Annotated in this window: 53 protein-coding genes (2 of these 53 cut by a window edge); 26 read left to right on the forward strand and 27 right to left on the reverse strand. The window is 70.0% G+C overall.

The window, feature by feature from the left end:
• The 9 genes from OK345_RS00235 to prmB form a co-directional block, all read right to left on the reverse strand.
• Positions 1-207 carry the 5' end (the start) of an OB-fold-containig protein gene (locus tag OK345_RS00235; protein ID WP_265125139.1) on the reverse strand. The gene continues 489 nt to the left of window position 1, outside the view, so only the first 207 of its 696 coding nucleotides appear in the window; the start codon lies at positions 205-207; the stop codon falls past the left edge of the window.
• Positions 208-464: 257 nt separating this feature from the next.
• Complete coding sequence (locus OK345_RS00240; protein ID WP_265125141.1) at positions 465-1,121, reverse strand: phosphoribosylanthranilate isomerase; 657 nt, start codon at positions 1,119-1,121, stop codon at positions 465-467.
• On the reverse strand, positions 1,118-1,891 hold the full coding sequence (gene truA, locus OK345_RS00245) for a tRNA pseudouridine(38-40) synthase TruA (RefSeq protein WP_265125143.1): 774 nt from the start codon (positions 1,889-1,891) through the stop codon (positions 1,118-1,120). Before truA ends, OK345_RS00240 begins: the two co-directional genes overlap by 4 nt.
• A 41-nt stretch (positions 1,892-1,932) precedes the next feature.
• The gene (locus tag OK345_RS00250) at positions 1,933-2,289 is read right to left on the reverse strand and encodes a VOC family protein (protein ID WP_265125145.1); all 357 of its coding nucleotides are present in this window, start codon (positions 2,287-2,289) and stop codon (positions 1,933-1,935) included.
• Between the two features lie 20 nt (positions 2,290-2,309).
• Positions 2,310-4,076 (reverse strand): type IV pilus assembly protein FimV, encoded by a 1,767-nt coding sequence (locus tag OK345_RS00255; RefSeq protein ID WP_265125147.1) that lies wholly within the window; start codon positions 4,074-4,076, stop codon positions 2,310-2,312.
• Between the two features lie 101 nt (positions 4,077-4,177).
• Positions 4,178-5,203 (reverse strand): aspartate-semialdehyde dehydrogenase, encoded by a 1,026-nt coding sequence (locus OK345_RS00260; protein ID WP_265125149.1) that lies wholly within the window; start codon positions 5,201-5,203, stop codon positions 4,178-4,180.
• Positions 5,204-5,287: 84 nt separating this feature from the next.
• Positions 5,288-6,343, reverse strand: coding sequence for a 2-hydroxyacid dehydrogenase (locus OK345_RS00265; protein WP_265125151.1), 1,056 nt, complete (start codon positions 6,341-6,343; stop codon positions 5,288-5,290).
• Positions 6,336-7,439 (reverse strand): chorismate synthase, encoded by a 1,104-nt coding sequence (gene aroC, locus OK345_RS00270; protein ID WP_265125153.1) that lies wholly within the window; start codon positions 7,437-7,439, stop codon positions 6,336-6,338. The genes OK345_RS00265 and aroC overlap by 8 nt, the downstream gene beginning before the upstream one ends.
• A gap of 139 nt (positions 7,440-7,578) precedes the next feature.
• Positions 7,579-8,505: a 50S ribosomal protein L3 N(5)-glutamine methyltransferase gene (gene prmB / locus OK345_RS00275; RefSeq protein ID WP_265125155.1), complete on the reverse strand. Its 927-nt coding sequence runs from the start codon at positions 8,503-8,505 to the stop codon at positions 7,579-7,581.
• A 260-nt stretch (positions 8,506-8,765) separates the two neighbouring features.
• On the opposite strand from prmB, the gene OK345_RS00280 reads away from it, so the two are divergent.
• The 3 genes from OK345_RS00280 to OK345_RS00290 all read left to right on the forward strand — a co-directional run bounded on the left by OK345_RS00280 (position 8,766) and on the right by OK345_RS00290 (position 11,495).
• Entirely contained in the window at positions 8,766-9,410 is a 645-nt protein-coding gene (locus OK345_RS00280) for an SCO family protein (RefSeq protein ID WP_265125157.1), read from the forward strand.
• A complete protein-coding gene (asd, locus tag OK345_RS00285; protein WP_265125159.1) occupies positions 9,407-10,249 on the forward strand; it encodes an archaetidylserine decarboxylase in 843 nt (280 codons plus the stop codon). The genes OK345_RS00280 and asd overlap by 4 nt, the downstream gene beginning before the upstream one ends.
• 295 nt (positions 10,250-10,544) lie before the next feature.
• On the forward strand, positions 10,545-11,495 hold the full coding sequence (locus tag OK345_RS00290; protein WP_265125161.1) for a hypothetical protein: 951 nt from the start codon (positions 10,545-10,547) through the stop codon (positions 11,493-11,495).
• A gap of 81 nt (positions 11,496-11,576) precedes the next feature.
• On the opposite strand, the gene OK345_RS00295 is transcribed toward OK345_RS00290, so the two are convergent.
• Positions 11,577-13,154 (reverse strand): transglycosylase SLT domain-containing protein, encoded by a 1,578-nt coding sequence (locus tag OK345_RS00295; RefSeq protein WP_265125163.1) that lies wholly within the window; start codon positions 13,152-13,154, stop codon positions 11,577-11,579.
• Between the two features lie 121 nt (positions 13,155-13,275).
• Here OK345_RS00295 and OK345_RS00300 point away from each other — a divergent pair, with 121 nt between their 5' ends.
• Together OK345_RS00300 and OK345_RS00305 are read left to right on the forward strand one after the other, a co-directional pair.
• Positions 13,276-14,781 (forward strand): helicase HerA-like domain-containing protein, encoded by a 1,506-nt coding sequence (locus OK345_RS00300; protein WP_265125165.1) that lies wholly within the window; start codon positions 13,276-13,278, stop codon positions 14,779-14,781.
• A 269-nt stretch (positions 14,782-15,050) separates the two neighbouring features.
• Positions 15,051-16,322: a tetratricopeptide repeat protein gene (locus OK345_RS00305; RefSeq protein WP_265125167.1), complete on the forward strand. Its 1,272-nt coding sequence runs from the start codon at positions 15,051-15,053 to the stop codon at positions 16,320-16,322.
• Positions 16,323-16,335: 13 nt separating this feature from the next.
• On the opposite strand, the gene OK345_RS00310 is transcribed toward OK345_RS00305, so the two are convergent.
• Positions 16,336-17,793, reverse strand: coding sequence for a rhomboid family intramembrane serine protease (locus tag OK345_RS00310; RefSeq protein ID WP_265125169.1), 1,458 nt, complete (start codon positions 17,791-17,793; stop codon positions 16,336-16,338).
• A 104-nt stretch (positions 17,794-17,897) separates the two neighbouring features.
• Here OK345_RS00310 and greB point away from each other — a divergent pair, with 104 nt between their 5' ends.
• Positions 17,898-18,401 (forward strand): transcription elongation factor GreB, encoded by a 504-nt coding sequence (greB, locus tag OK345_RS00315; RefSeq protein ID WP_265125171.1) that lies wholly within the window; start codon positions 17,898-17,900, stop codon positions 18,399-18,401.
• Here greB and OK345_RS00320 read toward each other — a convergent pair whose 3' ends face one another.
• Both OK345_RS00320 and rimO read right to left on the reverse strand, forming a co-directional pair.
• Positions 18,402-19,238 carry a DUF3025 domain-containing protein gene (locus tag OK345_RS00320; RefSeq protein ID WP_265125173.1) on the reverse strand — a complete coding sequence of 279 codons (837 nt, stop codon included), beginning with the start codon at positions 19,236-19,238 and terminating at the stop codon, positions 18,402-18,404. It lies immediately after the preceding gene.
• The gene (gene rimO, locus OK345_RS00325; RefSeq protein ID WP_265125175.1) at positions 19,235-20,596 is read right to left on the reverse strand and encodes a 30S ribosomal protein S12 methylthiotransferase RimO; all 1,362 of its coding nucleotides are present in this window, start codon (positions 20,594-20,596) and stop codon (positions 19,235-19,237) included. The genes OK345_RS00320 and rimO overlap by 4 nt, the downstream gene beginning before the upstream one ends.
• Positions 20,597-20,746: 150 nt before the next feature.
• Between rimO and OK345_RS00330 the strand changes: the two genes are divergently transcribed.
• Genes OK345_RS00330 through OK345_RS00340 form a run of 3 tightly spaced genes read left to right on the forward strand, consistent with a single transcriptional unit; the run spans position 20,747 to position 22,026 of the window.
• The gene (locus OK345_RS00330) at positions 20,747-21,406 is read left to right on the forward strand and encodes a dienelactone hydrolase family protein (RefSeq protein ID WP_265125177.1); all 660 of its coding nucleotides are present in this window, start codon (positions 20,747-20,749) and stop codon (positions 21,404-21,406) included.
• Positions 21,403-21,828 (forward strand): HIT family protein, encoded by a 426-nt coding sequence (locus OK345_RS00335; RefSeq protein WP_265125179.1) that lies wholly within the window; start codon positions 21,403-21,405, stop codon positions 21,826-21,828. The genes OK345_RS00330 and OK345_RS00335 overlap by 4 nt, the downstream gene beginning before the upstream one ends.
• 30 nt (positions 21,829-21,858) lie before the next feature.
• A complete protein-coding gene (locus OK345_RS00340; protein ID WP_265125181.1) occupies positions 21,859-22,026 on the forward strand; it encodes a LiaI-LiaF-like domain-containing protein in 168 nt (55 codons plus the stop codon).
• Positions 22,027-22,095: 69 nt separating this feature from the next.
• Here the strand turns inward: OK345_RS00340 and dcd are convergent, their stop codons facing one another.
• From dcd to OK345_RS00355, 3 genes are all read right to left on the reverse strand, one after another.
• A complete protein-coding gene (gene dcd, locus OK345_RS00345) occupies positions 22,096-22,668 on the reverse strand; it encodes a dCTP deaminase (protein WP_265125182.1) in 573 nt (190 codons plus the stop codon).
• A 243-nt stretch (positions 22,669-22,911) separates the two neighbouring features.
• Complete coding sequence (gene apbC / locus OK345_RS00350; RefSeq protein WP_265125184.1) at positions 22,912-23,757, reverse strand: iron-sulfur cluster carrier protein ApbC; 846 nt, start codon at positions 23,755-23,757, stop codon at positions 22,912-22,914.
• A 118-nt stretch (positions 23,758-23,875) separates the two neighbouring features.
• Positions 23,876-25,480: a phytoene desaturase family protein gene (locus OK345_RS00355; RefSeq protein WP_265125186.1), complete on the reverse strand. Its 1,605-nt coding sequence runs from the start codon at positions 25,478-25,480 to the stop codon at positions 23,876-23,878.
• A 158-nt stretch (positions 25,481-25,638) separates the two neighbouring features.
• Between OK345_RS00355 and OK345_RS00360 the strand changes: the two genes are divergently transcribed.
• A complete protein-coding gene (locus OK345_RS00360; protein ID WP_265126234.1) occupies positions 25,639-27,735 on the forward strand; it encodes a M13 family metallopeptidase in 2,097 nt (698 codons plus the stop codon).
• A 221-nt stretch (positions 27,736-27,956) separates the two neighbouring features.
• A complete protein-coding gene (locus tag OK345_RS00365; protein WP_265125188.1) occupies positions 27,957-29,960 on the forward strand; it encodes a M13 family metallopeptidase in 2,004 nt (667 codons plus the stop codon).
• 251 nt (positions 29,961-30,211) lie between these two features.
• Here the strand turns inward: OK345_RS00365 and OK345_RS00370 are convergent, their stop codons facing one another.
• The 7 genes from OK345_RS00370 to OK345_RS00400 form a co-directional block, all read right to left on the reverse strand.
• Positions 30,212-30,886, reverse strand: coding sequence for a rhomboid family intramembrane serine protease (locus tag OK345_RS00370; RefSeq protein WP_265125190.1), 675 nt, complete (start codon positions 30,884-30,886; stop codon positions 30,212-30,214).
• Between the two features lie 41 nt (positions 30,887-30,927).
• Positions 30,928-31,371, reverse strand: coding sequence for an MGMT family protein (locus OK345_RS00375; protein ID WP_425510928.1), 444 nt, complete (start codon positions 31,369-31,371; stop codon positions 30,928-30,930).
• Positions 31,269-32,177: a DMT family transporter gene (locus OK345_RS00380; protein WP_265126235.1), complete on the reverse strand. Its 909-nt coding sequence runs from the start codon at positions 32,175-32,177 to the stop codon at positions 31,269-31,271. The genes OK345_RS00375 and OK345_RS00380 overlap by 103 nt, the downstream gene beginning before the upstream one ends.
• A 519-nt stretch (positions 32,178-32,696) precedes the next feature.
• Positions 32,697-33,635: a DUF1684 domain-containing protein gene (locus OK345_RS00385; RefSeq protein ID WP_425510939.1), complete on the reverse strand. Its 939-nt coding sequence runs from the start codon at positions 33,633-33,635 to the stop codon at positions 32,697-32,699.
• Between the two features lie 98 nt (positions 33,636-33,733).
• Positions 33,734-34,642 carry a sulfurtransferase gene (locus OK345_RS00390; RefSeq protein ID WP_265125194.1) on the reverse strand — a complete coding sequence of 303 codons (909 nt, stop codon included), beginning with the start codon at positions 34,640-34,642 and terminating at the stop codon, positions 33,734-33,736.
• Entirely contained in the window at positions 34,639-35,442 is an 804-nt protein-coding gene (locus tag OK345_RS00395; RefSeq protein WP_265125196.1) for a CoA pyrophosphatase, read from the reverse strand. The genes OK345_RS00390 and OK345_RS00395 overlap by 4 nt, the downstream gene beginning before the upstream one ends.
• A gap of 300 nt (positions 35,443-35,742) precedes the next feature.
• Positions 35,743-36,444, reverse strand: a complete 702-nt coding sequence (locus OK345_RS00400) for an FKBP-type peptidyl-prolyl cis-trans isomerase (RefSeq protein ID WP_265125198.1) — start codon at positions 36,442-36,444, stop codon at positions 35,743-35,745.
• A gap of 167 nt (positions 36,445-36,611) precedes the next feature.
• Here OK345_RS00400 and OK345_RS00405 point away from each other — a divergent pair, with 167 nt between their 5' ends.
• The 4 genes from OK345_RS00405 to OK345_RS00420 are packed head-to-tail and all read left to right on the forward strand — an operon-like array spanning position 36,612 to position 38,595.
• A complete protein-coding gene (locus OK345_RS00405; RefSeq protein WP_265125199.1) occupies positions 36,612-37,394 on the forward strand; it encodes an enoyl-CoA hydratase/isomerase family protein in 783 nt (260 codons plus the stop codon).
• Between the two features lie 14 nt (positions 37,395-37,408).
• On the forward strand, positions 37,409-37,783 hold the full coding sequence (locus OK345_RS00410; RefSeq protein WP_265125201.1) for a hypothetical protein: 375 nt from the start codon (positions 37,409-37,411) through the stop codon (positions 37,781-37,783).
• On the forward strand, positions 37,780-38,457 hold the full coding sequence (nth, locus tag OK345_RS00415; RefSeq protein WP_265125203.1) for an endonuclease III: 678 nt from the start codon (positions 37,780-37,782) through the stop codon (positions 38,455-38,457). Before OK345_RS00410 ends, nth begins: the two co-directional genes overlap by 4 nt.
• Before the next feature lie 39 nt (positions 38,458-38,496).
• Entirely contained in the window at positions 38,497-38,595 is a 99-nt protein-coding gene (locus tag OK345_RS00420; protein ID WP_425510929.1) for an iron-sulfur binding domain-containing protein, read from the forward strand.
• A gap of 312 nt (positions 38,596-38,907) precedes the next feature.
• On the opposite strand, the gene OK345_RS00425 is transcribed toward OK345_RS00420, so the two are convergent.
• Complete coding sequence (locus OK345_RS00425; RefSeq protein ID WP_265125205.1) at positions 38,908-40,203, reverse strand: OprO/OprP family phosphate-selective porin; 1,296 nt, start codon at positions 40,201-40,203, stop codon at positions 38,908-38,910.
• 997 nt (positions 40,204-41,200) lie between these two features.
• On the opposite strand from OK345_RS00425, the gene OK345_RS00430 reads away from it, so the two are divergent.
• The 11 genes from OK345_RS00430 to rnt all read left to right on the forward strand — a co-directional run bounded on the left by OK345_RS00430 (position 41,201) and on the right by rnt (position 51,213).
• The gene (locus OK345_RS00430; protein ID WP_265125206.1) at positions 41,201-41,545 is read left to right on the forward strand and encodes a hypothetical protein; all 345 of its coding nucleotides are present in this window, start codon (positions 41,201-41,203) and stop codon (positions 41,543-41,545) included.
• An 86-nt stretch (positions 41,546-41,631) separates the two neighbouring features.
• Positions 41,632-42,651 carry a phosphate ABC transporter substrate-binding protein PstS gene (gene pstS / locus OK345_RS00435; RefSeq protein WP_265125208.1) on the forward strand — a complete coding sequence of 340 codons (1,020 nt, stop codon included), beginning with the start codon at positions 41,632-41,634 and terminating at the stop codon, positions 42,649-42,651.
• A gap of 276 nt (positions 42,652-42,927) precedes the next feature.
• A complete protein-coding gene (gene pstS / locus OK345_RS00440; RefSeq protein WP_265125210.1) occupies positions 42,928-44,007 on the forward strand; it encodes a phosphate ABC transporter substrate-binding protein PstS in 1,080 nt (359 codons plus the stop codon).
• Positions 44,008-44,229: 222 nt separating this feature from the next.
• The gene (gene pstC / locus OK345_RS00445) at positions 44,230-45,198 is read left to right on the forward strand and encodes a phosphate ABC transporter permease subunit PstC (protein WP_265125212.1); all 969 of its coding nucleotides are present in this window, start codon (positions 44,230-44,232) and stop codon (positions 45,196-45,198) included.
• A complete protein-coding gene (gene pstA, locus OK345_RS00450; RefSeq protein ID WP_265154743.1) occupies positions 45,198-46,064 on the forward strand; it encodes a phosphate ABC transporter permease PstA in 867 nt (288 codons plus the stop codon). Before pstC ends, pstA begins: the two co-directional genes overlap by 1 nt.
• A gap of 19 nt (positions 46,065-46,083) precedes the next feature.
• Complete coding sequence (pstB, locus tag OK345_RS00455) at positions 46,084-46,914, forward strand: phosphate ABC transporter ATP-binding protein PstB (protein ID WP_265126237.1); 831 nt, start codon at positions 46,084-46,086, stop codon at positions 46,912-46,914.
• Positions 46,915-47,036: 122 nt separating this feature from the next.
• Positions 47,037-47,744, forward strand: a complete 708-nt coding sequence (gene phoU / locus OK345_RS00460; RefSeq protein WP_265125214.1) for a phosphate signaling complex protein PhoU — start codon at positions 47,037-47,039, stop codon at positions 47,742-47,744.
• A gap of 485 nt (positions 47,745-48,229) precedes the next feature.
• Positions 48,230-48,643, forward strand: a complete 414-nt coding sequence (locus tag OK345_RS00465) for an HvfA family oxazolone/thioamide-modified RiPP metallophore (protein ID WP_265125216.1) — start codon at positions 48,230-48,232, stop codon at positions 48,641-48,643.
• Between the two features lie 87 nt (positions 48,644-48,730).
• Positions 48,731-49,582, forward strand: a complete 852-nt coding sequence (locus OK345_RS00470; protein ID WP_265125218.1) for an HvfB family MNIO-type RiPP peptide maturase — start codon at positions 48,731-48,733, stop codon at positions 49,580-49,582.
• Positions 49,575-50,366 carry an HvfC family RiPP maturation protein gene (locus OK345_RS00475; RefSeq protein ID WP_265125220.1) on the forward strand — a complete coding sequence of 264 codons (792 nt, stop codon included), beginning with the start codon at positions 49,575-49,577 and terminating at the stop codon, positions 50,364-50,366. Before OK345_RS00470 ends, OK345_RS00475 begins: the two co-directional genes overlap by 8 nt.
• A 178-nt stretch (positions 50,367-50,544) precedes the next feature.
• Positions 50,545-51,213, forward strand: coding sequence for a ribonuclease T (rnt, locus tag OK345_RS00480; protein WP_265125223.1), 669 nt, complete (start codon positions 50,545-50,547; stop codon positions 51,211-51,213).
• 415 nt (positions 51,214-51,628) lie between these two features.
• Here rnt and OK345_RS00485 read toward each other — a convergent pair whose 3' ends face one another.
• The 3 genes from OK345_RS00485 to OK345_RS00495 all read right to left on the reverse strand — a co-directional run.
• Positions 51,629-54,577, reverse strand: coding sequence for a two-component regulator propeller domain-containing protein (locus OK345_RS00485; protein WP_425510940.1), 2,949 nt, complete (start codon positions 54,575-54,577; stop codon positions 51,629-51,631).
• Between the two features lie 194 nt (positions 54,578-54,771).
• A complete protein-coding gene (locus OK345_RS00490; RefSeq protein WP_265125227.1) occupies positions 54,772-56,175 on the reverse strand; it encodes an ATP-binding protein in 1,404 nt (467 codons plus the stop codon).
• Positions 56,172-56,507, reverse strand: the 3' portion of a protein-coding gene (locus tag OK345_RS00495) for a response regulator (protein ID WP_265126238.1). It continues 366 nt past the right edge of the window; only the last 336 of its 702 coding nucleotides appear in the window; the start codon falls outside the window, past its right edge; its stop codon occupies positions 56,172-56,174. Before OK345_RS00495 ends, OK345_RS00490 begins: the two co-directional genes overlap by 4 nt.

Consider the following 56,507-nt stretch of genomic DNA (forward strand, 5'->3'; position numbering starts at 1 on the left):
GCCCAGCCGCGAGAACATGCCGGAAATGCCGTGCATGCCATGCTCGCCGCTGGCGAAATCGCCGCCGTCGCCGAGACCGCCGTCGCTCAGGCCGCCGTCATCGACGATGCCGGTCGCCGCCAGCATCCAGTAGATCGCGGAGAAGGCCAGCACGATGCTGTACGGCAACGTGGGCCAGGTCAGCACGACATTCAGAAATTCCGCCATCCACTCCTTCCCTGTGACCATCGTCGCCGGCGCATCGTGCGCGGCCATGGCCCGTCGCAGTTCCCCCGGAAGCGGCGCGGCGCCCGCGGCCGCCGGATCCGCTGCATCCCGCCTGAAAATCCTGCCCCATCATAAGGGAATCGGCCCGCCGCCCGACAACCCTTTCGCGCCCGGCCGTGACCCGGTCGACACACCGCCATGACCATTTCATGCGCGGGCACTCCCGGGATCGCCCGCCGCTTCGGCCGGATCGTCGTTCAGGAAAGCTCGTGGCAGTCGGCGCGGCGCACTTCCTCGACGAACTTGCGCATCCTGTAGCCGTCCTTGATGCCCGGCTCGGACTCGATGCCGCTGGACACGTCCACCCCCCACGGCAAGGTGGCGGTGATGGCGTCGAACACGTTCTCCGGCTTGATGCCGCCGGCCAGCAGGAACGGACGGTGCAGGCCGGTCGGCAGCTGCGACCAGTCGAACGCCACGCCGGTGCCGCCGCCACCGCCCGGGGCATGGCTGTCGAACAGGAAGCCGGCGGCGTTGGGATACGCCATCTGCAGCCCGCGCGCATTCACCTCGTCCCTGCCGCCCATCGCCACCGCCTTCAGGTACGGCAGGTTGAAGCTGCGGCAGAACGCCTCGTCCTCCTCGCCATGGAACTGCAGCAGGGTCGGCCGCACCGTGCGCAGCACTTCGCGCACCTCTTCCTTGGGGTTGTTGCGGAACAGCGCCACCACGTCGACCATCGGCGCGGTGGCCTGGCGCATCGCCCGCGCCTCGGCCGGCGCCACCCGCCGCGGGCTGCCCTTGGCGAAGATGAAGCCCACCGCATCCACCCCCAGTTCGCCGGCCAGGCGGATGTCGCCGGCGCGGGTCATGCCGCAGAACTTGATGCGCGTGCGGTACAGCGTTCGAGTCATAGCGTGACCTCGTCAGGCAGCTGCCAGTCGTCCGGATACAGCGGGCCGACGAACACCAGTCCTTGCGGCGGCGCGGTCGGCCCGGCCAGGGTGCGATCGCGTGCGGCCAGCAGTTCGCCGATCCACGCGACCGGCTGCTCGCCGGCCCCCACCAGGATCAGCGAACCCACGATATTGCGGACCATGTGATGAAGGAATGCATTGGCCTGCACCTCGATCTCGACCAGCTCGCCGTGGCGGCGCACCGAGATCGACTGCAGTTCGCGGCGCGCGTGCAGCGCCTGGCACTGCACGCTGCGGAAGGCGCTGAAGTCGTTCTCGCCGAGCAGCGCCTGCGCCGCCTCGTGCATGGCCCCGGCGTCCAGCGCGCGCCGTTCCCAGCTCAGGGTCTGCCGGTACAGCGCCGGCCGCACCTGGCGGTTGAGCAGCCGGTAGCGGTAGCGGCGCGCGCGCGCCGAGAACCGGGCATGGAAATCGTCGGCCACCGGCACGCACCAGCGCACGCAGACCGAGGGCGGCAGCCGCGTGGTGGTGCCCAGCACCCAGCCGCGCGGCTCGCGCACGACGTCGCTGTCGAAATGCACCACCTGGCATTCGCCGTGCACGCCGGCATCGGTGCGGCCGGCGCAGACCACCGTCACCGGCGCATCGGCCACCGACGACAGCGCCTGCTGCAGCGTTGCCTGCACGCTGGGGCAACCGCTTTCGCCCAGCTGCTGCCAGCCCTTGAAATCGCTGCCGTCGTATTCCACGCCCAGCGCGTAACGCATGCTTCAACCTCGGAATCGTTGGCGCCGACGGCCGCGGCCGCTCACCCGGCGTCGCGCTCGGACCAGACGGCGAGCTCGTTGCCGCCGGGTTCGGCGAAGTGGAACCGGCTGCCGCCGGGAAAGGAGAAGGCCGGCTTCACCACCTGCCCGCCATGGCCGGCGACGGCGCGCTGCACCGGCTCCAGTTCCCCGGCGTACAGCACCAGCAGCGGCGCGCCCCGGGCTGCGGCCGGTTCGCCGCGGAAGAAGCCGCCCTGCAGGCGGCCGTCGTCGAAGGCGGTGTAGTCCGGGCCGTAGTCCTGGAAGCGCCAGCCGAAGACCTGTTCGAAGAAGGCGCGGCTGGCCGCCGGATCGCGCGAGGCGAACTCCACGTAGTCGATCCGGCGTTCGCGGTTCATCGCGGCGGCAGCCTCGGCGTTCAGCCGAGGCGCCCGAGCAGTTCGACCGCCTCGGCGCGCGCCTGCGCATCGCCGCCGACGGCCACCTCGCGCAGCAGCGTGCGCGCGGTCTCGGCATCGCCCAGGTCCATGTAGGCGATGGCCAGCTCCAGCCGCTCGCGCCCGGCCGGCGCCGGATTCAGCGGCGCGATGTCGGCGCCGTCGCCGCCGCGCCAGGGCGCCTCGTCCTCCGCCGCGTCCTGCTGCAGCGTTTCCGCCGGCTCGGCGACATCGGCCGGCACCGCGAACGGGGCCTCGGCGACCTCCTCGTCGTACTGGGCGATCACCAGGTCCTCGTCGCGCTCCTGCAGCGTGGGCAGTTCCGCGGCCTCGGTGCGGCCCTCCGGCATCGCCGAGGCCAGCGCCGCGGTATCGAAACCATGCCGCGACAACGGCGGCAGCGGCGACGGCTTGCGCCGGCGCGACAACGCCCAGGCGAACCCGCCCAGCACCAGCAGCACCACGCCCGCCCACAGCCATGCCGGCAGGCCGCCGTCGCCGCCTGCCGGTGCCTGCGCCAGGCGCTGCTGGGCCGCGGCCAGGTCGCTGTCCTTCATCTCGATCAGCGCCTGCTGCTGTTGCTGCAGCTTCTCCAGCTCGGCGATGCGGTCACGCAGCTCCTGCACCTCCGCATCGCGGGTGGCCAGATCTTCCGTTGCCTGCCGCAGCTGCTCGTTCCCCAACATGTCACCCTCGCCACCGGCACCGAGGCCGGTCGTCGTTCCTGCGTTCTGCCCGGTATCGGCCACCGCCGGCGCGATCTCCAGCCGTGCGTCGCTGGTCGCCGGCGCGGCGGCGCCGGCCGGCGCCTGCGCCACTGCCGCGGTACCCGCCTCGGCCGGCTGCGGTACCGGCGCGCGCGCCTGCCGCCATTGCGCGGCCTGCTCGCGCACGATCGCGGTGGCTTCCGCCGCACCGATCTGCGCCAGTTCGTCCTGCCGGGGCGTACGCAGCACCGCGCCCTGCTTGAGCAGGTTGACGTTGCCGCGGATGAACGCCTCCGGGTTGGCGCGCATCAGCGCGACCATGGTCTGGTTGAGCGAATAACCGCTGCCGCGCGCCAGTTCGCTGGCGATGTGCGACAGCGTCTGCCCGCGCTGCACCGGCGCCAGTTCGGCACCGGGCGCCACCGGAGCGACCGGGGCCGGTGGCGGACGCACCGCCGCAGCCGGCGCGGCGGCCGGCGTGACCGGCGCGACCGGGGTCGGCTCGGGTTCCGGCAGCGGAGTCTCGGCCAGCGGGATCGGGGCCGGCTCCGGGTCGCGGACGATGAGGTTGGACAGCGCCGCTTCCGGTGCCTCGATCGCCGGCTCGGCGATGGCCGCGGCGGTATTCGGTGCGTCGATCAGCGCCGAGTACTCGCGCACCAGCCGGCCCTGGCCCCAGTCGACCTCGATCAGGAAGCTCAGCGCCTGCACCTCGACCGGCGTCTGGCTGGTGACGCGGATGACCGCGCGGCCCTGCGCGTTCTGCGCGAACTGGAACTGCAGTTCGCTGACCAGGCCGTGCGGGCGTTCCAGCCCGACCCGGGCGAAGGTGGCCGGCGAGGCCAGCGCCACGCGCGCGTTCTCCAGCTCGCCGGGATCGCTGGAAATGACCGGAATCTCGGCCAGCAGCGGCTGGCCCGGCCTGGAAAGTACCCGGATGTCGCCCAGCCCCAAGGCCATCGCGGCGCTGCTGCACAGCGCCAGGACGAGTGCGAGCACGCCTTGTATCGGGCGCACGGCGCCCCTGCCCCTAGTTCTCATGGCGGCCAATATAACGGCTCGCCCCGGTTTCGAATACCGCGCATCGGCGATCTCCGCCCGCGATCTCGATGCCGGTCACAGGACCGGCATCGCTGCCACGTTCAGCCCTCGCGCGCAACCAGCTCGGCCAGCTGCACCGCATTGAGCGCGGCGCCCTTGCGGATGTTGTCGGCGACCACCCACAGGTTCAGCCCGCGCGGGTGCGAGAAGTCCTCGCGGATGCGGCCCACGTACACCGGGTCGTTGCCGGAGGCGTGGGTCACCGGGGTCGGATAGCCGCCGGCCTCGTGGCGGTCGACCACTTCCACGCCCGGCGCCGCGGCCAGCAGCTCGCGCGCCTGCGCGGGGGTGATCTTCTTCCTGGTCTCGATGTTGACGGCCTCGGAATGGCCGTAGAACACCGGCACCCGCACCGCGGTGGGGTTCACCTGGATGCTGCTGTCCTCCAGGATCTTCTGCGTCTCCCACACCAGCTTCATCTCTTCCTTGGTGTAGCCGTTGTCCTGGAAGTCGTCGATGTGCGGGATCAGGTTGAAGGCGATCTGCACCGGGAAGCGCTGCGGGTCGATGTCCTGGAACGCCAGCAGCTGCGCGGTCTGCTTGCCCAGTTCCTCCAGCGCCGAACGGCCGCCGCCGGACACCGACTGGTAGGTGGCAACGTTGATGCGCTCGATGCCGTACTCGCGATGGATCGGCGCCAGTACCGGCATCAGCTGCATGGTCGAGCAGTTGGGATTGGCGACGATGCCGCGCGGGCGGTTCTTCAGCGCGTGCGGGTTGACCTCGGACACCACCAGCGGCACGTCGTCGTCGTAGCGGAACGCCGAGGAGTTGTCGATCACCACCGCGCCGGCCGCGGCGAACTTCGGCGCGTACTCCTTGGAGACGCCGCCGCCGGCCGAGAACAGCGCGATGTCCACGCCCGCCGGGTCGAAACCGGCCAGGTCCTGCACCGCGATCTTGTCGCCGCGATAGTCGATCTCGCCGCCGGCCGAGCGCTCGGAGGCGAGCAGGCTCAGCTTGCCGACCGGGAAATCGCGTTCGGCCAGGATCGACAGCATGGTCTCGCCGACGGCGCCGGTAGCACCGACGATGGCGACGTGGAAGGAACGGCTTGCATTGCTCATGGGGGTTCTACTCGTGGGTTCGAATGGGGAAGACGCACTGCACGCTGGGTTCGGGGAACCTCCGGCAACGGCGGCGGAGGCTCCCTATCGTTTGACGTCGCCGGCTTTGTCGCCACCCACGGTGGCGCCGCCGGCTTTGGCGGCAGCCACGGCACCGGCGTTGAGCGCGCTCGGCGGATTGCCGGCATGCGGCCCCTGCCCCAGCGCGGCGATCAGGTTGTCCACCGCCAGCGACACCATCGCCCGGCGCGTGGCCAGGCTTGCGCTGCCGATGTGCGGGGTCAGCACCACGTTGCGCAGCGCCAGCAGTTCCGGCCGCACCACCGGCTCGCCCTCGTAGACGTCCAGTCCGGCCGCGGCCAGGCGGCCGTTGGCCAGCGCCTCGGCCAATGCCAGCTCGTCGACGATGCCGCCGCGGGCGATGTTCACCAGGGTGGCGGTCGGCTTCATCTTCGCCAGCGCGGCCGCATCGATGACGTGGTGGCTCTGCGCGGTGTACGGCAGCACCAGCACCAGGTGGTCGGCCTGCGCCAGCAGTTCGTCGAAGCCGGCGTAGCGAGCGCCGACCTCGCGCTCGACCGCCTCCGGCAACCGCGAGCGGTTGTGGTAGAGCACGCGCATGCCGAAGCCGTGGGCGCCGCGGCGGGCGATGGCCTGGCCGATCCGGCCCATGCCGAGGATGCCGAGCGTGCTGCCGTGGATGTCGGCGCCGAGCATGGTCGTGAACGACCACGGCCCCCACTGCCCCTCGCGCAGCCAGCGCTCGGATTCGGTGATGCGGCGGGCGGCGGCCATCAGCAGCGCGAAACCCAGGTCGGCGGTGGTCTCGGTCAGCACGTCGGGGGTGTTGCTGGCGAGGATGCCGGCCGCGCCGAGCGCGTCGATGTCCAGATTGTTGTAGCCGACGCCGACGTTGGCGATGGCGCGCAGCCGCCGCGCGCCGGCGATCTCGGCCGCGCCGATGCGCTCGTTGAGCGTGACCAGGGCGCCATCGGCCTCGCGCAGCTGCGCGGCGATGCCGGCGCTGTCGTAGGCGGTCACCTGCGTGGTCGCGGCCACGTCGAAATACGCCGCCAGCCGTTCGACCACGTCGTCGAACAGCGGCTGCGATACCCAGACGCGGGGCCGCGCTTCAGCCATCGACGCCACCGGGAATGCGCGGCGCCACCGCGCCGACGTCGCCGCACTGCGCGCGGTGGCGCAGCGCCTGGTCCATCAGCACCAGCGCCATCATCGCCTCGGCGATGGGGGTGGCGCGGATGCCGACGCACGGGTCGTGGCGGCCGGTGGTGACCACCTCCACCGGATTGCCGTCCACGTCCACGCTGGCGCCGGGCAGGCGCAGGCTGGAGGTGGGCTTGAGCGCGATCGAGGCGACCACCTGCTGGCCGGTGGAGATGCCGCCGAGGATGCCGCCGGCATGGTTGCTGGCGAAGCCCTCCGGTGCGATCAGGTCGCGGTGCGCGGTGCCCTTCTGCGCGGCGCTGGCGAAGCCGTCGCCGATCTCCACGCCCTTGACCGCGTTGATGCTCATCAGCGCGGCGGCCAGTTCGCCGTCGAGCTTGCCGTAGATCGGCTCGCCCCAGCCCGGCGGCACGCCGTCGGCGACCACGTTGACGCGCGCGCCGACCGAATCGCCGGACTTGCGCAACGCGTCCATGTAGGCCTCCAGCGCCGGCACCTGGCCGGCGTCGGGCCAGAAGAACGGGTTGTCCTCCACCGCGTTCCAGTCGAAAGCGGCCGGCGTGATCTCGCCCAGCTGCGACAGCCAGCCGCGCACGGTCACGCCGTAACGCTGCTGCAGCCACTTCTTGGCGATCACCCCGGCGGCCACGCGCATGGTGGTCTCGCGCGCCGAGGAACGGCCGCCGCCGCGCGGGTCGCGGATGCCGTACTTCTGCCAGTAGCTGTAGTCGGCGTGGCCAGGGCGGAACTGCGCGGCGATGTTGCCGTAGTCCTTGCTGCGCTGGTCGGTGTTGCGGATCAGCAGCGCGATCGGGGTACCGGTGGTGCGGCCCTCGTAGACCCCGGACAGGATCTCGACCTCGTCGGCCTCGCGCCGCGCCGAGGTATGCCGGCTCCTGCCGGTGGCGCGCCGCTGCAGGTCGTGGGCGAACGCCTCCGGCGCGAGCTCCAGCCCCGGCGGGCAACCGTCGACCACGCAGCCGATCGCCGGCCCGTGCGACTCGCCGAAGGTGGTGACGGTGAACAGCTTGCCGAAGGAATTGGAGCTCACGGCCTTCCCTCGCCCGTAGAGCCGAGCTTGCTCGGCTGCACAGGCTCGCCCGTAGAGCCGAGCTTGCTCGGCTGCACAGGCATCCGAAGCCGGAAGCAGCCGAGCAAGCTCGGCTCTACGGCGGGGGCGGCCATCGTCGTCATCGCTGCGCGGCCAGCTCCGCGATATGCGCGTTATGCGCGATCAGTTCGCGGCATTCCACCGCGAAGATGCCCATCTGCCCGACCTTGAACTCGATCCAGGCGAAGTCCACCTCCGGCAGCAATGCGACCAGGTGACGCTCGGACTCCCCCACCTCGCAGATCAGCAGGCCGTCCTCGGACAGGTGGATCGGCGCATCGCGCAGGATCTTCAGCACCAGGTCCAGGCCGTCGTCGCCGGCGCGCAGGCCCAGCTCCGGCTCGTACGAGTACTCCTGCGGCAGCGCGTCGGTCTCGTCGTTGGTGACATAGGGCGGGTTGGTGACGATCAGGTCGTAGTGGCGGCCGGTCAGCCCGGAGAACAGGTCGGACTTGAGCAGGGTGACGTTGTGCGCGTCCAGCCGCGCCTTGTTCTCGGCCGCCAGCGCCAGCGCGTCGTCGCTGATGTCGACCCCGTCCACCCGCCAGTGCGGGTAGTAGTGGCCCATGGCGATGGCGATGCAGCCCGAACCGGTGCACAGGTCCAGCGCGCGGTTGACCTCGCGCCCGCCCAGCCACGGCTCGAAGCCGGATTCGATCAGTTCGGCGATCGGCGAGCGCGGCACCAGCGCGCGCGCGTCGCTCTTGAAGCTCAGCCCGGCGAACCAGGCCTCGCCGGTCAGGTAGGCGGCCGGCACCCGCTCGACCACGCGGCGCTCGAACAGCGCCAGCACCTTTTCCTTCTCGCCCTTCAGCAGCCGCGCCTGGCCGTAGGCCGGGCCCAGGTCGTGCGGCAGGTGCAGGGTGTGCAATACCAGCTGGGTCGCCTCGTCCAGCGCATTGTCGTAGCTGTGGCCGAAGGTGAGGCCGGCTTCGTTGAAACGGCTGGCGCCGTAGCGGATCAGGTCGATGATCGTGTGGAGTTCGGCGGCCGCTTCGGCAGTCATGACAATGGCTATGGGGCAGATCGGCCCCCGATTATAGGGGGCCGCCCGGTATATTGAGCGTCCGTTGCAAGGGAAACTTCGGCATCCGTGCAGTTGCGGAAGGCCGGCGTGGCCGGCCGCAGGACCTCCCGGACCCCGGCCCGTGGGACCTGCGACGGCGCCAACCAACCGGCGTGCGACGGCATGCGCGCCCCGCCCTTCACCCGTGCCGGCCCGGCGAGCGCCGCGGCGCACGCCCCACCCATGGAATGCCAGGCCCCATGTTCAACCGCACAACGATCATCGTCCTGATCATCGCCCTGGCCGCCGGCCTGGGGCTGGTGACGGCGCAGAAGGTCTTCGGCCCCGCCGCCGACGCCCCGTCGACGCGCTCCATCACCTTCTACCCGCAACCGCGCGAGCTGCCCGACTTCAGCCTCGGCCAGTCCGACGGCACCCGCCTGATCCCCGGCGAACTCAAGGGCCACTGGACGCTGGTGTTCCTCGGCTTCACCACCTGCCCGGACGTGTGCCCCACCACCCTGGCCGAACTGGCGCGGGCGCAGAAGCAGTGGGAGTCGCTGCCGGACACGATCCGCCCGCGGCTGGTGCTGGTGTCGGTGGACCCGGAACGCGACACCCCCGCGCGGCTGGGCGAATACGCGCACGCCTTCCACAAGGACACCCTAGCCGCCACCGCCGACGTACCGTCGCTGGAGAAGTTCGCCACCGCGCTGGGCTTCGTGTTCCAGAAGGTTCCCGGCCGCCATTTCGACGAGAACCCGCAGGACTACAGCATGGACCACTCGGCCAGCATTGCCGTGCTCGATCCCGATGGCAAACTCGCCGGCCTGATCCGCCCACCCTTCGACCCGTCGGCCATCGCCGCCGACCTGCAACTGCTGACCGAGAAAACCGCCCCATGAGTCTGACCACCACGCTGACCTACGCCCTGCCCCACCGCCTGCTGTCGTCGCTGGCGCGCAGGCTGGCGTACTCGGAGAACCCGCGCGTGTCGCGCTGGCTGATCGACACGGTGACCGCGAAGTTCGGCGTCGACCTGGACGAGGCCAGCAACCCCGATCCGCGCAGCTATGCCAGTTTCAACCGCTTCTTCACCCGCGCCCTCAAGCCTGGCGCACGGGTGGCCGATCCCGATCCGCGCGCCTTGCTGATGCCCGCCGACGGCCGCGTCAGCCAGCTCGGCCCCATCGAGGACGGGCGCATCTTCCAGGCCAAGGGACAGTCGTTCACCGCCGCCGAACTGCTCGGCGACGCTGCCGCCGCCGAACCGTTCCACGACGGCCTGTTCGCCACCGTGTACCTGTCGCCGCGCGACTACCACCGCGTGCACATGCCCTGGACCGGCACCCTGCGCGAGACCGTGCACGTGCCCGGGCGGCTGTTCAGCGTCGGCCCGGCCGCGGTCGCGCACGTACCGCGACTGTTCGCGCGCAACGAGCGGCTGGTGTGCCACTTCGACACCGACTTCGGGCCGATGGCGCAGGTGATGGTCGGCGCGCTGCTGGTATCGGGCGTGGAAACCGTGTGGAGCGGCGAGGAGATCCCCGCCTATGGCGACCGCATCACCCGCAAGGACTGGCGCGGCAAGGGGATCGTGCTGGAGCGGTTCGCGGAAATGGCAAGGTTCAACTACGGCTCGACCGTGATCGTGCTGCTGCCCCCCGGGGTGGCCGAGCTTGCGCCTGCGCTCGCCGCGGAAAGCCCGGTGCGCCTGGGACAACGGCTGGCGACGTTGAAGTAATCACCCGGGGGCCCTGGTCCGGGTATATGGCGACGTGTCTCCTCCGGCGTCCATCGAGATGCCGATGGCGGACACGCAGTCTGGCGCCAAGGCACTTCCGCTTCGGATGCCCCTTCCATCGTCGCTCCCGCGCAGGCGGGAGCGACGATGGAGGAGCGACGGCAGGAATGCATGGGGGCGACAGTAGAAAGTAGAAGCATGCGTACGCCGCTGTACGCATCCGATCCGAAAGTGCTCTGACCAGGCCACGACAGGAGAGTTTCCGGGAATGAATCCCCATGCAAGGCATCGACGGATGGCCAGGACGCCGGCAAGGCGATGGCTGCTGGCTGCACTGCTGGCGACGCTGGCCGGCTGCGCCGAGAAGACCGAGCAGCAGCAACTCGACGCGCTGCGCGAAGGAGTGGGCTATCGCAGCTACCGCCAGTTCAGCGAACGCGGGGTGCCGCTGGCCTACGAGGGCTACGTGCGCGGTGCGCAGATGAGCGGCGAGACGCCGCCGCCACTGACCGCCGACGATCTCTGCGCCGTCCACACGCTGCTGTCCTACACGGCGCTGTCGGCCAACCGGCTGCTGCCGGCGGTCGTGGAGGCGGACCTGCTGGAGCGCGACTGCGGCAGGGAGGGCGCGATGATCGCCAACGCCCTGCGCTCGGTGGTGTTCCATCGCAAGCAATGGCCGGGCCTGGCCCTGGAGGCAAGCAATGCGGCCTGGCGCGATGCGCCCGACCCCGACCGGGCCAGTGCGCTGATCGTCGCGCTGCACCTGTTGATGGGCTATGCCGCGGTCATGGACCAGCATTGGGACCGGGCGCAGGTCCACATCGATGCGCTCGGCGTGATGCTGCAGGCGCCTTGGCTGGGCGAACTGGGCCAGGCCGGGCTGGAGCTGCAGCAGCAGCGTTACCTGGACGGCCTGCGCCGGCTAAAGCGGGTCAGCGAGAATCCCGCGGTGCCGCCCGTCATCCGCGAGGAACTGCAGGGCATCATCGAGCGGATCGAGGCCGAGACCGGGAACCTGGACTCGCGCCTGCTGCTGGCGAAGGTGCTGGGCAAGGCGCTGTGGCAGGCGGCCCGGGAACACGGCAGCCCCGGCCTGCAACGCCTGCTCGGCTTTGCCGAGAGCCGGCGCTGGAGCGAGGTGGCGGCCGCCACCACGACCGATGCACAGGGCTGGTGGAACCGGTTCACACAGCGCTGGCGCCGCGACGATGGCGCCGACGTCCCGGAGCCGCCCTCCTCCTGAGCGCGGCCCGGCCACGCATCCGCGGTACGCCATCGTTGCGCTCCGGTCGGCCATGCGGCGCGACGGGAACGCGAGCCGCCGTCAGCGGCTGCAGCCTTCCAGCTTGAGCTTCTGTCCCGGCTTGATCGCATAGGCCGGGGCACGCAGGCCGTTGGCACGCGCCAGCTGCGGAACCTGGCACTGGTAACGGCGGGAGATGCTGCTCAGGGTGTCGCCGCGGACCACGGTGTGGCTGCGCGCGGCCCTGGCCGCCGGTCGCGGCGCCACCGCCGCCGCGGGCGTGACTCCGCCCGTCCCGGCCATGGGTTCGGCGCTGCCCACCGCCACGCTGCCGGTGTACTGCGTCGCCTGCGGCCGCACGATCGCGGCGTTGAGGTCGGCGGTGATCAGGGTGCGCGCCAGGTCGGCGCGCGGACCGCTGACGCAATAGCGGTTGTACAGCCCGGCGATGCGGGTGGTGGCATTGATCGTGGTACCCGCCGGGATCCAGCCGTCGGCCTCGTAGCGCGGGTTGAGGTTGCGCAGCACCCGCATGTAGCCGTCGCGGGTGCCGGTGCTGCCCAGGCAGATGGTCAGTTCGTAGATGGTGGTGGACTTGGCCAGCCGGATCGTCGCCGGCTGCGCATTGACCTTGGGGAACTCGACGCCGTACTGCTGCGGGTGCAGGAAGATCCAGGCCGCGGCGATCACCATCGGCACGTAGTCCTTGGTTTCGCCGGGGAACTGGCTGTAGACCGAATCCACCCAGAAGCTCTGCCCGCCGCTCTGGCTGTACACGCGCTGGGCGCGGCCCTCGCCGCCGTTGTAGGCGGCCAGCGCCATCTCGATGTTGCGGTTGAGCTGGCCCATGCGCTCGTTCATGTAGGCAGCGCTGGCCTCGGCGGCGCTGCGCGCGTCGTAGCGGGTGTCGAAGCCGGTGCCGTCCGGCCCCAGGCCGAAACGGCGGCCGGTGGCCGGCATGAACTGCATCAGCCCGGCGGCACCGGCGCGCGAGGTGGCGTGCACGCGGCCGTTGGATTCCTTGGCCATGATGCCGAACAGCAGCGCCTCGGGCAGGTCGCGCCGCTCCCACTCCGGCCACATCACCGCGCGCAGGTTCATATAGTTCTCGTAGCTGGTCAGCAGCGCCGGGCGCATGTCGGTCAGCCAGCGGCGGATGCCGGCCTGCACCGCCGGGTTGTACTCGACCATCTGGTCGAAGGCGTGGCGGTGGTCGTTGAGCAGCGCGGCGGCGCGCGCGGCCTCGGGCACGTCGGCGGTCAGCGGGCCGACGTGGTCCGGGTCGGCTTCCAGCAGGCCGCCGTCCTCGTCGGCGGCCTGCGCCTGGACGTCGTCGCTGTTGCTCTTGAGCAGGCGCTTGTAGGTGACCAGCAGGTTGCCCACCTGGCAGCCGCGCTGGGCCACGCAGGCGCTGATCACGTCCTCCATGTCCTCCAGTGCCGCGTCGCCTTCGGCGGTGCCCTTGGGATCGGCATTGTTCACCAGCACCAGTGCGTCGTTGTAACGCTTCTCGGCCGTGGCCATGCGCTGCTCCAGGGCGTCGATCTTCTCCCGGTCGCGGGCGGATACCCGCTGGGCATGGGCGGCGGGTGCGGCGGACAACAGCGACAGGGCCACCAGGACCGGCCAGCTGCGGGCAATCAGGAAGGAAACGGACATCAGGGGCACTGCGCGCGGAAGAGCCGGCAGGTTAGCCGCCCCGCTCCTGCCGGGGCAAGGATGCCGTGGCCGCGATACAGTCGCTCGTTAGAATCCGCCCATCTCCAACATGAGCCCCTCCATGGATCCCATCCTGCTCGGCAAAGGCATCACCGACGACATCGCGGTCACCCTGCTTCCCCGCTTCGGCAACCGCCACGGACTGGTCGCTGGCGCCACCGGCACCGGCAAGACGGTGACCCTGATGACCCTGGCCGAAGGCTTCTCGCGGATCGGCGTGCCGGTGTTCCTGGCCGACGTGAAGGGCGACGTGGCCGGGCTGGCGGTGCCCGGCGACGGCAACGACAAGCTGCTGCAGCGCGCCGCCGAGATCGGCGTGGCCGACTACGCGCCCGGCGCCAGCCCCACCGTGTTCTGGGACCTGTACGGCCAGCTCGGCCATCCGGTGCGCACCACCGTCAGCGAGATGGGGCCGACCCTGCTGGCGCGCATCCTGGAACTCAACGACACCCAGTCCGGGGTGCTGGACATCGTGTTCAAGCTGGCCGACGACCGCGGCCTGCTGCTGCTCGACCTGGACGACCTGCGCGCCCTGCTCGGCCTGGTGGCCGAGGAACGCAAGGACATCTCCACCGAGTACGGCCTGGTCAGCGCGCAGTCGGTGGCGGCGATCCAGCGCGCGCTGCTGCGGCTGTCGCAGGACGGCGGCGAAGCCTTCTTCGGCGAGCCGGCGCTGGAGCTGGCCGACATCATGCGCGTCAACCACGACGGCCGCGGCGTGATCGGCATCCTCGCCGCCGCGCAGCTGATCCTCAAGCCGCGGCTGTACTCCACCTTCCTGCTGTGGCTGCTGTCCGAGCTGTTCGAGACCCTGCCGGAAGTCGGCGACCTGGAGAAGCCCAAGCTGGTCTTCATCTTCGACGAGGCGCACCTGCTGTTCGACGACGCCCCGGCCGCGCTGGTGCAGCGCATCGAACAGGTGGTGCGGCTGATCCGCTCCAAGGGCGTGGGCGTGTACTTCTGCTCGCAGTTCCCCGACGACGTGCCGGCCAACATCCTCGGCCAGCTCGGCAACCGCGTGCAGCACGCGCTGCGCGCCTTCACCCCGCGCGACCAGAAGGCGGTGCGCACCGCCGCCCAGACCTTCGTGCCGAACCCGAAGCTGGACGTGACCGCCACCCTGTCGCAGATGGGCACCGGCGTGGCGCTGGTCTCCACCCTGCAGGACAAGGGCGTGCCCTCGCCGGTACAGGAGACCCTGATCGCGCCGCCGCGCTGCCGCATGGGCGCGATCACCGACGCCGAACGCGCCCAGGTGCGCGCCGGCAGTCCGGTCGGCACCCGCTACGACACCGCGATCAACCGCGAATCAGCCGCCGAGCTGCTGGCCAGCCGCGCGCAGAAGGTGGCCGAGGAGAGCAAGGCGCCGAAGGCCCGCACCCGCGAGCAGGACGAGGCGCAGGAAGGCGGCTTCGGCCAGGCGATCAAGGATGCGGTATTCGGCACCAAGCGCCGCCAGGGCATGATCGAGACCATGGCCAAGCAGACCACCCGCACCGTCGGCACCAAGCTCGGCAACCAGATCGTGCGCGGCATCCTCGGCGGCCTGTTCGGCGGCCGCAAGTAGGAGCGCCCGGCAGAGTCGCCGCCCCGTCTCCGCGTACCGCCATCCGCGGAAACTGCCGGACCGGATCACGGATTCTTCCAGGTCGTCGCCCCCGCGCAGGCGGGGGCCGGGTGCCTTGCGCCCTTCCCGGAAGAATGTCGCTGCCCCTCCCGCCTGCGCAGGGGCGACGAACGGGGCTCCACGCCTTCGGCGGGCGCACGACGCGCGGCGATTGCCGGCGCGCGCCCGCTGCCGCCACAATCCGCAGCATCGACGACAGGGGAACAGTCATGGACGACCGGCATCGCCGCCACGATCGCACCGCCACCGCGCCCGAGCCGTTCTGGCAGCGCCTGCGCGCGATCACGCTGTATCCGCTGCGCGGCCCGGCGCTGTACTCGATGGTCGCGCTGACCCTGTGCACGCTGCTGGGCATGCTGCCCGGCATCGGCTGGATCCTGGCGATCGTCACCTGGCTGGCGATCTACCGCTACAGCTTCGAGATCCTGCGCGAGACCGCCCACGGCCGCATGCAGTCGCCCGAGCACACCCTGGGCTCCAGCGACGGCACCGTGCTGCGCTTGATCGCGCTGATGCTGCTGTTGGGCATCTTCATCGTCGTGGTGGCGGTGCTCGCCGGTCCGGTGGCGGCCCTGCTCGCGCTGCTGGTGGTGGTGTTCCTGCAACCGGGCTGCGTGATCTCGCTGGCGCTGGACGGCAGCCTGCGCACCGCGGCCAATCCGGCGACCTCGCTGACGCTGGCCACCCGCATCGGCTGGCCGTACCTGGCCGCGTTCGGCCTGCTGTTCGTGATCCAGGCCAGCGCGCTGACCGCCGGTCGCTGGGTCCACGCCTGGCTGCCGCCGATCGTCGGCGACCTCGCGCTGACCTTCTTCAGCATCTGGGGCCTGTTCGCCGCCTTCCACCTGATGGGCTACCTGGTCTACCAGTACCACGAGGCGCTGGGCTTCGAGCCGGAAGGCGCGGCCGAGGCGCTGGCGCGGCACGATCCGGACCAGGCGCTGCTGGACGAGGCCGGGCAGTACGTGCGCGACGGCCATGCCGACGCCGCGCTGGACAGCCTGCGCGGCGCGATCCGCTCGCGCGCGGTCGGCGTATCGGTACACGAGCTGTACCAGCGCCTGCTGCGCTCCGCCGGCCGCCCCGACCAACTGCGCGAGCACACCCGGCAATACATCAACCGGCTGGTGATGGAGAAGCAGGAACGGCGGGCGCTGGCGCTGCTGCGCGAAGCGCTGGACAGCGATCCGGACTTCACCCCGATGCAGCAGGAACACGCCGCGCTGCTGGCCGAACGCGCGCGCCTGGCCGGGCAGTTCCAGCTCGCCACCGACGCGCTGCTGGCGATGCTGCGCGCCTGGCCGCGCGCCGCCGAGGCGCCGCAGTGGGCGTTGCAGGCCGCGCTGCTGCTGGCCGAACGCTTCGGCCGCGACGCCGACGCCCGCCAGCTGCTGGAGCAGGCGCTGCAACAATGCGAGGACGAAGAACAGCAATCCAAGCTGCAGGCAGCGCTGAAGGCGCTGGCGACGGCCCCGGCCTGAGCGGCGGCGCGGTTCAGCCGTTCTCGAGGAGGAAGCGGGCCTTGTCGGCCTGCGGCAGCTCCGGGAAGCGCTCGATCAGCATCCGCAGCAGCCGGTACTGCCGCTCCACGCCGCTCTGTTCGCCGTGGCGCAGTGCCAGCCGGAACCAGTGCCCGGCCTGGACATCGCGCGGGAGTGCCGCACCATTTCCGAGCAGCAGGGTTTCGGCCTCGTCCAGCTTCCCCAGCGCGACCCACGTTTCCAGCAGCAACCCGGTTTCGTCCGGGCTCAGCGGCGCGCCGGCCGCCTGCAGGGCAGCGGCGGCTTCGGCCTGCAACCGTGCGGTTCCGGCGTCGTCGGTCGGCAACCGCAGCAGTTCCAGCGCCCGCTGCCGCGCCGCCTGCCGCTGGCCGGCGTTGGCGGCGGCGCGGTAGCGCGCCATGGCGATATCGGCGCGGCGTGGCTGCTCCTGCGCCAGCGCCGCCAGCAGTTCCTCGGCCTCGCGGTTCTCCATCCGCCCCAGGTGCCGTTGCGCCCGCTCCCAGCGGTCGTCCGCAGCGGCGGTCTCCTCGTCGTCCCGCATGTAGCCGGCGCGCACCTGGCCGGTCAGTACCAGCACCGCGCCGATCGCCGCACCGCACAGCAACCCGCCGGCATGCGCCTCGAATGCGACGCCCTTGTCGCCGTTGGCCAGCAGGTTGTAGACCTCCCAGCCCAGCCACAGCGGCAGCAACCAGATCGCCGGCGCGCGCACGTAGTCGAACACCACGCCGAACCAGTAGAAGAAGCGCACCGGTCGCCGCCCCCAGACCACGCAGAACGCGCCCATCATCGCCGCCACCGCCCCGGACGCGCCCAGGCCGCCGCCGGTTTCGCCCCAGCGCCACAACAGGCTGGCCGCGCTCGCTCCCAGCGCGCCCAGCACATATACCGCCAGCAACCGCAGCGGCCCGACCGCGCCCTCCAGCAGCAACCCCAGCACGATCAGGAACAGCATGTTGCCGACCAGGTGCATCGCCCCGGCGTGCAGGAATGCCGAGGACAGCATCCGCGCCGGCGACCATTCGGAACCGCGCAGGATGTGGCGCAGGGTGAACACCTCGTCCAGCAGGCGGTCGTACTGCCGCCGCAGCGGCTGCCAGGCCTGCGCCTGCTCCGGCGTCTCGAACAGCGCACCGGCCGCGAGCGCGGCGACGAAGCCGACGTCGGTCAATGTACGTTGGCCGACGAAGGCGGCCTGCTGCGCCGGCGCCAGCTCCGCCAGCTCGGCCGCGGCGTCGGCCTGGCCGGAATGCCGCAGGTGCCGCGCATAGGCCGGCACCTCGTACTCGCCCAGCCCCGATTGCAGGTAGTAGCGCTGCGCCGCGTCCAGCCGCGCCTCGTCGCCGGCCTGCCAGCCGAAGAACACCAGCACGTTGGCCAGCACCAGCAGCATTGTCGCCAGCGGGAAATTGGCCAGCGTCAGCGGCTTGTGCAACGGCAGGATCAACATGCGCGGACATCCGTGTCGGAGAGGCCGCAGCTTCAGGTATCGGATGGCCTTGCGCAAGAGCGGCCGGCTACCATTCCCGGTCTTCCCCGACCCGCATCGCATCCATGAGCCGCTGGCGCCCTCCTGCCGAAAAAAGCACTGCCCTGATCACCGCGCAGGGCCACGCCCGGCTGAAGGCCGAACTGGACGAGCTGTGGCGCCACAGGCGCCCGGAAGTGGTCAAGGCGCTGGCCGCGGCTGCGGCCGAAGGCGACCGCTCGGAAAACGCCGAGTACACCTACCGCAAGAAGCAGCTGGGCGAGATCGACCGCCGCGTGCGCTACCTGACCAAGCGCCTGGAAGCGCTGCGCGTGGTCGATACCCGGCCCTCCGATCCGCGGGCGGTGTTCTTCGGCGCCTGGGTGGAGCTGGAGAACGTCGACAGCGGCGAGAGCAGCCGCTATCGCATCGTCGGCCCGGACGAAACCGATGCCGGCAACGGCTGGATCAGCATCGACTCGCCGCTGGCGCGCGCCCTGCTGAAGAAACGCATCGACGACGAATTCGAGGTACAGCTGCCCGGCGGCGCCACCTGTTTCGTGCTGGTCGACGTCAGCTACGACGCCTGATCAGGTCAACGGCCGCGGGTACGCCCGCCCCTCCCGCAGCGGGCGGAAATAGTCCGTCTGTGCATAGAAGCCGGCATCCTGCCGCGGGTGCCAGCCGGGAATGCCGGCCAGCGGCAATGGGCGCAGTTCCAGCGGGTCTTCGAGGATTTCGCCCGAGTCGATCGCGCCGGCCACGCGTTCCGCGCAGGCCGCGTCATCCTCGCCCACCACCACCAGGCACTTGCCCACCGACCGGCGCCCGGGCAGCAGCGCCTGCTCCATCAGGGCGTGGCCGAGCACCGCCGCGATCGCGATATCGCCATGCCGCCACCATCCGGCGCGCCCCAGGAACAGCGTCGTCCAATCGTGCCGGTCCCATGCGTCCAGCAATGCGGCATCGCGCACCCGCACGATCGCGCCGGCCTCGTCGAACTGGGTCAATGCCTGCTGGGCGCGGTTGCGTCGGTGCGGCCCCATCCGTGCGACATGCAGGCACTGCCGCGCATTGAGCGCGGTCTTGATGGCCGGATGGCGCGCCCAGACCATTGCATTGAACAGGTCGTGCCAGTTCTGCGCGCGGGTGGCGATGCACCCGTGTTCGCCGATGCGCACTTCGTAGTGCAGCCCGTCGTCGAGCAGGGCCGCATCCTGTACGACAAAGCGCTTGCCCGGCAGCGGCAGGCGCTCATTGAGCGAGGGGACGCCGGGCCATCCGGCACCCGTCATCACGTCATGGAAATCGCCGAAGCCGGCGAACAGCGGATGTGAGAAGCAGGCCGGATCGACCTCCCCGCGCGCCGGGGCGACGAAGCGGCGCCGGCGCCCATTCTCCGCGGATGCGGATGCCGGGTCGGTCACAGCACCTTGAGGTCGAGCGGCTTGCCGGCCCGTTCGACGATGGCATCGCCGAACAGGTCGTGCTCGTCGCTGTCGGTGATTTCCACATCGACGAAATCACCCACGCGCAGCCCGGCCTCGCCGGCGTTCTGGATGTGCACCAGGCCATCGATCTCCGGCGCGTCGGCCTTCGAGCGGGCCACGGCGATGCCGTCCTCGATGGCATCGACCAGGCATTGCTGCACGCTGCCGATCCTGGCCTCGAGCTTGGCGGCGGAGATGGCGGCCTGCTTTTCCATGAATCGCGCCAACCGCTCCTGCTTCACTTCTTCCGGCACCGGGTCGGGCAGCGCGTTGGCCGCCGCGCCCTCCACCGGCGAATAGGCGAAGGCGCCGACGCGGTCGAGCTGGGCGGCATCGAGGAAGTCCAGCATCGCCTCGAATTCGGCATCGGTCTCGCCGGGGAAGCCGACGATGAAGGTCGAGCGCACGGTGATGTCCGGGCAGATCCCGCGCCAGCGCAGCACCCGCTCCAGGGTCTTGTCCACCGCGCCGGGGCGCTTCATCAGCTTGAGGATGCGCGGACTGGCATGCTGGAACGGGATGTCCAGGTACGGAAGGATCTTTCCCTCGGCCATCAGCGGCACCACGTCGTCCACGTGCGGGTACGGATAGACGTAGTGCAGGCGGGTCCATGCCTCCAGTTCGGACAGCCCCTCGCACAGCGCCTTCATGCGGGTGGCGTATTCCTTGCCGCGCCAGGTGCCCGGCGCATACCTGCGGTCCACGCCGTAGGCCGAGGTGTCCTGCGACACCACCAGCAGTTCGCGCACGCCGCCGCGCACCAGCCGCTCGGCCTCGCGCAGCACTTCTTCCACCGGGCGCGAGACCAGGTCGCCGCGCATCGACGGGATGATGCAGAAGCTGCAGCGGTGGTTGCAGCCCTCGGAAATCTTCAGGTAGGCGTAGTGGCGCGGAGTCAGCTTGATGCCGTAGTCCGGCACCAGGTCGACGAACGGGTCGTGCCTCGGCGGCAGCGCCGTGTGCACCGCCTCCATCACCGTGGCGTAGTCCTGCGGACCGGACACCGACAGCACGTCCGGGTACTGCTCGCGGATCATCTCCGACTTCTTGCCCAGGCAACCGGTGACGATGACCTTGCCGTTCTCGTTCATCGCCTCGCCGATGGCGTCCAGCGACTCGGCCACCGCCGAATCGATGAAGCCGCAGGTATTGACCACCACCACGTCGGCGGCATCGTAGGACGGCACGATGTCGTAGCCCTCGACCCGCAGCTGGGTGAGGATGCGTTCGGAATCGACGAGCGCCTTCGGGCAGCCAAGGCTGACGAAGCCGACTTTGGGGTTCAGCTGGGACATGGGGTCTGCGGTTCTGGGGGCCGGGGATCGGAATGACCTGGGGCCGGAAGCGCGGCGATTATACCGGGCGGGCGCGACGTCGCCGCCGGTACCCACGCGTCGTCGACGCGAGCGGACCATAATGCCCTCCCCCTGTTCAGGAGAGCCGCCATGGGCCATTGGACCACCCTCGACACCGCCCGCGGCCAGGTGGCCGCCTGGCATGCCGCACCGACCTCCCGGCCACTGGGCGGGCTGGTGGTAATCCAGGAGATCTTCGGCGCCAACGCCCATGTCCGCGCGGTGGCCGACGGCTTCGCCGCCGCCGGCTACGAAGTGCTGGCGCCGGCGTTCTTCGACCTGGTGGAGAAGAACGCCGAACTGGATTACGACCCGGCCGGCCGCGACAAGGGCCTGGCGCTGGTGGAGGCGCTGGGCGTGGAGGCGGCGCTGGAGGTGGTTGCCGCTGCCGCGGCGGCACTGGCCCCGGCCGGCAAGGTCGGCACCGTGGGCTATTGCTGGGGCGGCACGATCGCGCTGCTGGCGGCGTTGCGGCTGGGGCTGCCGTCGGTCAGCTACTACGGCGCGCGCAACCTCCGCTACCTGGACGAAAAGCCGCAGGCGGCGGTGATGTTCCACTTCGGCAGCCTGGACGGCCGCATCCCGGGCGAGGCGATCCAGCAGCACCGCGAGCGGCTGCCGCAGATGCCGGTCTTCGTCTATCCCGCCGGCCATGCCTTCAACCGCGACGGCGATCCCCACTACCATGAGGCCAGTGCCCGGCTGGCACGCGAACGCACCCTGGCCTTCTTCAGCGAGAACCTGCGATGACCGATGCTGCGACGACCACCGATTTCGAACCCGATCCCCGCCTGGCGGCCGACAGCGCCCTGATCGCCGATGGCCCGCTGTCGCAGATACGGCTGATGGACGACGCCCGCTTCCCGTGGATCCTGCTGGTGCCGCGCGTGGCCGGCGCCCGCGAGTGGATCGACCTGGACGGCGGTCAGCAGCGGCTGTTGCTGGCCGAGATCAACCAGGTCTCGCAGCTGCTCAGGCACGAGCCGGGGGTGGCCAAGCTCAACATCGGCGCCCTGGGCAACATCGTCGCGCAGCTGCACGTGCACCTGGTCGGCCGCCACGAGGGCGATGCGGCCTGGCCCGGCCCGGTGTGGGGCAACGGCCAGACCCAGCGGTTCGACCCCGAAGAGCTGCAGACGCGTGTCGAACGCTGGCGGCAACGGCTACGATAGGCGCCACCTCAACCTGGGAAACGCAAGCCGATGCGCTCCAACCTGATCGCCGCCCTGATCCTCATCATCGTGGGCCTGTTCTTCCTGGCCAAGAACCTGGGCTGGATCAACGGCAACATCGGCTCGATGCTGGCCACCTGGTGGCCGGCCATCCTCGTGGCGGTGGGCATCGGCCTGCTGTTCGGCCGCGGCAAGTAGCCGCCCACCGCGGCAACGAAAAAGGCGCGGGTTCCCGCGCCTTTTTCGTTCGGGCCCGCCCGCTTCCACTCAGGTCCGCGGCAGGGTCACCCCGGTCTGGCCCTGGTACTTGCCGCCGCGGTCCTTGTAGGACGTCTCGCAGACGTCGTCGGCCGCGGCCTGGAAGAACAGCATCTGCGCCACGCCCTCGTTGGCGTAGATGCGCGCCGGCAACGGCGTGGTGTTGCTGAACTCCAGGGTCACGTGCCCTTCCCACTCCGGCTCCAGCGGGGTGACGTTGACGATGATCCCGCAGCGCGCATAGGTGCTCTTGCCCAGGCACACCACCAGGGTGTCGCGCGGGATGCGGAAATACTCCACGGTGCGCGCCAGCGCGAAAGAGTTCGGCGGGATGATGCACTCGTCGGCCACGATGTCGACGAAGCTCTTCGGGTCGAAGTGCTTGGGGTCGACGATGGTGGAGTTGATGTTGGTGAACACCTTGAACTCGCGCGAGCAGCGCACGTCGTAGCCGTAGCTGGAAGTGCCGTAGCTGACGATCCGCTGGCCGTCCACCTGCTTCACCTGCCCGGCTTCGTACGGTTCGATCATGCCCTGCTGCTCGGACATGCGGCGGATCCAGCGGTCACTCTTGATGCTCATTCGGGGGTCCTGGAAACGAGGGGGCAGCGGCGGAAGTCCTACCGGGGCTGGCAAGCGACACGGCCACGCGAAGCGGCGATTCTAGCCGACGCGGCGCCACGGGAGGCTTCGTCCCGCCGGGTTCCGGCAGTGAAGGACGGCGGCAGGCATGGGCCCGCGGGCCCGTCCGGGGCCCATGAGCGCGCTGCAGGCTCATGCCGTGGGCCGGGCTTCAACCGCCCACGGCCGTCAAAGGGCGGCGATTCACAACAGGGTGGTGCTGATCGGAATGGCTGCCCGTGGCCGCTTTCCCAGCTCCTCGGCCAGCCGCTGCGCAGCCGCCACATAGGCCTTGGCCGCGGCCGATTCCGGCGCTGCGGCGACGATGGGCGTGCCCGCATCCCCCTGCTCGCGGATGCCGATTTCCAGCGGCAGCGACCCCAGCAGCGGCACTCCGTACTGCTCGGCCATGCGCTGCCCCCCGCCCTCGCCGAACAGGTGCTCGACCTTGCCGCAGCCGGAACAGGTGTGCACCGCCATGTTCTCGACGATGCCCAGCACCGGCACCTCGACCTTCTCGAACATCTTCAGCGCCTTCCTCGCATCCAGCGTGGCGATGTCCTGCGGCGTGGTGACGATCACCGCCCCGGCCACCGGGATCTTCTGCGACAGCGTCAGCTGGATGTCGCCGGTACCCGGCGGCAGGTCGATCAGCAGGTAGTCCAGGTCGCCCCACAGGGTGTCGTTGAACAGCTGCGTCAGCGCCGAGGTGGCCATCGGCCCGCGCCAGATCATCGGCGTGTCCTGGTCGATCAGGAACCCGATCGACATGGCCTCCACCCCGAACGCACGCAACGGCTCGATCGACTTGTTGTCCGGGCTGTCGGGACGCCCGCCAAGGCCGAGCATCGCCGGCACGCTGGGACCGTAGATGTCGGCATCGAGCACCCCGACCCGCGCACCGCCATGCTGCAGCGCAACGGCCAGGTTCACCGCCGTGGTGGATTTGCCCACCCCACCCTTGCCGGAAGCCACCGCGATCACGTTGCGGATGCGGGGGTGGGGGGAGAGGCCTTTCTGCACCGCACGCGCAAAGGCGATATGACTCATGAGCTACGAGGTCCTGCTTTTTCAGAAATCAGTTTACATCCAACAGTCCAAACGGCCGGATGGATTGCGGCATTCTAGCCATCACAATCGAATGGCATACCTTTCCCACCTTGGATACTTATGAAATAGCTCGGCATATCACCTTCGCCGCATTGTGCCCCGGCGCCCCGGTAACCCCGCCGCCCGGGTGGGTGCCGGCACCGCACAGGTACAGGCCGGGAATCGCGCCGCGGTAGTCGGCCTGTCCCAGCATCGGGCGGGCGCTGAACAGCTGGTTGAGGCTCAGCGCGCCATGGAAGATGTCGCCGCCGATGAGCCCGAAGGTGCGCTCCAGGTCCAGCGGGCTCAGCATCTGCCGGCCCAGCACCGAGGCGGCGAATCCCGGCGCGTGGCGCTCCACCGTGGCGATCATCAGGTCGGCCACCTCGTCGCGGTGGTCGTCCCAGCTGCGGCCATCCGGCAACTGCGGGGCGACGTGCTGGCAGAACAGGCTGGCCACGTGCTGCCCCGGCGGCGCCAGCGAGTCGTCCAGGGTGCTGGGGATCAGCATTTCCACCACCGGCTCGCGCGACCAGCCATGTTCGCGCGCATCGCGCCAGGCGCGGTCCATGTAGTCCAGGCTGGGGGCGATGATGATGCCGGCGGTGAGGTGGTCGCCCTGCCCCGGCAATGCGCTGAACTCCGGCAACCGCGACAGCGCCACGTTCATGCGGAACGTGCCCGAGCCGCAACGCCAGTTCGCCATTCGTTCGCGGGTGGGCGCCGGCACCTCCTCTGGCGCCAGCAACCGCTCGTAGAGCAGTTTGGGGTTGACGTTGGCCACTACTGCCCGTGCCCGGATCGTCTCGCCCGTGCTCGTCTCCACGCCCACCGCACGGCCGTTCTCGACCAACACGCGGCGCACGCCCGCGCCGGTGCGGATCGTGGCGCCGGCCGCAACGGCGGAACCGGCCATGGCCTGCGTGATCGCGCCCATGCCGCCGATGGCATGGCCCCATGCGCCCTTCACCCCGTTGCTCTCGCCGAACACGTGGTGCAGCAGCACGTACGCCGTTCCCGGTGCGTAGGGGCTGGCGTAGTTGCCGACGATGCCGTCGAAACCGAACAACGCCTTGATCGGCGCGCTCTCGAACCAGCGGTCCAGGTATTCGGCCGCGGACAGGGTGAACAGGTCCAGCAGTTCCTGCCGCAGTTCCGGGGCCAGCGCGTGCAGCTGCCGCCCCAGCTTGCCCGCCCGCCACAACTCCGGCAGCGCCTGCCACCAGCCACCGTCGGTGACATTCGGCGGCGGCTGCAGCGCCAGCGCGCGCAGCACATCGGCGAACAGCTCCAGCCGCTGTTCGTAGGCCGGCAGGCGCTCGGCATCGCGGGCGGAGAACTTCGCCACCTGCTCGCGGGTGCGGCCGGCGCCGGCGAGCAGGTAGCCGCCATCGGCCAGCGGCAGGAAATTGTTGATGCGGCGCGGCACGATCCGCAGGCCGTGGCCATACAGGTCCAGGTCGGCGATCACCTTCGGCTGCAGCAGCGACACGGTGTACGAGGCCACCGAATTGCGGAATCCGGGATGGAATTCCTCGGTCACCGCCGCCCCGCCCACCACCGGCCGGCGTTCCAGCACCAGCGCCTTGAGCCCGGCGCGCGCCAAGTAGGCGGCGCAGACCAGCCCATTGTGGCCGCCACCGACGATGATCGCGTCCCAGATAGGTGAAGACGTGCCTGTCATGCGCTGTTGTATACCACCTTCCCGACGACGCCCGCTGCGCCCACCGGCATGACCTTCGACACCCTTGCCGCTACCGCACAGGGCGTATCGTCTGCCCACAGGCCCCGTCCGCGGGACCTTTCCCATGCATCGATATCGGCCAGGAGGCCATTCCCGTGATCATCCGCAAACCCCAGATTCTCCTGCTGACCGTGGCCATCGGCGCCGCGCTGGTCGGCTGCAAGAAGGACGAAACCCCGGCCGCTGACAGCGCCGCCTCCGCGCAGGCCGCCACCAGCACGCTGACGCTGGACGAAAGCAAGCTGCCGGCCTACAACGCCTTCCACGTTTCCGACCTGGATACCGGCCAGGACGCCTGTACCGACTTCGGCGCCTACGTCAACGGCAAGTGGCTGGCCGCCAACGAGATCCCGGGCGACCGCACCAGCTGGGGCGCCTTCACCATCCTCGACGAGCGCTCGGTGGCGGTGCAGCACCAGCTGGCCGAACAGGCCGCGGCCATCGAGAACGCCACCGGCGTGGAGAAGATCGTCGGCGACTTCTGGGCCACCGGCATGGACGAGGCCAGGATCAATGCCCAGGGGCTGGAGCCGCTGCAGGCCGACCTGGCCGCCATCGACGGCCTGCAGGACCGCGAGGCCATCGCCGACTACCTGCGCGCCACCGCCGCCAAGGGCGAGAACGGCCTGTTCGGCTTCGGTGCCGAGGCCGACTTCAAGAACTCGTCGATGAATATCGCCTATGCCATGCAGGGCGGCCTGGGCCTGCCGGACAAGACCTACTACTTCGACGCCGACAAGAAGGACAAGCTTGCCGCCTACCAGGCCCATGTGGCCAAGGTGCTGGAACTGTCCGGCGTGGCCGCCGAGGAAGCGGCCAGGCAGGCCGCCGAGGTGGTGAAGTTCGAGACCCGCCTGGCCAAGGCATCCAAGTCCAGCGTGGAGATGTCGCGCGACGTCTCGCTGTACTACAACCCGGTCACCCTGGCCGAGGCCGACAAGCTGACCCCGAACTTCAGCTGGACGAAGTTCTTCGAGTCGCAGGGCGTGGCCGCGCCGGAGAAATTCTCGCTGGCCATTCCCGCCTTCCACCAGGAAGTGGACAAGGCGCTGGGCGACACCGACCCGTCGGTGTGGCGCGCCTACCTGCGCTTCCATGCCGTCGACAGCGCCTCGCCGTACCTGAGCGACGCCTTCGTCCAGGAGAACTACGCGTTCTACGGCAAGACCCTCAACGGCCAGAAGGAGATCAAGCCGCGCTGGAAGCGCGTGCTGGCCACCATCGAGGACGACGCCGGCGAGGCGTTCGGCCAGATGTACGTCAAGGTCGCCTTCTCGCCCGAGGCCAAGGCCAAGATGGAAGTGCTGGTGCAGAACCTCAGCGACGCGCTGAAGGACCGCATCGAGAACCTGGCGTGGATGAGCGAGGAGACCAAGGCCAAGGCCATCGCCAAGTGGGAGACCTTCACCCCGAAGATCGGCTACCCGGACAAGTGGCGCGACTGGAGCGGCCTGCAGACCAGCCGCGACAGCTACCTGGCCAACGTGCGCGCGGCCACCGAGTTCAACTACAGGTGGAACCTGTCCAAGATCGGCCAGCCGGTGGACAAGAGCGAATGGGGCATGACCCCGCAGACGGTCAATGCCTATTACAACCCGCTGCAGAACGAGATCGTGTTCCCGGCCGCGATCCTGCAGCCGCCGTTCTTCGACCCCAACGCCGACGACGCGCTGAACTATGGCGGCATCGGCGCGGTGATCGGCCACGAGATGACCCACGGCTACGACGACCAGGGCGCGCGCTTCGGGCCCACCGGCAACTTCGAGGACTGGTGGACCCCGGCCGACGCCAAGGGCTTCAAGGGCCTGACCGGCAAGCTGGTCAACCAGTTCAACCAGTACAAGGTCGGCGAGCAGCACGTCAACGGCGAGCTGACCCTGGGCGAGAACATCGCCGATCTCGGCGGCCTGGCCACGGCCTACGACGCGCTGCAGAAGGCCACCGCCGGGCAGGAAGATCCAAAGGTGGACGGGCTGACCCGCGACCAGCGCTTCTTCGCCAACTGGGCCACGGTGTGGCGCACCAAGTACACCCCGGAGAACGCCAAGGTCCGCCTGGCCACCGACCCGCACGCCCCCGCCCAGTTCCGGGCCACCGGCGCGCCGTCGAACCTGCCGACCTTCGCGGCCGCGTTCGAGTGCAAGCCCGGCGCGCCGATGGTCCGCACCGGCGACCAGCAGGTGGTGATCTGGTAACCGCGACGGCCGCATAGCCAAGTCGCAGCGAGGCCCGGCATGTCCGGGCCTCGTCTTTTTCGGCTCCGGCGCTGCCCGCCGGGACCGCGCCCGGCAGGAGACGCCGCCGGCAACTGCGGACACTGTGACCGGCGGCGCCTTCCTCCCGCCATGGCGCCGCCGCGCGGCTGCCGCGGCTTGATAAACTCCGCCGACTCCAATCCTCAGCGGATTCGCTTTACATGCCCAATCTTCGCCCCCTTACCCTCGCCCTGGGCTTCGGCCTGGCCGTGCTTGCCTCGCCGCACGCCGATGCCGCCCGCAAACCGGCCGCCAAGGCCCCGGCGGTCAGCCCCACCTGCACCGATTTCTACGACGTCGCCAACGCCGACTGGCTCAAGGCCAACCCGGTCCCGCAGACCGGCGCCGTCACCGCCCTGGGCCAGCTGGCCGAGCGCACCCGCGTGCAGCAGCGCGAACTGCTGGATGCGGCGATGAATGCGCCGCAGGGCAACGTGCAGAAGCTGCTGGGCGATTTCTGGGCCAGCGGCCTGGACGAGGCCGCGGTGGAAGCCGACGGCTCCAACCCGATCGCGCCGCTGCTCACCCGCATCAACGCGATCAAGCGCGCCAAGGACGTGCCGGCGGCCATCGCCGCGCTGCACCAGGTCGGCATCCCGGTGGCCTTCAACTTCGCCCCGGACGTGGACCTGAAGGCGCTGGACCGCCACATCGGCTACTTCATGCAGGGCGGCATGGGCCTGCCGGACCCGGCCTTCTACACCCGCACCGACACCGACACCGTCGCGCTGATGGGCCGCTACCGCAACTACGTCAAGCAGGTCCTGGCCCTGACCGGCACCGAGGCCGGCAAGCTGGATGCCGAATCCGAGGCGGTGATCGCCTTCGAAACCCAGCTCGCCCGCCAGGCGCAGTCGCTGGCCGGCATCAACAATCCGTTCAACAACTACGCACCGATCGCCACCAAGGAGCTGACCGCCCGCTACAAGAACCTGCAGCTGGGCGCGTTCCTGAAGGCGCAGGGCGTGGACGACGACCTGGTGTCGCTGTCCGATCCGGCGCTGTTCCAGCAGCTCGACGGCATGGTCGCCAGCGTCAAGCCCGACCAGTGGAAGGCCTACCTGCGCTGGCGCGTGGGCGATGCGATGGCGCCGTACCTGTCCAAGGCCTACCGCGATGCCGAGTTCGAGTTCCGCGGCCGCGTGCTGCGTGGCCAGACCATCGCTCCGCCGCGCTGGGAACAGGTGCTCGACGCGATCAACGTCGCCGCCGGCCCGATGCTGGGCCGCGAGTACACCGCCGCCCACCTCACCCCGTCCGACCGCCGCCAGGCCGGGCTCATCATCGACAAGGTGCGCGAGGTGCAGATCGATGCGATCAAGCGCAGCACCTGGCTCAGCGACGAGGCCAAGGCCGAGGCGCAGGCCAAGCTGGCGGCGCTGAAGATCGAGATCGGCGCGCCGCTGCGCGACCTGGACTACTCGGTGCAGCCGATGGGCCGCGGCAGCTTCGGCGGCAACATGCTGATCGCCTCCACCTGGCGCCATCGCGAAGAGATGAAGCGCATCGGCAAGGGCAATGCCGACCGCCGCTGGGACGTGCTGCCGCAGCAGCCGGCGCTGGCCTACGACCTGGCGCAGAACCGCCTGATCGTCACCGCCGCCGCGCTGCAGGGACCGATCTTCAACACCTCCGGCAGCGTCGCCGAGAAGTTCGGCGCCTACGGCTCGCTGGTGGCGCACGAAGTCACCCGCGCCATCGACGCCAAGGGCGCGCTGGTGGATGCCCGCGGCGAGCTGCGCAGCTGGTGGACACCGGCCGACAAGACCGCCTGGACGCTGTTCGGCAACCGCGTGGCCGCGCAGTACGCCGCCTACGGCTTCCCCGGGGTGAAGGACGCCAAGGTCAACGGCGAGCTGACCCGCGAGGAGAACCTGGCCGACCTGGCCGGCCTGGAGATCGCCTGGGAGGCCTACACCGCGGTGGAAGCCAACGCCAAGCCGGCCGACCATCAGGCGTTCTTCAAGGCCTGGGCCGGACTGTGGCCGCAGCAGCTGTCGCCGAACGAGGCGGTGCAGCGCCTGACCTCGGACATCCGCGCCCCGGGCCGCTGGCGCACCAACGGCACGGTATCCAACCTGCCGGCCTTCGGCGCCAGCTTCAGCTGCAAGCCGGGCCAGCCGATGCAGCGCGTGGAGGCCGACCAGGTCAAGATCTGGCGTTGATCGACCTGCCGGCTTGAAGGTCACAACACGAAGAAGGCGCGGAAATTCCGCGCCTTCTTCTTTTCCTGCTGGTGCAGATGCGATTTTCCCCCGGCACCTGCTTCATCCACCGCAAGGCTTCGCCGTTACCGGAATGCGCCTGGCATGGCTCCCTTGGGCCAGCGCCGAAGACGCCGGCTGTGGGTTGGAACAGGAGCCACGACCTGCACAGCCGATCCCGGGGTGCCGGCGCGAATGCGACGGCGCGCCGGTCACTTCACCCGGCGCAGGTGGTTCGCGCGCGGCCCGCCCGGCGGACGACGCCCGCCGAACGGCGGTTGCCCGCGCCAGTAGCGGATCAGCAGCCAGCCGAACAGCATGCCACCCAGGTGCGCGAAGTGCGCCACGCCCGGCTGCCAGCCGGTGAAGCCCAGCAGCAGCTCGATCGCGCCGAACACGATCACGAAGGTACGCGCCTTCATCGGGATCGGCGGGAACAGCAGCATCACCCGCTGGTTCGGGAACAGCATGCCGTAGGCCAGCAGCAGGCCGAACACGCCGCCGGAGGCGCCCAGCACCGGCGCACCGCCGCCGACCATCGCCGCCATCAGCAGCTGGCACACGCCGGCACCGGCCACGCAGACCAGGTAGTAGATGAGGAACCGCTTCTCGCCCCAGGTCTGCTCCAGCGGCGCGCCGAACATGAACAACGCCAGCATGTTGAAGAACAGATGGCCGAAGCTGCCGTGCAGGAAGCCGTAGGTCAGCAGCTGCCACGGCTGGAAGTTCTGCCCCGGCGAGAACGGGTCGAAGCCGTGCTCGCTCAGCGGCCACAGCATGAACGGCGCCAGGGTGGCATCGCCCAGCAGGAACGGTTGCTGCAGCACGAACAGCACGATGTTGGCGATCAGCAGCGCCTTGGTGACGGTGGGCAGTCTGGGAAACATGGCAGGGTCCGTTGGAACTGCCGCCATGATAGCCGCAGCGCCTAGCCAGGCCCCCAGATCGCCGCGTCCAGGTCGCGCGCGGGCGGCGGCCGCTTGACCCGCCCGCGCTCCACCTTCACGCCCTCGGCCCGCAGCCGCTGGCTCTGCTCGCGCCAGCCGGCCGAGCCCTCCGGCATGCCGATGCGCCCGTCCGAGCGCAGCACGCGGTGCCAGGGAAGGTCCGGGTCCTCGTTGCCGCTGAGCAGGCGCGCCACCAGTCGCGCGCGCCCCGGCAGCCCGGCGCGCGCCGCCACTTCGCCATAGCCCAGCACCTGCCCGCGCGGGATCGCGCGGATCACCCGCAGGATCCGTGTCCGCGCCTGCGCGGCGGCACCCTCCGCGCTCACGCCTTCTTCGCCGCCCCGCTGCCGACCACCAGCACGCCGCCCAGTACCAGCAGCGTGCCGGCGGCCTGCCAGGGGCCCATCGGTTCGTCCAGCAGCCATACGCTCAGCACGATCGTCGAAACCGGTCCCAGCATACTTACCTGCGCGGCCAGTGCCGAGCCGATCCGCTTGACCCCGACCATGATCGCCAGCACCGGCAATACGGTGCACACGGTGCCGTTGAGCAGCGACAGCCAGTACACCGGCGGCGCATGGCCCCACAGCGCCGCCACCGGCTGCAGCAGCAGGTACTGGCCCACGCACAGCACGCAGGCCACGCCGCTGGCATAGGCGGTCAGCCGCACCGCCCCGATCCGCCCCACCACCTGGCCGCTGCCGAACAGGTAGATCGCGTAGCTGAGCGCGCTGGCGAACACCAGCAACGCGCCGATCGCGGTGCGATGGCCGTCGATCCGGATGTCGTGGCCGAACGCCAGCAGCACGCCGAGATAACTCACCACCAGCGCGACCAGCTGCCGGCGCGATGGCCGCTGCTTCAGCACCAGCAACGCGATCAGCACCACCAGGGTCGGGCTGAGGTACAGGATCAGCCGCTCCAGGGTCGCGGTGATGTACTTCAGGCCAAGAAAATCCAGATAGCTGGACAGGTAGTAGCCGCTGAAGCCCAGCACCGCGACATGCCACAGATCGCGTCGCGCCAGCGGTGCCGCGCGCCGCGCCGCCCATGCCCCCATCGCCACGAAGAACGGAAACGCCACCAGCATCCGCAGCGCCAGCAACGTGGTGGCATCGACGCCATGGCGATAGGCCAGCTTGACGATGACCGCCTTGCCGGAGGCGGCGACGGCGCCGAGCGCGGCCAGCAACAGCCCACCGACGATCAGGCGTCGCGACGAGGTCGGCAGGCGTGGTGATGCGGCGGGCGCGGTGGCCGGCGGCGGACAGGCCTGCGCGGCCTCCCGCGTGGGGGAAACATTCACGAATCGGGACATCCGGGGGAGATGGCCGGGCCATTATCCGCCCGCAGCCGGCATCGCGTAACCGCCGCCGTCCGGCGCCGCCCTCCTGCCCCGCGGGGCGGATTCGTGGATCCTGCAACCAGGAAGGACGCCGCGGGCCGGGATCGCGCGCACCGGGACGCCTGGCGACATGCCCGGAGCAGGCACTACCTTTGGCCCGGCCTGCTCGTGCGACCCGCCGTGTCCACGCGAAAAAATCCGGGAGCTGTTCCCCGCCCCCCGTCAGCCGGCACGGGAAGGAATGCGCGGGCACACCGGGCGCATCGACCGTCTCATGCTCAAGGCGGCGATAACGACGACGGCCGGCGCGTCCGCAGGCGAACCTGCCGCGCAAGGCCGGGTTTCCCGCCCGCCGTGCCTGTCGGCGATTCCATCACGCCCGTGCCTGCATTCCCGGCGCAGCGCTCAGTTGCCGGCGAAGTAGTTCTTCTCGCCCGCGGTCACCGCCAGGTCCAGCCGGTTGCCCGGCGGCGCGATCGGGCAGACCACGTGCGGCGTCAGCGCACAGGGCGGGTTCTCGGCACGGTTGAAATCCAGCACCACCTTGCCGTCCCGCGCCGGCGGCGTGAACAGGTAGCGCGCGCCGCCGTAGCTTTCCTTGCCGCTGGTGCGGTCGACGAACAGGAAGAACCACTGGTCGCTGCCCTTCTCCAGCACCGGCTGCAGCCGGTAGCTGCGCCCCTCCACCTCGAATACCGCCTCGCCCGGCACCGTCGCCGGCTGCGGCGTACCGATCGACGTCAGCAGCGTGACCTGCCGCGGCTCGGCGAACGGTTGCCAGCGCGCCACCACCCGCCACGCGGGATCGACCGGGAAATGGTCGATGCCCTTGAACTCGCGCAGCCGGGCGGCGGCCGGATCGCGGAAGCGCCAGCCCAGTACCGATCCGGTGCGCACCAGGTAGAACTCCGCCGCTCCCAATTGCACCCGCGTCGCCTCGCGCTCGCCGGCGATGCCGGCCTGCAGTTCCACCCGGCGCAACGGCTCCCCGCCCACGGTGGCGCCGCTGCCGGGCACGGCCTCGAGGACCGCACCGCCGTCCTTGTCCAGGGTCAGCGTTCCCAGTTGCGCCGGGCCGGCCGGCAGCACCAGTTCGTTGCCCTTGCCGCTGCCGATGCGGAAGCTGCCCGGCCGCAGCCGGCCCGAGCCGGTATAGCTCAGCCAGCCGTCGGCGGCGCGCAGCTTCGCCAGGCGCTGGGCACGCCACTGCCCCAGTTCGCGCTGGTAGGCATGCAGTTCCGGCGTCGCATAGCCGTATGCGCCGGTCCTCGCATCGGCGGGAACCCGCTCGCATCCCGTCGCCACCAGGGTCGCCAGACATACCATTGCTGCCACTGCACGCATGCTCACCTCTGCCTTCGCGGCGCCGGCCGCGCTTCGCGCCCCGCCGTTGCCGTTGTTCCGGTTCGTTCCTGCCGTATCCATCATGCCGCCTGGAGACGTCAGCCGGTTGCGACCGGCCTCGAAGAATCGCCGACCCAACCGCTCCACGACCCGGCATAGACCCGCGCCCCGGGCAGTCCGGCCAGTTCCAGTGCCAGCAGCAGATGGCAGGCGGTGACGCCGGACCCGCACATCACCACCACTTCCGACGGCGCGTGCGGCCCCAGCAGCGGCGCCAGCTCGGCGCGCAGTTCGGCCGGCGGACGGAAGCGGCCGTCGCGCAGGTTCAGCGCCAGCGGGCGATTGACCGCCCCGGGGACGTGCCCGGCCACCGGGTCAAGCGGTTCCACCTCGCCGCGGAAACGCTCCCCGGCGCGTGCGTCCAGCAGCCAGCCGGGCGGCTGCGACAGGCGCTGCAGCACCTCCCCGGCGGCCACGATGCGATCCTGGTCGAAGCTTGCCGGATATGGCGGCAACGGCACCGGCGCCGGCACTTCCGCAACCAGCGGCAGGCCCGCGGCCTGCCAGGCGGCCAGGCCGCCATCGAGCACCGCCACCCGCGCATGGCCCAGCAGCTTGAGCAGCCACCACAGGCGCGCGGCGGCCATGCTGCCGTCGCCGGCGTCATGGACCACCACCTGGGTCTGCGGGCCGATGCCCCACTGCCCGAGCCGCTGCGCGAACGCCTCGTCGTGCGGCAGCGGGTGACGCCCCAGCCCGGGACGCGACAGATCGGACAGGTCCCGATTGAGGTCGGCATGGACCGCGCCGGGGAGATGGCCCTGCGCGTAGGCGAGCGCTCCCGATTGCGGGTCGGCCAGCGAAAACCGGGCATCGACGATGCGCAGCCCCGCGCTCGGCTGCGCGCGCGCATCGACGATGCCGAGGTCGCCGCGGCCGAGCGCGTCGGCCAGCTGCCGCACGTCCACCAGCAGTTCCCAGCCGGGCGATGTATTCGATGCGTTCATCGTGCCTGCTCCAGTCTGCGCCGCAGGTTGTAGAGGATGGCGGCGGTGGCGCCCCAGATGCGCTGCCCCGGCCAGGCGTATTCCAGTACGTGGCGGATACGCCCGGCATGTTCGATCTCGACGCTGCGCAGGTTGCCCGGGGCCATCAGGTAGTCCAGCGGCACCTCGAACACCTCGGCCACCTCGCTGGGCTGCGGCCGCGGCACGAATGCCGGATCGATCACCGCCACCACCGGCATCACCCGGAAGCCGGTGATGGTGACGAACGGATCCAGGTAGCCGAGCACCTGCACCTGGTCGCGCTTGAGCGCGATCTCCTCGTCGCTCTCGCGGATCGCCGCGGCCACCGGATCGTGGTCGTCGGTTTCGATCCGCCCGCCCGGGAAGCCCACCTGTCCACCATGGTGGCGCAGGGTCTCGGTGCGACGGGTCAGCAACACCTGGGTACCGCCGGCGCGCGGCACCAGCCCGGCCAGCACCGCCGCCTCGGTCAGCGGCGACGGCGGCAGCAGGTCGGCCAGCTCGCCATGGTTCCAGCCCGGCCCCTGCGGCGGCAGCGCCGGCGGATACAGCGCGCGCAGCAGCCGCCCGCGCTCGTGCAACGCAGCGGCGAACGAGTCGCGCGCGTGCTCGCGCTCCGGCAACACGTGATCCATGAAGTGCTGGCGCTGGCGGTCGCTCATCCGCGTCCAGCCTGCGATCTCGTCGCCGCTGCGCAGGCAGCCCTCGCACAGCCCGTCGCTGTCCAGCGAACAGACGCCGATGCAGGGGCTGAGAACGGCACGGGAGGGAAAATCCATCAGGTCTGACACCCGGCAAGGGTAGCGCGATTCGATGACATTCCCCATCGGTCCATCGTCGCGAACCGGGTTCTTCCCCGTTCGCGGGGAGAAGCGCGCTTCCGGGCCGCCTTGTCGCCGCCCGGAAAGCCCGCGACTGGCGTCGTTCCTACCGACAGCCGGGCAGTCGTGGGAGCGACGCTGGGTGGCCTCGGGCCATCGGTCGCGACCGGGGCCATCGGACACCCCCGATGCGAAGCCCCAAAAGACTGCGCCGGCGTTGTCGCGCCGGCGCAGGGTGGAACAGCGGTGCGGAACGGCTTACTTCACGCTGACCAGCTTGATCTCGAACTGCACCGCCACGTTCGGCGGGAACGGCGTGCGCGGATCGGCGCCATAGGCCTTGTCCGGCGGCAGGGTCACTTCCCACTTCGAGCCGGCCGGCATCTGCAGCAGGGTATCGCGCATGGCCTGCATCTCGACTTCGCTGACCTTGATCGACGGGATCTGCTGGGCCGGGCGGGCCTCCTGCGGGCGCTGGCCGTACGGGAACGGACCGGCCACTTCCAGTGCCACGGTGCTGGCCTGGGTAGGCTTGGCGCCGTTGCCGGTCTCGATCACGCGGTACTGCACGCCGCTGGCCAGGGTCTGCACGCCGGGCTTGGCCTTGTTGGCGGCAATGAACTGGTCGCTGCGGGTCTTGTTTTCGGCGGAGGCCTTGTCGTACTCGGCCTTGGCGGCTTCGGCACGGCCCTGCTCGCGGCGCTGGAACGCCTCGACCGCCGGCTTCAGCTGCTCGGCGGTGATCGCCGGCTGCTTCTTGGCGTAGGCATCCTGCAGGCCCTTGACCACCGAGTTGATATCCAGCTGCTCACCGCGCGCGGTCAGTTCGGCAAGGTTGTTGCCATAGTCGTAACCGAAGTAATAGCTCAGCTTGCCCTTCTCGGACGTGGTGTCCTGGGCGAAGGCATTGCCCGTCAGGGCCAGGGCCGCGACGGCGACCGCGATAGAACGCAACTTCATCAAACAATTCTCCAGGGGATGGTGGCTCAAGGCGAACATGCCGCCTGAGGCGACGGGTTAGGATAGCCGCCGCAACGGCGGACCGCCACTAACGACCCGGGCTGTGACCCACAAAGGGCCGGAGAGTTCCGCACTCACTTTTTCTTAACCTTTTCAGGAGCTTCCCCATGCCCGACGCCCCGGTCTCGATCAGCACCCAGGACGCCGTCCGCACCCTCACCGTGCAGCGCCCGGACAAGCTGAACGCACTGAACCGGGCCACCCTGGAAGCGCTGGACGCGGCCTTCGCCGACGCCGCGGCCGATGCCTCGGTGCGCGTGGTGGTGCTGACCGGCGCCGGCAGCAAGGCGTTCGTCGCCGGCGCCGACATCGCCGAGATGAACACCCTCACGCCGGTGCAGGGCCGCGATTTCTCGCTGCTGGGCCAGCAGCTGATGCGCCGCATCGAACGCATGCCCAAGCCGGTCGTCGCGATGGTCAACGGTTTCGCCCTGGGCGGCGGCCTGGAACTGGCGATGGCCTGCCACCTGCGCATCGCCGCCGACAGCGCCAAGATCGGGCAGCCGGAGATCAACCTGGGGCTGATTCCCGGCTTCGGCGGCACCCAGCGCCTGCTGCGCCTGGCCGGCCGCGCCGCGGCGCTGGAGCTGTGCCTGCTGGGCGCGCCGATCGACGCTGCCCGCGCGCAGCAACTGGGTATCGTCAACCGCGTGGTGCCGGCGGCCGAGCTGGAAGCGGAAACGCTGAAGCTGGCCGCCCAGCTCGCACAGGCCGCACCGCTGGCGCTGCGCGGCATCCTCGACGCGATCCAGGTCGGTGGCGAGTGCGGCATCGTCGAAGGCCTGGAATACGAAAGCGCGCAGTTCGGACTGATGTTCGCCACCGAGGACATGCGCGAGGGCACCGGCGCCTTCCTCGAACGCCGCAAGCCGGCTTTCCGCAACTGCTGAGCGACACCGGCACCATGCGATCCCCGCACGACATCCTCCCTGCCGTCCCGCCCCTCGAGTTGCTGCAACGGCTGCTGGACGACGACATCGACGCCGCCCTCGATGGCGGGCTGATGGATTACATCCCCCGCTCCGGCGACGAGGCGCTGGACCCGGCCCACCCCGACCTGCCCGCCGTGCTGCTGCAGGCCCAGCAGCGGCTGCGGCGCGCCTGGGCAGCGCGCGAACGCTACCGGGCACGGGCCGCGCGACTGGCGCGGCGCGCGGCCGAACGCGATGCGCGCCGGGCACCGCCGCCGGCGCCCGACCGCAAGCCGGCGCTGCCGCCCGCGGCGGCGGCAATCCTGGCCCGGGCCAAGGCCAGGGCCGCCGGGCACGGCCAGCCATGAGCGTCGTCGCACCGGCAAGGCCGCGCCGCGGCAGCAGCATGACCCGCGCCGAGATCCAGGAGATGTTCTCGCGCCTGCGCGAGCTCAACCCGCATCCGACCACCGAACTGGAATACGACACACCGTTCGAACTGCTGGTGGCGGTGACGCTGTCGGCGCAGGCCACCGACGTCGGCGTCAACAAGGCCACGCGCAGGCTGTTCCCGGTCGCCAACACGCCGGCGGCGATCCTGGCGCTGGGCGAGGACGGGCTGAAGCGCTACATCTCCACCATCGGCCTGTACAACGCCAAGGCGAAGAACGTCATCGCCACCTGCGCGATCCTGATCGACAGGTACGGCGGCGAGGTGCCGCGCAGCCGCGAGGCGCTGGAGTCGCTGCCCGGGGTCGGCCGCAAGACCGCCAACGTGGTGCTCAACACCGCCTTCGGCGAGCCGACGATGGCGGTGGACACGCATATCTTCCGTGTCGCCAACCGCACCGGACTGGCACCGGGCAAGAACGTGCGCGAGGTGGAGGACAAGTTGGTGAAGGTGATCCCACCGGAGTTCATGCAGGATGCGCATCACTGGCTGATCCTGCACGGCCGTTATGTGTGCAAGGCGCGCAAGCCGGACTGCCCGCAATGCGTGATCCGCGACCTGTGTCGCTACAAGGACAAGACCGTCGCCTGAGGCGGCGGCATCGCCTGCCGCAGGCGCGGCCTCGTCGCCATGGCGCATGACTACTGCTGCGGGCCGGCGCGCAAGCCGGACTGCCCGCAATGCGTGATCCGCGACCTGTGCCGCTACAAGGACAAGACCGTCGCCTGAGGCGGCGGCATCGCCTGCCGCGGGCGCGGCCTCGTCGCTGCGGCGCCCGCCTTTCATCGCGGGAAGGCTTGCGACTGAGGTCGCTCCTACAGGTGCAAAGCCTGCTTGCCGCGGGGACGGCGGTCGCGATCGAAGCCGTCCGGGACCTGGATGAAGCTCGTTGCCACGGGGCGCCCGGAGGGAAGCATGCCCTTCATCCGTGCGGCGCGCGGGCCGCTCACCGCCGTGCAAGCACCCCGGAAAGACAAGACAAAAAAAGAAACGCCCCGGAAAGATCCGGGGCGTTCCGGTACCGCGTGCCGGCGCCGCCGGTCAGAAGCTCAGCTGGGTACGGACCGCGTACTGGTTGGTCTTGTCGCCGGTGAACTCGTTGTCGCCGCGGGTGTAGTTGAACATCACCCGGACGTTGGGGTTGAAGTAGTAGTTGACGCCGAACGTGGCCGAGCTGGCCTTCAGGTCGGCCACGTCCTTGTTCTCGATGTTGTCGTAGCGGGCGGTCAGCTCCCAGGCGCCGTCGGTGCCGACCTTGGGGGCGCCGAAGATGCCGTTGCCGGCCTTGTAGGCCTTGTGCTCGCCGGTCAGCATCCAGCTGCCCATCACGTAATAGGTCTGCACGTCCTGGTCGCCGCCGATCGGCTGGCCGAACTTGGCGCGCGCGTACTCGGACTGGAAGAACAGCGGACCGAACGCGCCGGCCACTTCCAGGCCAACGGTGTCGACCGAGTCGCCGCTGGCGCCGGTGGTGGTGGCGATGGTCTGCGACGGACCACGACGACCCGCGTAGTTGGCGACCGCGGCCAGGTTCGGCGAATCCTTGTTGGCGTTCTCGGTGCTGAGCGAGATACCCAGGTGCAGGGTGTTCTCGTCGTCGTTGATCGGCGCATAGGTGAAGCGCGCGGAGGCGCCGGCACCCTCGTTGCGCGGACCGGCGGCGTCGCGCAGGTTGAACGCGGACAGGCCGAAGCTGTAGTTGTCGCCCGCGGTCAGGTAGCCGATACCCTGCTGGAACTGGCGGCCGCTGTAGATGCCGGTGGCGGTGGCGAACGGCCGCTCCATCATGGTGATCTCGTTGGAGCTGGTCAGCTCCTCCATCGAGCGGTACGGCTTGAACTGGCCGACATAGAAGGTGCCGCCCAGGCCCTTGCGGCTGAGGTAGGCATCGCGGAAACCGGCGGTGGTGTTGCCGGCCGAGAAATCCTGCTCCAGCTTGTAGCCGAAGTCGTAGAACTTGCCCTGCAGGGTCAGGCGCGCACGGCGGAACTCGGTGGTGCCGGTGGTGTCGGCGGCGTCGCGGTCGAATGCATAGGCGTCGAAATGGATGCGGCCGCCCACCGAAGCCTCGAACTTCTTGTCGGCGGAGGTCACCTTGATGCCGCCCTTGGTCTCGACCTTGGGCGAGCTGGCCACCAGCTGGTCCAGGTTCTCCTTGGTTTCGACGTTGATGTCCGACTGCGCATCGGAACGCGACTCCAGTTCGACGACCTTGGCCTGCAAAGCGGCCAGCTGTTCCTTCAGTTGCGCCAGCTCGTCGCTGTTGGCCGCGTCGGCGGCGAAGCTGGCGCTGCCGGTTGCGGCGGCAAGCGCGACGGCCAGTAGGGAATAACGCATGGGTGGACTCTCCAATGGGGTGGTGACGGCATCGATGACTCGGACTCCGGCGATGCCCTGCCGCACGGGTGATTCCACGGGGCTCCCATGGGAAATGCGGCGGGCGTTCGTCAAAGTTGCGTAAAGGATGGGAGGCATATCTGACAATCACATGTGCGTTTTATGACGCTCACATGACACCCGTCCGACGCTTGTGTGTCGGACGCCGCGCACTGCATGGAGCGGGACCCCCGATCGATCGCCCTGCTTGCGCGGCAACCGCAGGCAGCGATGGGTCATGGCGGAGCCCCGATGACAAGGGCTGCGACAGGCGGCAACCATGACGGCGGTCGGCCCCGCGCCGGGTGCCGGGGGCGTCCTGCCCCCTCCCCTGCACTCCATGCGGGCCATCCACGAACCCCACCCTCCGTCGCGGGGCGATCGGGACGGGCGGCGAACCCCTTCCTCCTTCGTTCGGCCTGCCCAGCGGATACGGCACCGGCGGCCCGGCATCGATGGAATACGGAACCTACCGCCGACCCATGACATGACGGTGATGAGCCGCCGACAAGATCGGTCGTCGCCGTCCCGTGGGACCCCGATGTCCCGGCGGGCGCTCCGGGTGCATGAAGGCCCTCGTCCCCGTGCGGGTCGGAAAGGCCTTTCAACGGCGCAAAGCGCTGGTCGCCCCGGCGGCTGCCATCCGGTGGAAGGCACAGGCACTGCCCCCCGCCTGCGCGGGGCGACGGTTGCAGGGCACGCAGCCACCACGGGCCTCACCATTGGGATCACGCCTGCGCGGGGAAGACGGCTGCAGGACGCGCGACCGGCGCGCGGCTTCATCCTGGCCCTCCGCTTGCGCAGGGGACGACGGTTCGAGGACATGGATCAAGAGTTCCCGGCACCCATGCCAGCCGTCGTCGCCCGATGAGGACGCCCCCTCTCCGCCGGCGATCCGCCGCGACTCCACGGCAGGGCGAACGCCACGACGACGGATATCTTCCGGACGCTGCCCGGCATGATCCGTGACATGTCGCGTCGCGCCGGCGCCACGGCGACCGGCTCGATCACGGGATGCCGCTTCCGCAGCGGACCGGACCGGTTGCCGATCTTCCATCGCATCGATGCAATGCTTCGACGCGACGCCTTCATTGCTGTCGCGGCACGCGACTGTCCCCTTGCCCGGCCCGGCCATGCCCATGCGCGATCGCCCGGCAGCGACCCGCGCTCGTCGCCGGCTTGCAGCGACCGGGCGGAGGTCGTCCATCGCCCCGATCCGGCCTCGGACGGCCGCGCGCCCTCTGCGGGCCTGTCCGCCGGCTGCCGCCAGGCCCGAAAAGCGGGCGTCACGATTCCGTCATGAGGGCGCAACCGGGGTGTCACCCAACGGTTATGCAATGGGCGGCAGCGGAACCACCCGCCGCATTCATCCGCCCAGGAGCAAGCAGCATGTCCTCATCCTTCAAGTCCCGCATCGCCTTCGGCCTGGTGGCCATGGCCTGCGTGTTCGCCGCCAATGCCAACGACGTCACCGGCGCCGGCGCTTCGTTCGTCTACCCGGTCATGACCAAGTGGTCGGCGGATTACCGCAGCGCCACCAGCAAGCAGATCAACTACCAGTCGATCGGCTCGGGCGGCGGCATCGCCCAGATCAAGGCCGGCACCGTCGACTTCGGCTCTTCCGACGCGCCGCTCAAGCCGGAAGAACTGGCCAAGTTCAACCTGGCCCAGTTCCCGTCGGTCATCGGCGGCGTGGTGCCGATCGCCAACGTGGAAGGCCTGCAGCCCGGCGCGCTGAAGCTGGACGGCCCGGTGCTGGCCGACATCTTCCTGGGCAAGATCAAGACCTGGAACGACCCGGCGATCGCCGCGCTCAACCCGGGCCTGTCGCTGCCGTCCGCCAAGATCACCGTGGTGCATCGTTCCGACGGCTCCGGCACCACCTTCAACTTCGCCAACTACCTGTCCAAGGTCAGCCCGGACTGGAAGAGCAAGGTCGGCGAAGGCACCGCGCTGCAGTGGCCGGTCGGCATCGGCGGCAAGGGCAACGAAGGCGTGGCCGCCTACGTCAAGCAGATCAAGGGCGGCATCGGCTACGTCGAACTGTCCTACGCGCTGCAGAACAAGCTGTCGTACGCCTCGCTGAAGAATGCCGCCGGCCAGTTCGTGCAGCCGTCGGATGCCTCCTTCGCCGCCGCCGCCGCCAGCGCCGACTGGGGCAGCAGCAAGGATTTCTACCTGGTGATGACCAACGCCCCGGGCGCCGAATCCTGGCCGATCACCGCCACCAACTTCATCCTGATGAGCAAGCAGCCGAAGAACGTCGCCGGCTCGCGCAATGCCCGCGAATTCTTCCAGTGGGTCTACGCCAACGGCGACGCCCAGGCCAAGCAGCTGGACTACGTGCCGCTGCCGGACAGCCTGGTCCAGCAGATCGAGGCCTACTGGTCGCAGAACCTGAAGTACTGAGCAAGGGGGCCGGCAGGTCCTCTCTCCCCCTGCCGACTCCGGGCGCGGGCCATGCGGTCCGCGCCTTCTTTTTGGTTCTTCGCCCGGTCCCAGGCCGCCGCCATGCGAAAAGCCCGGGAATGCGCGCCTCCCGCGGAGGGAAGAGAAGAAAAGCCTCTTTTCCCGCGGCAACAGCCCCGCGTAACCGTCATCACCGGGCCGCGTCATCAAGCTGTAACAAAAACATCATTTCATAGCCGCATCCACCGGCGAGCCCGGTTCCGCAACGGAGTGACCATGAAACTGCATACGGCCGGCATCGCCGCCCTTTCCCTGGCCATCACCCTGGGCCTGTCCGCCTGCAACAACGGCGGCAGCGGCACGGCCGCATCCGCCACCGGCGAGACGGCTGCCGCCGGCGACCGGATCAGCGCCGAGATCTCCGGTGCCGGCGCATCCTTCATCTTCCCGCTGGTGTCCAAGTGGTCGGCCGACTACAACGCCGCCACCGGCGCCAAGATCAACTACCAGTCGATCGGCTCGGGCGGCGGCATCGCCCAGATCAAGGCCGGCACCGTCGACTTCGGTTCCTCCGACAAGCCGCTGTCCAGCGACGAGCTGACGCAGGCCGGCCTGGGCCAGTTCCCCTCGGCGATCGGCGGCGTGGTGCCGGTGGTCAACATCGACGGCCTGGAAACCGGCAAGCTGCGGCTGAGCGGCGCGCTGCTGGCCGACATCTTCCTGGGCAAGGTCAAGACCTGGAACGACCCGGCCATCGTCGCCGCCAACCCGGGCGTGTCCCTGCCCGACGGCAAGATCACCCTGGTGCACCGTTCCGACGGCTCGGGCACCACCTTCAACTTCACCAACTACCTGTCCAAGGTCAGCCCGGACTGGAAGGGCAAGGTCGGCGAAGGCACCTCGGTGCAGTGGCCCGACGGCGTCGGCGGCAAGGGCAACGAAGGCGTGGCCTCCTACGTCAAGCAGATCAAGGGCGCCATCGGCTACGTCGAGCTGGCCTACGCGCTGCAGAACGACATGCCGTACGCATCGATGCAGAACGCGGCCGGCAACTGGGTGCAGCCCAACGCCGAGACCTTCGCCGCCGCCGCGGCCAGCGCCGACTGGGCCAGCGCCCAGGATTTCGACCTGGTCATCACCAACGCCCCGGGCGCGCAGGCGTGGCCGATCACCGCCACCAACTTCATGCTGATGCAGAAGCAGCCCAAGGACCCCAAGCGCAACCAGGACACCCTGGCGTTCTTCAAGTGGGCCTTCGAGAACGGCCAGGCCCAGGCCAACGAACTGCACTACGTACCGCTGCCGGCCGAGCTGGTCGCGCAGATCGAGAGCTACTGGGCCGCCGAGTTCAAGTGACGCAATGACGCGGGTGCGCCACAGGCGCACCCGCCTTTGTCATCGCGCCGTCCCCGCGCAGGCGGGGATCGCTCTTGCGGTTGCTCCTGCACTTGCCATTGAAGCCACAAGCAACACCAACCAGCAGGAACGACGACCTGACATCGGCTCGTTGAAAAGCACCTCCCGCCCACGCGGAAACGACGCACTCCCCCGTCTCTCTTCCCGGCCAACGCCACAGACATGAATACCATCGCATCGTCCCCAGCACTGCCCGGCACGCGCGACTCGCGCGATGCCCGCAACGACCGCCTGTTCCGCTGGGTCCTGGTCGCCACCGTCGTCCTGGTGCTGACCGCGCTGGCCTGCGCCGCCCTGTCGATGCTGTGGGGCGGCCGCCATGCCCTGCAGGAGCAGGGCCTGAGCTTTTTCTATTCGTCCGACTGGAATCCGGTCGAGAACAGGTTCGGCGCGCTGGCGCCGATCTACGGCACCCTGGTCACCGCGCTGATCGCGATGGTCATCGCGGTGCCGGTCAGCTTCGGCATCGCCTTCTTCCTGACCGAGGTGGCGCCGCGCTGGTTGCGCGGGCCGGTCGGCACCGCCATCGAGCTGCTGGCCGGCATCCCCTCGATCATCTACGGCATGTGGGGCCTGTTCGTGCTGGTGCCGGTGATGACCGAGTACGTCACCCCGTGGCTCAACGACCACCTGGGCACGCTGCCGGTGGTCGGCGCGCTGTTCCAGGGCCCGCCGCTGGGCATCGGCATGCTCACCGCCGGCTTCGTGCTGGCGATCATGGTGATCCCGTTCATCTCCTCGGTGATGCGCGAGGTGTTCCTGACCGTGCCGACGCGGCTGAAGGAATCGGCCTACGCGCTCGGTTCCACCAAGTGGGAGGTGAGCTGGGACATCGTCCTGCCCTATACCCGCTCGGCGGTGATCGGCGGCATCTTCCTCGGCCTGGGCCGCGCCCTGGGCGAGACCATGGCGGTGGCCTTCGTGATCGGCAACAGCGTGCGCCTGTCGCCGTCGCTGCTGGAACCGGGCACCACCATCGCCGCGCTGATCGCCAACGACTTCGGCGAGGCCACCGAGACCTACCGCTCGGCGCTGCTGCTGCTCGGCTTCGTGCTGTTCATCGTCACCTTCGTGGTGCTCGCCATCGCCCGCCTGATGCTGATGCGCCTGTCCCGCAAGGAGGGCAACTGATGTCCGCCGCCATTTCCGACAAGCTGTACCTGCGCCGCCGTGTCGTCAACGTCGTCGCCCTGCTGCTGTCCTGCGCCACCGCGCTGTTCGGCCTGTTCTTCCTGGGCTGGATCCTGTGGACGCTGGCGGCCAAGGGCCTGGCCGGCATCAACCTGGACCTGTTCACCCGGATGACGCCGCCGCCGATGCAGCAAGGCGGCCTGGCCAACGCCTTCTTCGGCAGCGCGGTGATGTGCGCGCTGGCCATCGCCATCGGCACCCCGCTGGGCGTGGCCGCCGGCACCTGGCTGGCCGAATACGGCAATGCCCGCAAGGCCGGCACCGTGGTCCGCTTCGTCAACGACATCCTGCTGTCGGCGCCGTCGATCGTGCTCGGCCTGTTCGTCTACACCCTGTACGTGATGCAGACCGGCGGCCAGTTCTCGGCGTTCGCCGGTGCGCTGTCGCTGGCCTTCATCGTGCTGCCGGTGGTGGTGCGCACCACCGACGAGATGCTGCGGCTGGTGCCCTCGCAGATGCGCGAGGCGGCGCTGTCGCTGGGCATCCCGCAGTGGAAGGTGATCGTGCAGGTGCTGTACCGCAGCGCGGCAGCCGGCATCGTCACCGGCATCCTGCTGGCGCTGGCGCGCATCTCCGGCGAGACCGCGCCGCTGCTGTTCACCGCCTTCGGCAACCAGTACTGGAACAGCAACATCTTCCAGCCGATGGCCAGCGTGCCGGTGGTGATGAACCAGTTCGCCGGCAGCCCCTACGAATCCTGGCAGGTCCTGGCATGGGCCGGCGCCCTGGTACTGACCGTGTTCGTCCTGCTGGTAAGCCTCGCCGCCCGCGGCCTGCTGCTGCGCAACCGAATCTCCCATGACTGACCTTTCCGCGGACATCGCCATGAACGATCTTTCCAATGCCGTGCCGATGCAGCGCATCGCGGTGCCGGCCTCGCACGAGAACCTGCAGACCCCGGCGCCGGTCAAGCTCGCCGCGCGCGGGCTGGACTTCTACTACGACAAGTTCCTTGCGCTGAAGGGCATCAACCTCGAAATCCCCGAGAAGCGCGTGACCGCGCTGATCGGCCCCTCCGGCTGCGGCAAGTCGACCCTGCTGCGCATCTTCAACCGCATCTACGCGCTGTACCCCAAGCTGGAAGCGCGCGGCGAGGTGCTGCTGGACGGCGAGAACATCCTCTCGCCCAAGTACCCGATGAACCGGCTGCGCAGCAAGGTCGGCATGGTGTTCCAGAAGCCGGTACCGTTCCCGATGACCATCTTCGAGAACGTGGCCTACGGCATCCGCCACCACGAGAAGCTGTCCAAGAGCGAGATGAACGACCGCGTCGAGCACGCGCTGCGTCAGGGCGCGCTGTGGGACGAGGTGAAGGACAAGCTCAACCAGAGCGCGCTGGGCCTGTCCGGCGGCCAGCAGCAGCGCCTGTGCATCGCCCGCGCGGTGGCGCTCAAGCCCGACGTGCTGCTGCTGGACGAGCCGACCTCGGCGCTGGACCCGATCTCCACCAGCCGCATCGAGCAGCTGGTCGAGGAGCTCAAGCACGACTACACCATCGTCATCGTCACCCACAACATGCAGCAGGCCGCGCGCGTGTCCGACTACACCGCCTTCATGTACCTGGGCGACCTGATCGAGCACGACCGCACCGAGGTGATCTTCTCGCAGCCCAACAAGCAGCAGACCGAGGACTACATCACGGGCCGCTTCGGCTGAGGCCGAACCGCCGTGCCTGGTGATTCGTGACGGATGGCTTGCGGGAGCAACCGCCGGATCGCGCGCCACCCCACGCTTCTCCCCATCACGAATCACCCATCACGAATCACGGATCCGAGACCATGAACCTCCCCAACGACCACATCGTCAAGAGCTACGACGAAGAACAGCAGCGGCTGGTGGCCGAGATCGTGCGCATGGGCGAGATGTCCGTCGCCCAGCTGGACGCGGCGCTGGACGTGATCGAGCGCCGCGACGAGAACGCGGCGCGCCGCATCATCGCCAACGACGAGGCCATCGACGCGCTGGAACAGCAGATCAGCCACGACGTGATGCGGCTGGCGCTGCGCGGGCCGATGGCGCGTGACCTGCGCGAGATCCTCGCCGGGCTGCGCATCCCGTCGGACATCGAGCGCATCGGCGACTACGCCGCCAACGTCGCCAAGCGCTCCATCGCCCTGGCCGCGGTGCCGCCGCTGCCGCAGATCCAGGGGCTGCAGGCGCTGGGCCGGCTGGCCGCGCAGCAGGTCCGCCGCGCGATCGACGCCTACCGCGACAGCGACGCCGACGCCGCCCTCGCCCTGCGCGCGGACGACGCCCGCCTGGACGCGCAGTACACCGCGCTGTTCCGCGAGCTGCTGACCTACATGATGGAAGACCCGCGCAACATCACCCCGTGCACGCACCTGCTGTTCATGGCCAAGAACCTGGAGCGCGTGGGCGACCACGCCACCAACATCGCCGAGAACGTGTGGTTCCTGGTGCACGGCGAGCAGCCGCTGCCGCCACGCGAGAAGCGCGACGAGACCGGCACCACCACCTCGCCCTGAGCACGCCGCCCGGGACATGATGGCTCCCCGCCGGCTGCGGTCATCGCCCGGCGGCGACGATTTCCCCTGCCGCGGCGGTTTCCAGCGGATTCGTCGTCTGGGCGCGGGCCGCACCTGCCGTATCCCACGCCCGGCAACCCCGATGCAGGCGCACGGTGAATCCACGACGGCGTCCCGTCCCGGCACGACGGCGGCACGGCATCGGATAGCCGGCGGCACGGCATCGGATAGCCGGCGGCACGGCATCGGATAGCCGGCGCGCATTCATCCCTTGTCCGTCGTGCCGCACTCGACGGTACCGGGCAGCGATTGCGGGTTACCTGACAGGGCGACCGCCGACGGCGTCCACACGCGCGGGCGCCGGTCGAGCGCCGCGCCCAAGACGCCCCAGGACAGGCGCGGTATCGCCACTGACATCCTCCGAACATGCCCTGGGCTTAGAATCCGGGCACCGCGGGCCCGCCCGCATCGTCACGGAGCACGTCATGAACCCGTCCAGCAGGAAACCCGTCGCCATCGCCCTGGGCACCGCCCTCGCCGGCCTGACCCTTTCCGGGTCCGCGTTCGCCATGCAGCCGCTGGCCCAGGGCTACATGCTGTCGGCGCAGGATGCCCAGGCCACCGCCGCCAAGGCGCACGAGGGCAAATGCGGCGAAGGCAAGTGCGGCATGCAGAACGCCGACACCGACAAGGACGGCCGCATCTCGCAGGCCGAGTTCGACGCCGCCCATCCCGACAAGGCCGGCAAGTTCGCCCAGATCGACACCAACAAGGACGGCTACATCGACGCCGAGGAGCACAAGGCCCACCGTGCCGACAAGGCGAAGGACAAGGCCGGCGCCGGACACAAGGCCGGCGAGGGCAAGTGCGGCGAAGGCAAATGCGGCGGCATGGCCTGATCGCGAACCGCCGCGGCCCCCCCGCGCATCGCCTGCGCGGGGGCCACGGCCGGGATTCGACGGGACATCCCCGTGCGATGAGCGGCGATGAACCTGCCTGACGCCAGCGCCGGACTCGGCCTGCGGCGCGCCCTGCTGGGCGCGTTGCGGTCGGCGCCGCCCGGCGGTTTCGATTTCCTGGAATGCGCGCCGGACAACTGGATCGGCGTCGGCGGCAGGCTCGGCGAGGCGCTGGACGAACTGTCCGCGCGCCATCCGCTCACCTGCCACGGCCTGTCGCTGTCGCTGGGCGGCGTGGAACCGCTGGACGACACCTTCCTGGCCCGCACCCGCCGTTTCCTGGACCGGCACAAGGTGGCGCTGTACAGCGAGCACCTGAGCTACTGCACCGACGACGGCCACCTGTACGACCTGATGCCGCTCCCGTTCACCGGCGAGGCGGTGCGGCACGTGGCCGCGCGCATCGCCCGCGTGCAGGACGTGCTGGGGCGGCGCATCGCGGTGGAGAACGTGTCCTACTACGCCGCGCCCTGGCAGGCGATGGACGAGGTGGACTTCGTCAACGCGGTGCTGGAGGAAGCCGACTGCGACCTGCTGCTGGACGTCAACAACGTCTACGTCAACGCGATCAACCACGGCTACGACGCGCACGCGTTCCTGGCGCGGATGCCCGGCCGGCGCATCGCCTCGTACCACATCGCCGGCCACTACGACGAGGCCGACGACCTGAAGGTGGACACCCACGGCGCGCCGGTGAAGGAGACCGTGTGGGAGCTGCTGGCCGAGGCCTACCGCCTGCACGGCGTGCGCCCCACCCTGCTGGAGCGCGACTTCAACTTCCCGCCGCTGCACACCCTGCTGGCCGAGGTGCAACGCATCCGCGAGGCGCAGCACGAAGCGAGCGCGGACGCGCGCGACGATGCCACCCGGCATGGCTGACACCCTGCGCCGGCAGCAGTTCGCCCTGGCCCGGCACCTGCGCGACCCGGACGCATACCCGCCGCCGCCCGGGATCGAGGAGCGCCGGCTGCGGATCTACCGCGAGCTGTTCCTCAACAACATCGACAGCCTGCTGGCCGGCAACTTCCCGGTGATCCGCAGGACGCTCGACGACGATGCGTGGCGCACGCTGGTGCGCGACTTCCACGCGCGGCACCGCAGCCGCACGCCGCTGTTCCCCGAGATCGGGCGCGAGTTCATCCGCTTCCTGGAAAACCGCGCCGACCAGGGCAGCGACGATCCGCCCTGGCTGCTGGAACTGGCGCACTACGAATGGATCGAGCTGGCGCTGCAGCTGGCCGACGACGAGGTCCCCGCGCACGACCCGCATGGCGACCTGCTGGCCGGCGTGCCGCTGCCCTCGCCGTTCGCGCGGGCGCTGGCCTACCGCTGGCCGGTGCACCGGATCGGCCCCGGGTTCGCTCCGCAGGCGCCGCCCACCGCCCCCACCCTGATCCTGGCGCGGCGCGACGCCGCGGGCGAGGTGCGCTTCGCCGAAATCTCGCCGCTGGTGTACCGCCTGCTGGAACTGCTCGGCGATGCCGCCCCGCGCAGCGGCCGCCAGCGGCTGGAAGGCCTGGCGGCCGAATCCGGCACCACCGCCGACGACGGCTTCATCGCGCAGGGAACCGCGCTGCTGCTGCGCATGCGCGAGGAAGGCACGCTGCTGGGCACCCGTCCGCCCGGCGTGGCCGCCACCGCCCCGGGGCCGTCCCCGCGCTGACGTCGCGACCGTCGCAGGCCCGGCGCTCGCAAGGCTCCATGCCGGCGCCTTCCCACGCCGGCGGCACGCACCACCTTCAAGTCCCCACGGAGGCGTCCCGCAATGCGCGCGCATCCGGAAGCGCTGGCATCGCCTCGGCCCGCGGTCGGGCGCAAGCGCCGTCTGCTACCCTAGCGCGATGCCCGAAACCAGCGAAATCCAGACAACTTCCAGTTCCATCGTGCCGATGTCGCGACGTTTCCGTGGCTTCCTGCCGGTCGTGGTGGACGTGGAAACCGGCGGTTTCGACTGGAACCGCCATGCCCTGCTGGAAATCGCGGCGGTACCGATCGAGATGGACGAGAACGGCCTGCTCTACCCCGGCCAGACCAGCAGCGCCCACGTCATCCCGGCGCCCGGCACCGAGATCGACCCCAAGTCGCTGGAAGTGACCGGCATCGACATCGACCACCCGTTCCGGCTCGCCAAGCCCGAGCGCGAGGCGCTGGACCACGTGTTCGCGCCGGTGCGCGCGGCGGCGAAGAAGTACGGCTGCCAGCGCGCGATCCTGGTCGGCCACAACGCCCATTTCGACCTGAACTTCCTCAACGCCACCGTCGCCCGCGTCGGCCACAAGCGCAATCCGTTCCACCCCTTCAGCGTGTTCGACACCGTCACCCTGGCCGGCATCGCCTACGGCCAGACGGTGCTGGCGCGGGCGGTGCAGGCCGCCGGCTTCGACTGGGACGCCGAGGAGGCGCACAGCGCGGTGTACGACACCGAGCAGACCGCGCGCCTGTTCTGCAAGATCGCCAACGCCTGGCCGCGCGTCGAGAACTTCAACGCGCCGGCCCCCGCCCCCCGATAACCCGGTACGCCGTACCGGCGGCCGTGCCAGCGCCGCAGGGGGCCCCGTCGCGAAGCGCGCGGCCGGCATTTCCTGCACCCGATGACGGTGCCGCGCCGTCTCTCCGCCCGGCCCTCGTCCGGGAACATTCCCGGTTCTTCATCCATCCGCGGGGGAACCATTCCGGGGCCTGCCCCGGAAAGCTCGCGACTGACGTCGCTCCTACAATGCTTCCCCCACTGTAGGAGCGACGTCAGTCGCGACAGCGGATACGTCCCGGAGCCGGCTGGCCCAGTCGCGCAGACGATTCCCGACCGCCGTCCAGCGACTTCCGGCTGAATCGCCAGGCAGGTCGCCGTGCGCCCCGCACCTCTCGCTGTCATGGAGCCGCAGGAGCGACGGCAGCAACACCGCACCCACCCGATTCGAAGATTCCCTAGCCCAGGCAGGTCTGGTCGCGGCCTTCGCTCTTGGCCCGGTACAGCGCCCTGTCGGCGCGCTGGCACAGCAGCAGCGGCGTGCGGTCGCTGGCGTCGAGCTGCACCAGTCCGGCGCTGAACGTCACCCGCAGGCCCTCGATGCCGGCCCAGTTGCGCTGCGCGTGGAACAGGCTGCGCATCCGCGCGCACACCTGTTGCGCCTCCTCCAGCCGGGTGTCGTTGAGCAGCAGCGCGAACTCCTCGCCGCCCAGGCGCGCCGGCATGTCCGAATCGCGGCAACTGGCCGCCAGCAGCCGCGCCACCTCGCACAGCACCACATCGCCGATGCTGTGCGACCAGCTGTCGTTGACGTTCTTGAAGTGGTCGATGTCCAGCACCACCAGGCACAGCGGATGGCCGCTGCGCTGGGAACGGGCGAAATCGCGCGCCAGCACCTCGTCGAACGCGCGCCGGTTCGGCAGCCCGGTCAGCGGGTCCTCGTGCGCCTGCCGCTCGAACGCCTCGGCCTGCTCGCGCAGGCGCTCGGCCAGTTCGGTCTTTTCCTGGTTGGCAGCCAGCAATCGCTCGGCCTGCAGTTGCAGGTCGGCGGTGCGTTCGGCCACCTGCTGCGCCAGACGGATGTTGCTGGTCTTGTAGCGGTGGATCAGGTAGCGGTACAGCGCCACCAGCGCCAGCAGCAGCAACACGCCCGCCACCGCCTGCACGCTGCGCCGCTGCCACGGCAGCGGTTCGACGGTGAAGCGCCATCGCGCCTCGCTGTCGCTCCAGCGCCCGCCCGGATGCGCGGCGGACACGTGCAGGGTGTAGTCCCCGGGCGGCAGGCCGATGAACTCGACGCTGCGTTGCTGGCCGCGCTCGATCCAGTCGTTGTCCAGCCCTTCCAGCCGGGTGCGGTAGCGGATCCGTTCGGACATCAGGTAGCTCAGCCCGACATAGCTGACCGCCAGCCGGCGCCCGCCCGGCAGCGAGGTGCGGCCGCTCGCCTGCCACTGCACCGGCGCGCCGTCCAGCTGCACGTTCTCGATCACCGCCGGCGGCGGCAGGCGCTCGCGGAAGCGTTGCAGCCGCAGCGGATCGACCATGCTCAGGCCGCCGGCGGTCGCCACCCAGAAGCTGCCGTCGCGGCGCAGGATCGCCGACGGCCCGGTGCTGCCGTTGGCCTGGGAATTGTTCATCCCGTCGATCTCGTTGTAGCGCTCGACCGCAATCCGCGGGCTGCGGCCGTCGGCCACCTCGTTGAGCGCGGCCATCTCGGTGCGCAGCACGCCGCGGTTGCTGCTGATCCAGACATTGCCGATCCGGTCGGGCACCAGCTGGAACACGGTGTCCACCGGCATGCCCTGCTCCAGCCCCACCCGCGCCAGCTGCCCCTCCCGGTAGCGGTAGAGGCCGCGGTCGCTGCTGATCCACATCGCCTCGCCGACCTGCTGGAAACCGAAGACGCTGCGCCCGCCGCCCAGGCCATCCAGGTCCAGCCGCTGCACGTGGTCATCACGCAGCACCCGTACGCCTTCGATGGTGCCGATCCACAGGCCATCCTCGGCGCTGTGCAGCGCGGTGATCAGCCCCGACGGCATGCCCTCCACCGACGGCGTGCGCACGCCGTCGGCGCCTACCCGCACCACGCCGCGCTGGGTGCCGATCCACATGCCGTCGCCGGCGACGTCGGCGGCCATCGCCCGTACGTTGCCGCCCGGCAGGCCGTCGGCCTCGCCGTAGTGGCGGATGCGGTCGGCGCCGTCCACCTTGAACACGCCGTCGCCGAAGGTACCGGCCCACACGTTGCCGTCGCGGTCCTGCGCCAGGCTGAGCACCGACGGCGACTTGCCCACCCGGTTGTGCAGCGCGACCGGTGCGATGCGGCCATCGGCCTCCATCCGGTCCAGCCCGCTGGCACTGCCCACCCACAGCCGGCCACGGCGGTCCTCCAGCACCGTGCGCACGTAGTCGCCGCTCAGCCCGTCCTGCACGGTGTAGCTGCTGAACAGGGTCTCACGCAGCCGGTACAGGCCGCCGTTGGCGCCGACCCAGATGCTGCCCTCGGCATCCTGGTGCAGGCTGACGATGCGCCCGCCCGGCAACGACAGGCCCGAGGGCAGGCGCTCGATGCCATGGCTGCCGATCCGCAGCAGCCCCTGGTTCTCGGTGCCCAGCCACAGGTCGCCGTGGCGGTCCTGCAGCATCGAGGTCAGGTGCACCTGCCCCGGCACCCGGTGGCGGAGCACCGGCCGGTCGTCCTGCATCCGGTAGATGCTCTCGCCGGCCACGATCCACAGCACCCCGTCCGCGGCGCGGTACGGCCACACCAGCCCGCGCGGGAGGCCATAGCTTTCCGGCACGCGCCGCAGCACGCCGTCGGTATCGCGGACCACCAGCCCGTCCAGGGTGCCCACCCACACCCGGTCCTGGGCATCAACCGCCATCTGCGTGAAGCTCATCGCCATCGGCACGTCGGCCGGCGGCGGGGTGTACTCGAAGCCGCCTTCCGGGGTGAAGCTGCCCAGGCCCTTGCCTTCGAACAGCAGCCAAAGCCGGCCGTGGCTGTCCATCTGCATGGCCTGGACCAGCACCTGCGGCGCCGGCGGCTGCCGCGGCCATTGCTGCCACCCGCCCTCGGCCGAACGCCGCAGCACGTTGCCGCGCGAGTCGCTGATCCACAGCGCGCCCTGGCGGTCCACATGCAGCGCGCCGATGCCGTTGTCGAGCAGGCCCGGCCGGGAACTGCGGTCGTACACGGTGAAGTCCAGGCCGTTGTAGCGCACCAGCCCTTCCCAGGTGGCGAACCACAGGTGGCCCTCCGGGGTCTGCGCGATGTCGCGCAGCGAGTTGTGCGGCAGGCCATTGCGCGAGGTCCACATGTCGATGGCGTAGTCGCGCAGCGGCGGGGCGCCCTCCGCGGCCGCCTGCAGCGGCCACAGGCACAGCCACGCCAGCAGCAGGCGCATGGCCAGCATCGCGGTTACCGGCATCGAACGCCCGCGCCGCGGCGCCGTATCCGGGCAGGCCACCGGCGGCCTCCGGCAGGCGGAGGCCGACTTCGGCCCCGGCAGGCGATCTCCGTCGGTGGAAGCGGGCAACAGGTCCGTTGTCATGGGCGGCGGATCGGCGGGATGCGGCAATGGTAAGGCGCAATCGCCCCTCAGCGCTGGCCGCCGCCCCATTGCGGATGCTCCCAGCTCACCACCGCTTCCAGCCCGCCGTCGGGATGGTTGCGCAGGCTCAGGCTGGCGCCGTCCTTTTCCGCCAGCGCGCGGGCGATGGTCAGCCCCAAGCCGGCCCCGCCGGTCTCGCGCGAGCGCGAGGTCTCCAGCCGCAGGAACGGGTCGAACACCGCCTCCAGTTCGTCCTCGGCCAGCCCCGGGCCGCTGTCGCGCACCCTGACCGTCACGCCGCCGTCCTGCGCCTCGGCCGACACCCGCGCCGAGTGGCCGTACTTGAGCGCGTTGTCCACCAGGTTGGAGAACAGCCGGTGCATCGCCAGCGGCCGCAGCATCAGCACCGCGCCGCAGCCCTGCTCGAAGCGCGCCTCGGCGCCGGCCTCGACCGCGTCCTCGACCACGCTCTCCAGCAGCGAATCCAGGTCCAGCGCCGCACGCTGCTCGGCGCTTTCGGCGCTGCGCGCCAGCTCCAGGCCTTCGCGGATCAGCGCCTGCATCGCCGCCAGGTCGCCGATCAGGCGCTCGCGCAGCGCCTCGTCGGGCACGTTCTCCAGCCGCAGCCGCAGCCGCGTCACCGGCGTCTGCAGGTCGTGGGTGATCGCCGCCAGCATCTGCGTGCGCTCGCCCAGGTGCCGCTGCAGGCGCTTCTGCATCGCGTTGAAGGCCTCGGCGGCACGGCGCACCTCCAGCGGGCCGGTAACCGGCAGCGGTGCGCGCTGCAGGTCCTGGCCCAGCTCGGCGGCGGCCGCGGCCAGCCGCTGCAGCGGCGCGCTGGCGATGCGCGCCACCACGTAGGCCAGCACCGCGATCGCCAGCGCCAGCAGCGACAGGAACAGCGGGTCGAACGCCTGCGCGCTGTCGCGCGCCACCGCCGGCGACTCGAACGCCAGCTGCAACGGCGTACCGTCGCTCAGTTGCAGGCTGACCAGCCGGCAGCGCGGCGGGATGAAGGAGCGGTCGTGTTCGTGGACGCGGCGGCGCGCATCCGTCCCACTCGGCCGCGGCACGAAATCCGGCAGCTTCGGCAGGCACGAACGGTAGCTGGTGGCATGCACCTGCGCGCCGGCCACCGGTCCGGAGCGCTGCGCCAGCAATGCGGCCAGGGCGGTATCGGCCTCGCCCACCCGCGGCTGCGCCGGCGCCAGCCGCACGTTCGGGCCACCGACCCTCAACAGCCGCTCGCGCAGTTCGGGGTTGTCGTCCAGCAGGTTCACGTAGCCCTGCAGGCGGTCGGCGCTGCGCACCAGGTTCTGCCGCTCGAACTCCTGCTGGCGCTTGGCGTTGGCCACCAGCGTCGCGCCCACCGCGGCCACGCTCATGCCCAGCAGCAGGATCACGAACAGGCGCCCGGCCATCGACGCCAGGAACAGCCGCAGCCGGGTCATTCCAGCGCCACCGCGCTGGCGAACACGTAGCCTTCGTTGCGCACGGTCTTGATCAGGCCGCCGGCCTCGCCCAGCTTCTGCCGCAGGCGGCTGACCTGCAGGTCGATCGCGCGGTCCTGCGCCTCGTAGTTGCGGCCGCTGCTCAGCGACACCAGCTGTTCGCGCGAGAGCACCTTGTTGGCATGCGCCGCGAATACCCGCAGCAGCCGGAACTCGGCCCCGGACAACACCACCACGCGCCCGTCCGGATCGACCAGGTGGCGGTGCTCCAGGTCGAAGGTCCAGCCCGAGAAGCGCGCGCGGCGCATCGCCAGCGGCTCCAGGTTGGCCGG

It is taken from the genome of Xanthomonas chitinilytica (assembly GCF_026107455.2).
Taxonomy (GTDB): domain Bacteria; phylum Pseudomonadota; class Gammaproteobacteria; order Xanthomonadales; family Xanthomonadaceae; genus Stenotrophomonas; species Stenotrophomonas chitinilytica.

Coding starts and splice junctions, on each gene's coding strand:
- truA (WP_265125143.1), bottom strand. CDS start 1,891: ATGCGTTACGCGCTGGGCGTGGAATACGACGGCAGCGATTTCAAGGGC.
- OK345_RS00310 (WP_265125169.1), bottom strand. CDS start 17,793: ATGTTGATCCTGCCGTTGCACAAGCCGCTGACGCTGGCCAATTTCCCG.
- phoU (WP_265125214.1), top strand. CDS start 47,037: ATGAACCTCCCCAACGACCACATCGTCAAGAGCTACGACGAAGAACAG.
- OK345_RS00260 (WP_265125149.1), bottom strand. CDS start 5,203: ATGAGCAATGCAAGCCGTTCCTTCCACGTCGCCATCGTCGGTGCTACC.
- rnt (WP_265125223.1), top strand. CDS start 50,545: ATGCCCGAAACCAGCGAAATCCAGACAACTTCCAGTTCCATCGTGCCG.
- pstA (WP_265154743.1), top strand. CDS start 45,198: ATGTCCGCCGCCATTTCCGACAAGCTGTACCTGCGCCGCCGTGTCGTC.
- OK345_RS00265 (WP_265125151.1), bottom strand. CDS start 6,343: ATGGCTGAAGCGCGGCCCCGCGTCTGGGTATCGCAGCCGCTGTTCGAC.
- OK345_RS00425 (WP_265125205.1), bottom strand. CDS start 40,203: ATGCGTTATTCCCTACTGGCCGTCGCGCTTGCCGCCGCAACCGGCAGC.
- OK345_RS00490 (WP_265125227.1), bottom strand. CDS start 56,175: ATGACCCGGCTGCGGCTGTTCCTGGCGTCGATGGCCGGGCGCCTGTTC.
- OK345_RS00250 (WP_265125145.1), bottom strand. CDS start 2,289: ATGAACCGCGAACGCCGGATCGACTACGTGGAGTTCGCCTCGCGCGAT.
- dcd (WP_265125182.1), bottom strand. CDS start 22,668: ATGAGCATCAAGAGTGACCGCTGGATCCGCCGCATGTCCGAGCAGCAG.
- OK345_RS00365 (WP_265125188.1), top strand. CDS start 27,957: ATGCCCAATCTTCGCCCCCTTACCCTCGCCCTGGGCTTCGGCCTGGCC.
- greB (WP_265125171.1), top strand. CDS start 17,898: ATGAGCCGCTGGCGCCCTCCTGCCGAAAAAAGCACTGCCCTGATCACC.
- OK345_RS00280 (WP_265125157.1), top strand. CDS start 8,766: ATGTTCAACCGCACAACGATCATCGTCCTGATCATCGCCCTGGCCGCC.
- pstB (WP_265126237.1), top strand. CDS start 46,084: ATGAACGATCTTTCCAATGCCGTGCCGATGCAGCGCATCGCGGTGCCG.
- OK345_RS00405 (WP_265125199.1), top strand. CDS start 36,612: ATGCCCGACGCCCCGGTCTCGATCAGCACCCAGGACGCCGTCCGCACC.
- pstS (WP_265125208.1), top strand. CDS start 41,632: ATGTCCTCATCCTTCAAGTCCCGCATCGCCTTCGGCCTGGTGGCCATG.
- OK345_RS00470 (WP_265125218.1), top strand. CDS start 48,731: ATGAACCTGCCTGACGCCAGCGCCGGACTCGGCCTGCGGCGCGCCCTG.
- OK345_RS00475 (WP_265125220.1), top strand. CDS start 49,575: ATGGCTGACACCCTGCGCCGGCAGCAGTTCGCCCTGGCCCGGCACCTG.
- OK345_RS00290 (WP_265125161.1), top strand. CDS start 10,545: ATGGCCAGGACGCCGGCAAGGCGATGGCTGCTGGCTGCACTGCTGGCG.
- OK345_RS00295 (WP_265125163.1), bottom strand. CDS start 13,154: ATGTCCGTTTCCTTCCTGATTGCCCGCAGCTGGCCGGTCCTGGTGGCC.
- prmB (WP_265125155.1), bottom strand. CDS start 8,505: ATGACTGCCGAAGCGGCCGCCGAACTCCACACGATCATCGACCTGATC.
- OK345_RS00465 (WP_265125216.1), top strand. CDS start 48,230: ATGAACCCGTCCAGCAGGAAACCCGTCGCCATCGCCCTGGGCACCGCC.
- nth (WP_265125203.1), top strand. CDS start 37,780: ATGAGCGTCGTCGCACCGGCAAGGCCGCGCCGCGGCAGCAGCATGACC.
- OK345_RS00430 (WP_265125206.1), top strand. CDS start 41,201: ATGATCCGTGACATGTCGCGTCGCGCCGGCGCCACGGCGACCGGCTCG.
- OK345_RS00330 (WP_265125177.1), top strand. CDS start 20,747: ATGGGCCATTGGACCACCCTCGACACCGCCCGCGGCCAGGTGGCCGCC.
- OK345_RS00385 (WP_425510939.1), bottom strand. CDS start 33,635: ATGCGTGCAGTGGCAGCAATGGTATGTCTGGCGACCCTGGTGGCGACG.
- OK345_RS00395 (WP_265125196.1), bottom strand. CDS start 35,442: ATGGATTTTCCCTCCCGTGCCGTTCTCAGCCCCTGCATCGGCGTCTGT.
- OK345_RS00305 (WP_265125167.1), top strand. CDS start 15,051: ATGGACGACCGGCATCGCCGCCACGATCGCACCGCCACCGCGCCCGAG.
- pstS (WP_265125210.1), top strand. CDS start 42,928: ATGAAACTGCATACGGCCGGCATCGCCGCCCTTTCCCTGGCCATCACC.
- OK345_RS00240 (WP_265125141.1), bottom strand. CDS start 1,121: ATGACTCGAACGCTGTACCGCACGCGCATCAAGTTCTGCGGCATGACC.
- OK345_RS00255 (WP_265125147.1), bottom strand. CDS start 4,076: ATGAGAACTAGGGGCAGGGGCGCCGTGCGCCCGATACAAGGCGTGCTC.
- OK345_RS00375 (WP_425510928.1), bottom strand. CDS start 31,371: ATGGCTGCTGGACGAACCGATGGGCCCCTGGCAGGCCGCCGGCACGCT.
- apbC (WP_265125184.1), bottom strand. CDS start 23,757: ATGAGTCATATCGCCTTTGCGCGTGCGGTGCAGAAAGGCCTCTCCCCC.
- asd (WP_265125159.1), top strand. CDS start 9,407: ATGAGTCTGACCACCACGCTGACCTACGCCCTGCCCCACCGCCTGCTG.
- OK345_RS00370 (WP_265125190.1), bottom strand. CDS start 30,886: ATGTTTCCCAGACTGCCCACCGTCACCAAGGCGCTGCTGATCGCCAAC.
- OK345_RS00410 (WP_265125201.1), top strand. CDS start 37,409: ATGCGATCCCCGCACGACATCCTCCCTGCCGTCCCGCCCCTCGAGTTG.
- OK345_RS00400 (WP_265125198.1), bottom strand. CDS start 36,444: ATGAAGTTGCGTTCTATCGCGGTCGCCGTCGCGGCCCTGGCCCTGACG.
- OK345_RS00335 (WP_265125179.1), top strand. CDS start 21,403: ATGACCGATGCTGCGACGACCACCGATTTCGAACCCGATCCCCGCCTG.
- OK345_RS00420 (WP_425510929.1), top strand. CDS start 38,497: ATGGCGCATGACTACTGCTGCGGGCCGGCGCGCAAGCCGGACTGCCCG.
- pstC (WP_265125212.1), top strand. CDS start 44,230: ATGAATACCATCGCATCGTCCCCAGCACTGCCCGGCACGCGCGACTCG.
- OK345_RS00340 (WP_265125181.1), top strand. CDS start 21,859: ATGCGCTCCAACCTGATCGCCGCCCTGATCCTCATCATCGTGGGCCTG.
- OK345_RS00300 (WP_265125165.1), top strand. CDS start 13,276: ATGGATCCCATCCTGCTCGGCAAAGGCATCACCGACGACATCGCGGTC.
- OK345_RS00390 (WP_265125194.1), bottom strand. CDS start 34,642: ATGAACGCATCGAATACATCGCCCGGCTGGGAACTGCTGGTGGACGTG.
- OK345_RS00355 (WP_265125186.1), bottom strand. CDS start 25,480: ATGACAGGCACGTCTTCACCTATCTGGGACGCGATCATCGTCGGTGGC.
- OK345_RS00485 (WP_425510940.1), bottom strand. CDS start 54,577: ATGCGCCTGCTGCTGGCGTGGCTGTGCCTGTGGCCGCTGCAGGCGGCC.
- rimO (WP_265125175.1), bottom strand. CDS start 20,596: ATGTCCCAGCTGAACCCCAAAGTCGGCTTCGTCAGCCTTGGCTGCCCG.